Below are 57671 nucleotides of genomic sequence, written 5' to 3'. Positions count from 1 at the left end.
TTGAAAATACAAAACAAATGCTGAAATGTTTGCTTGTGTAACAAATATAGTTACTAAGAGCGCAGGTTGCCGATTGTCATGCAAATGTTTATATTGGGAAACCAAATATTCCTAACATCTCATGAGCGAAACTTCACCAAAGAACAATATCTTTAAAGTAATCGGTGCCTCGTCACTCGGCACATTAATCGAATGGTATGATTTCTACATTTTCGGCAGCTTAGCTGTTATTATTGGCCATCAACTTTTTCCAGAGGATGCAGGTGCTTCAGCTTTAATTAATACATTAGCTATTTTTGCAGCAGGATTTATCGTGCGACCATTTGGTGCATTGGTTTTTGGTCGTCTGGGCGATTTAATTGGCCGAAAATATACGTTCCTGTTAACCTTAGTATTAATGGGTGGGTCTACTTTTTTTATCGGTTTAATTCCATCTTACAAAAGCATCGGCTATGCAGCGCCTATTTTAGTGCTGATTTTACGCTTAATTCAAGGCTTGGCGCTTGGTGGCGAATATGGTGGTGCTGCAACTTATGTAGCGGAGCACGCACCAAAAGATAAACGCGGATTTTTTACCAGCTGGATTCAAACTACGGCTACTTTAGGGCTGTTTTTGTCGCTCGGCGTTATTGTGATTACCAAGAACATTTTGGGTGCCGAAACTTTTGGCGACTGGGGCTGGAGAATCCCATTCCTCCTTTCTATTTTATTGGTTGTAGTGTCTATCTATATCCGGATGAAGATGCACGAATCGCCTATGTTTTCTAAGTTGAAAGCAGAAGGCAACATCTCTAAAAATCCATTGAAAGAAAGTTTCAATAACAAAGCCAATTTTAAAATGGTGCTGCTCGCCCTTTTTGGAGCAACGATGGGGCAGGGTGTAATTTGGTATACGGGTCAATTTTATGCGCAATCGTTTTTAGAAAATACCTGTAAGCTAGATTTTAACGATTCACGCTATATTTTACTTTGGGGAATTGCTTTTGCGACACCTTTTTTTGTAATATTCGGAGCCTGGAGCGACAAAGTTGGCCGGAAGTGGATCATGTTGAGTGGAATGCTTTTGGGCATCATCTTTTATCGCCCAATCTATCAAACATTTTTAGATGATACCGATTTTAGCAAGGTAGAACAAAGCGATATTTTAACCTCAAAAGCTCTCCCTTCAAGCGCCTTGTTAATTGCCAACAGCACTGATAGCTTAAGAACTTCGGCTACTCAAATAATTCTGAAAAATGGAGCGAGCTTTAACATGGTAAAAACGGATACCGTATCGAGTCAGCGGGGCATCCTTTCGGGAGGCGAAATGTTAAAAGACAAAGTGCTGCCAATACCCGTTTTTTGGAAATTTGTAGGCCTGATTTTCTTTCAGATTTTACTGGTAACCATGGTTTATGGTCCAATTGCTGCATTTCTGGTTGAGCTTTTCCCGACAAAAATCCGCTACACTTCTATGTCGCTTCCATATCACATTGGCAATGGTGTTTTCGGGGGATTAGTACCTTTTATTGCTACCTTAATTGCCAGTTTTGCTGGTTCAACGCCATTGTCTGGTTTATGGTATCCCATCGGAATTGCCGCATTGAGCTTGATCATAGGAACCATTTATCTATCAAACAAAAAGGACGACAGTATTAACGATTAAATATTTTACAATGAATGCGTTAAAGAAATTTTTAGGTTTAGTTTGGATGATTTTAGGGCCGGTTGCGATGACTTTTTTGTTTATTCAGGCGGTAGAAAAAGTGGGCTTAACCCATACTGATATTGAACGAACAAATACCATGTTACAATGGGGGATTATTCTTTTTATCTTCTTGCCGATTAGTTTAGGGCTGATGATTTTTGGGTTTTATGCATGGAAGGGCGAATACGAACGTTTGCCGGAAAGTTCTGAGGATATTTAGCATTTTTCCACGGAAACACGGATTGCCACGGAAAAATAACATTCAAGGCTTAGGTTGACGGCTATGGTTTATAATGAGCGCAGGCGTAAAGGCTTGAGACTTATACTTGAACTTTTATAAAACCCGTAACAACAAACCCTTCAAATATTCTCCTTCAGAAAAAGAAATTCTAACCGGGTGATCTTCAGGTTGACAAAACTGCTTAATGATTTGAACTTCTTTACCTGCATCAAGCGCTGCCCACGCAATAATTTGCTTGAAAGTTTCGATATCTACGGCGCCAGAACAAGAGAAAGTCGCCAGTAAACCGCCCTTCTCCAGCAAAAGCATACCTAATCTATTCAAATCTTTGTAGGCTCTTGCCGCTCTATCCAAGGCCGAACGGGATGGTGCATATTTTGGTGGATCGAGTACAATGACATCAAATAATTCGCCCGACTCTTTAAAAACTCTCAACTGTTTATTTACATCAGATTGGATGGCTGTAACTTTGGTGGGATCAAATTTGTTAAGCGCTACATTTTGTTTAAGGGTTTCTACGGCTAAGCCAGAACTGTCTACACTGGTAATACTGGCTGCCTCATTTGCTAAACTATTTAAGCTGAAACCGCCACTGTAACTAAAGCAATCCAATACTTTTTTGCCTTTGGTATAACTGGCTAATATTTTTCTGTTGTCGCGTTGATCGCAATAAAAGCCAGATTTTTGACCTTCGGCGATGTTGATATGATAAGCAATACCGTTCTCTTTAACTTCTAAGAACTCAGGTGGGTTTTCACCCCAAAGCAAGCCGTTTTCAATTGGTAAACCCTCATGCGTACGGGCAGTAGCATCGCTCTTATCAAAGATCCCTTTAGGTTGAAGTTCCGCTTTTAAGATCTCAACAATATCATTTTTAACGCTTTCAATTCCTGAACTCAAAATTTGTAGAGAGAGAAAACCAGCATATTTATCGACGATTAAGCCAGGTAAAAAATCAGCTTCGCTGAATACTAAACGGCAAGTATTGGTTTGCTCATTAAGAATAAACTGACGGGAAGCAATAGCCTGTTTCAAACGATTTTCGTACCATTTTTTGTCGATAGTTTGTGTTTCATCCCATTCTAATAAACGAACGGCAACTCTAGAATTACTGTTGAAATAGCCATAGGCAAGAAATTCATTATCAAAGGCGGAAACTTTAACCACTTCTCCATTTTCAGGCTTTCCTTTTACCTTTTCAAGTGCGCCCGAAAATACCCATGGATGTCTTTGTAGTGCAGCTTTTTCTTTCCCCTTTTTTAATACGATTTCTACCATGCTGCAAAGGTAATAATTAGTTTGGAGTTGGGACTTTAAAGTGTTGAGTGTAGAAGCTTGAGCCTGTCCTAGTTTTTAATCACGTCTGATTAATTAAACTTTATAACGCATATCGCAAGAACGCCTTACAACTAGCGGTTTACAAGAATCTGTTTCCGATGTTTTTCTGCATTCTTACCAGTTCAGTATCAAGAATTTTAGTCTCAAATTCGGTAATTTCCCTTTTAGCCTCAATCATAGAGATTAAAAGTTCAGTGGCTACTTGTCCCATTTCAAAGGCGGGCTGTTTAACAGATGTTAGGGAAGGAGAAAATAATTCGACCAAATTGGAATTAGTGAAACCGGCAATGGCAATTTTATGAGCAACCTCTGGATTGGTTTTTTTTAAAGCCATGAGACAACCGGTGGTTAACCTATCGCTTGAGATAAAAATACCATCCGGTTTATAAGGCAAAAGTTCTTTTACTGCTTGCTCAAGTTCTGCAGAATGCATTCCTCCGTGCTGACAATATTTTACCAATTCAGGCTTAAATTCAATATGATATTTGGCCAAAGCCGCCTGATAGCCTTTTAAACGCTCTTTGGTGATGGATAAATTTTCAGAATTCGTTAAATGTGCAATCGTTCTCTTCCCCGATAAAATCAGGTGTTCAGTAGCATCAAAAGAACCTTTGAAGTTGTTGGCAATCACTTTGTGCGTGTCAAAATCTTCCGGTACACGATCAAAAAAAACAATAGGCAATCCTTTTGAATATAAATTCCGGAGATAAGTGATGTCTTGCGTTTCCGACGAAAGTGCGATTAGCAAACCATCAATCGATCTTGATGCAAGATGCTCTACGTTAAGTTTTTCTTGCTTGTATGACTCATGGGTTTGAGAAATAATTACGTGGTAGCCTCGATCATATGCAATGGATTCGATGCCATTTATCACCTGTGAAAAAAAGTTGTTGGCAATCTCACTAACAATAATGCCGATGGAATAACTGCGCCTTTCCTTCAAGCTCCGGGCGATTGGATTGGCCCGATAATTTACCTTTTCCGCATAAGCTAAAACAAGTTTTTTGGTTTCTTCACTAATCTCATAACGATCTCGCAAAGCTCTGGAAACCGTCGAGGTTGATAGTCCGAGCGCCTTGGCGATGTCTTTTATGGTGGAAGTTTCAAATCTCATTTTATGGTAATGCGAACAAGTTACAAAAAATATCTTTTATGGCATTCTTGACACCCATATTAATAAGCGTTAAAATGACGTTTTTGGGAACGTTTGCACACTTTTTTAGTTAAATCTGATTTCAAACCATTTTAAGTTTGTAAAATTGTTATATCATTCTAACCAAATATTAACCAACAAAAATATGCTGCAATAGAATTATATATTCTTTCTGCAATGAATTACCCAATTCTTTAGCAATCAACTATTCAATAAAATTAATAATTATGAGCAAATTTCTACTCGTTTTATCATTTCTATCTGTTTTTGTGTTTTCTGTAGCCAGGGCGCAAACCAAGCAGTTTACGGGAACGGTTAAAGACAAGACAGACGGACAACCTTTGGTGGGCGTTAGTGTAACCGTAAAAGATTCGAAAACTGGCGGCAGTACCGATGCAAATGGCGTATTTAAAGTTACTGTGCCCCAAAAGGGCGGAGTGCTTACGTTTACCTACATTGGGTATAAAACTCGGACCATCACACTTGCTGATCAAAGCAAATTGGATATCACTTTAGAAGAAGATGCCAATACACTGCAAGAAGTAACTGTTAACATTGGTTATGGTGTGGTTAGGAAGAAAGATTTAACCGGAGCAGTTTCTTCTGTTGGTGCAGATGTAATTGCAGCAGCGCCAGTTTCTTCAGCATTAGAAGCCATCCAAGGTCGGGTAGCTGGGATTAACATTGCCACTACCGAAGGTTCTCCCGATGCAGATTTAGTGGTTCGTGTTCGCGGTGGCGGGTCAATTACCGGTGATAACTCTCCACTTTATATTGTTGATGGTTTCCCGGTTGCATCGATCGCTGATATAGCCCCACAAGATATCGAAACTATTGATGTATTAAAAGACGCATCATCTACCGCAATTTATGGGTCGAGGGGTGCAAACGGTGTAATTTTGGTTACAACAAAAAACAGTAAAGATGGTAAAACATCGGTAAGTTACAACGTTTTTACGGGCGTTAAGCAGTTGGCTAATAAACTTGATGTTTTAACGCCAATTGACTATGTTACCTGGCAGTACGAAAGGGCGGCTTTAGACAAGACACCAAATGACTACACTCAATATTTTGGCAACTATCAAGACATTGATTTGTATAGAAATGTGCCTGCTAACGATTGGCAGGAAATTATTTTCGGGCGCACCGGAACTACCTTTAACCAAAACATAAACATTAGCGGTGGTGGCGAAAAAACGAAGTACAGCTTAAGCCATAGTTTTGTCAAAGACAAAGCCATTATGCAACTTTCAGACTTTGAAAGACAGAACATCAACTTCAAATTAAATCACAAATTATACAAAGGCTTAACCCTTGATTTTGGTTTGAGATACGCGGATGCAAAAACGAAAGGTGGTGGTGCAAATGAACAAAATGAGGTTTCTTCTGCCGATTCCCGATTGAAAAATGCCATGCTTTATCCATCATTTCCAGTTCCGGGATTAACCACTACTACCGAAACGGATGATGAATTTAATCTATACAATCCACTGATTTCTATTTCTGATAATGATCAGTATGTGCATCGAAAAACCTACAATATCAATGGTGCAATAAGCTATGATATCATCGAAAATTTAAGATTAAGGTCTGAAGTGGGTTATGATGGTTTCAGAAATGACATGGATCGCTTTTATGGCAACACCACCTATTACGTTAGAAATGTGCCGTCAGCGGAGAACCAGAATCTTCCGGCGATTATATTCACCAATACCAATAGAAACAGTATCAGAAACACCAATACCTTAAATTATAATTTCAGTAAAATTTTAGGTAAAGATCATAACCTGAATATGTTGTTGGGGCAGGAATTTATTAAAACAGAATTAGGTGTTTTAACCAACGTGGTACATGGATTTCCAAAATCTTTTGGTTTTCAGGAAGCACGAGTATTATCAACGCAAGGAAAAGCCAACTCAATTGACAATAACTTTTCTCCTGATGATAAATTACTTTCATTTTTTGGAAGGGCAAACTATGATTTTCAGGGTAAATACCTGTTAAGCGCCACATTTAGAGCAGATGGCTCATCTAAATTTTCTCCTGAAAATCGATGGGGATATTTTCCTTCAGTTTCTGGAGCCTGGAGAGTTTCGCAGGAAGACTTTATGAAAGGAACCAAATCATGGCTAACAGATTTGAAACTAAGAGCAAGTTACGGTACGGCTGGTAACAATAATATTCCTCCCGGGCAAATGAACCAAACTTTCCAAAACTCGGTAACCACTTGGGTAAATGGCTTTAATAACTACTGGGCAGCATCAAAAACAATGGCGAATCCAGATTTGAAGTGGGAAACTACAGTGACTAAAAATATCGGATTGGATTTTTCATTATTCAATTATCAACTTACCGGTACCATTGATGCCTATTTAAACCGTACGAAAGATTTGTTGCTTCAATTTCCGGTTGCTGGTACTGGTTATGATTTTCAATATCGCAATATCGGCGAAACACAGAACAAAGGACTGGAGTTTTCATTGAACTGGAATGCCATTAAAAAAACAAATTTTGATTTGAGTTTTAGTGCCAACATCAACTTCAACAGAAACAAAATCATCTCATTAGGCGCAATTAAAAACATCAATGGTACATCCAATTGGGCATCCACAGAAATTAATGTTGATTATTTAGTGGAAGAAGGATCATCAGTTGGCAGAATTTATGGCTACCGCAATGCAGGAAGATATGAAGTTTCTGATTTTTCTGGATTCAACTCAACTACCGGTACCTGGACCTTAAAGCCAGGCGTAGTTGATGGTAAGGAATTTTTAGGAACGATTCGTCCGGGTACAATGAAGATTGAAGACCTTTCTGGTGATGGCAAAATAGATCTTTCAGACAGAACGGTTATCGGAAATGCAAACCCATTAAATACCGGAGGTTTTTCAGTTAATTCCAGAATTTATGGCTTCGATATTGGTGCTTACTTCAATTGGAGTTATGGTAATGATATTTACAATGCCAATAAAATCGAATATACATCAACCAGTAAATACAATTCTAGAAATATGATTTCGATTATGGAAAGTGGCAGCCGTTGGAACAATCTTCGTGCTGATGGAACCATCAGTAACGACCCTGCTGAACTTACAGCGATGAATGCGAATACTACTTTATGGTCGCCATATATGAAGACTTTCGTTTTAAGCGATTGGGCTGTAGAAGATGGATCTTTCTTGCGTTTATCTACATTAACATTGGGCTATACATTGCCATCAAAAATATCTGAAAAGCTGAAAATGAAAAAATTAAGGGTTTATGCTTCTGCCTATAACCTTTGGTTATTAACAAATTACACAGGTTTCGATCCAGAGGTGTCTACCCGCCGTAGAACCAACCTTACGCCGGGAGTAGATTACTCGGCTTACCCTAAAAGTCAGTCGTTTGTGTTTGGTTTAAATGTTAATTTCTAATTTTTAAGAATATGAAAAAGATTATATATATCCTGTTTGTTATTGCAGGGATAACTACTTTAAACAGTTGTAGAAAGACGCTGGAAGCACCAACTAAATCGTCTTTGGATGAATCAGTTATTTTTTCAACGCCGGGTTTAGCAGAAGGAGCAGTTGCTGGAATTATCCAGTCTTTTGGCGAAACCAATTCTTATCGCGGTCGTTTTTTAGTATTCTATGGCATTAACAACGATACTGAAGTAAATAATGCCTTAAAAGCAACGGCTGATGATAAATCGCGGCTTTCAAATTACAACACCAACGTAAATAACGGGCAGATGAATACAGATAACAATGCCTGGGCGAAGTTTTATGAAGGCATTGAGCGAGCAAACTTAGCAATTAGCGGTATCCGAACTTATGGTAACATTTCAAGCAGCCCTCAAATGGCGCAGATTCTTGGCGAAATATTAACGCTTCGTGCCGTTTTATATAATGATTTAATTAAAGGTTGGGGCGATGTTCCTGCTCGTTTCGAACCGATTACGACAGCTACAACTTATCTGGCCAGAAATGATAGAGATGTAATTTATAAACAGCTTTTAAAAGATCTGGATGAAGCAGCAGGTTATCTGCCATGGCCAAATGAAAATGCAACAACTGCTAAAGTAGAGCGTGTAAGCAAAGCTTTTGCTAAAGGATTGAGAGCCCGTTTGGCCTTGGCTGCAGGTGGTTATGCACAACGCTTGGATGGTACGGTTCGCTTGAGTGCCGATGCCGATTTATCGAAAGATAAAATGTATGCCATTGCCAAAAAAGAATGTGTGGATATTATTAATAGTGGCAAACTTCGCTTGTTGGGTTTCGAAGAAGTTTTCAGAAAACTTAATGAAGAGGCTGGTGCAGCAGGATTAGAGTCTGTTTGGGAAATTCCTTTTAGTGAAGGCAGAGGCCGTGTGATTTTTGATTTGGGAGTGAAGCATCTAAAAACAGATAAATACACCGGTCAGAATAAAGGTGGCACTAATGGACCTAATCCAATTATGCTTTACGAGTATGAAACAGGTGATGTTAGAAGAGACGTTACCGTGGTGCCTTACGAATGGGATGGCGGCACCGGCGACACAGGCGGATATCAGGTTCCGTCAAGCTTAGGCCGTTTATACTTCGGTAAGTACCGTTACGAGTGGATGAAAAGACGCGTTACCTCAACCAACGATGATGGCTTGAATTGGATGTATATGCGTTATGCAGACGTAGTTTTAATGGCCGCTGAAGCCATTAATGAGTTGGATGGACCAGCTGCCGCTGCTCCATATTTAAAAATGATCCGCGATCGTGCTTTCCCGGGCAACGCAGCAAAAGTAACTACATTTATGGCATCTGCAACGGCATCTAAGCAAACATTTTTTGATGCTATTGTAAATGAGAGAGCATTGGAATTTACAGGCGAAATGTTGAGGAAAGGTGATTTAATTCGCTGGAATTTGCTCAACACAAAAATCGCTGAAGCAAAAACGAAGTTGCAACAATTAGAAAACAGACAAGGTAAATATGCAGCACTTCCTTCAAAAATATATTACAAAACAGCTGCCAATGGCGAAAATGTCGAAATTTATGGTTTAAATTTTGGCGATACCGATGCCCAGGGTGTGGCTTTAGGTTATACTGCTAATAAAGCCTGGACGATGGTGGCTACTGGCGATGCTTCTACTTATTGGGATGCGCTAGCTGTTAAAGATCCAAACGCACAACAAGTTTGGCCGATATGGCAGGTTTTCTTAGACTCATCCAACGGATTGTTGAACAACAAAAACTTGAACTTATAATGAACAGGGTTATGAATAGAAATAAACTATATACCATCATTTGCTGTGTATTGACCTCAATTGGTTTATTGGGTTGTAAAGATAATGTAACGGAAGAAATTACAAAGCTGCAAGTAGACAGGGCATTTTCGCCAACAGGCTTAACCGCTACCATTATTGATAAAACTGGCGTTAGATTAACCTGGAAGGCAGTTAATAATGCAAAAACTTATACAATCGAAGTTTTTGAAACTGCCGATTTCTCAGGAACGCCAACAAAAACAGTTGATAACATTACATTTCTGCAAGTTCCGTATACGCTAACAGGTTTGACTGGTGATACGCAATATTCCATCCGTGTAAAGGCGGTTGGCGAAGGGGTAACAGATTCAAAATATGTTACCGCTACAGCCAAAACCGATGCAGAACAAATTTTTCAGGCTGTAAATACGGCTAAATTGACGGCAACATCTGCCACGCTTAACTGGCCAGCCGGACAAGCAGCTACAACAATTACCTTTACCCCAGGCAATATGACCCGTACCATTACTGCCGCCGAAGTTGCTGTTGGCGAAGCGGTGATTACAGGTTTAACAGGCGAAACGGTATACACGGCAAAACTGCTTAACGGCGCAAAAGTACGTGGCACAATTACGTTTACTACCCCACTTGATTTAGGTGGCGCTATTGCCGTAACACCTGCAGATAACTTGGCTATCTTAATTACTAACGCAAATGCTGGTGATGTTTTTGCCCTTTTTCCAGGTACATACAATATCAATGCAGATTTAGTGATTGGCAAATCTATTTCTTTAAAAGGCGCTAGACCATCTTCTAAACCAGTTATAGTAGGGGCAGCCTTTAAACTTAGAGCTAACGCGGGGCTGGCAATAAAAGATTTGTTGCTGGATGGTACAGGTTCTATAGCCGGTCAAACAATTGTTTATGATGAAGCCTCAGATAATGCCTATGGAAATCTTTCAATCCAAGATAGTGAAATTAAGAATTATGCAAAAGGCATTTTATACATTAATGTAAAAGCTCTTGTAGAAAACATTACTTTTAGAGGGAATTTGATTCATGATGTAGCCTGTGCGGGAGCTGGTTTTGTAGATTTCAGAACTGGTTTAGCCAAAAACTTTTTGTTTGAAAACAATACGGTATTTAACATCACTGAAGATGGCTCAAGAGATCTGTTTAGAATGGACGGAACGACTAATTTCCCTGGTACCACCAGCATCATCACCATCAGGACAAATACCTTTTATAAAGCGTTAAGTAAAGCCTCTGGTCGCTATTTATACATTCGTTTGCCGCTGAACCAAATAACGTTTGCAAAAAATATCATTTCAGATAGCGACAACTACTATACAAATCAGGCGTCAACAACACTAACTTCGGTAACGGAAAATAACTATTTTAATGCCCCTAACTTTACAGCAAGTACCGCTGCAAATGCTAGAAATGATACGGGAACCTTTACAACCCTAAATCCTGGATTTACCAATGCAGCTGCAGGCAACTTTACCATTAGTCAATCAGATTTGAGAGCCAACGCGGTCGGAGATCCGAGGTGGAGAAATTAATATCCCTATTTATATTCAAGGGCAGATTTTATCTGCCTTTTTTATGGATTTTAAATTCTAGCGTTTAAATTTATAGCATGAGTCAGCTTACATCGTTTAAATATTTCATTTTTCTTTTTCTGGTACTAACTTTCATTCAGGCAAATGCTCAGGACCTTAGATACCCGGCAGAAATTACGGTTGCTCAGGATGGTACTGGAAACTACAAAACCATTCAGGAAGCGGTAAATTCCATTCGTGATTTAGGGGAAAAACAAGTAGTCATCAAAATTAAAAATGGTACCTATCAGGAAAAAATCGTTATTCCTTCTTGGAAGATAAACCTGAAACTGATAGGAGAAAGTAAAGAACATACCATCATCACCAACAACGATTATTCTGGAAAACCGGTTCCTGGAGGCAAAGATGCATTTGGTTTGGAGAAGATGTCTACTTATACTTCTTACACAATTTTAGTTCAGGGGACTGATGTTTCGTTGGAAAAATTGACCATCATAAACGCTGCCGGTCGTGTTGGGCAGGCAGTAGCATTGCATGTTGAAAGCGACCGTTTCACCGCAAAGAACTGTAATATTTCAGGCAATCAGGATACTTTATATGCAGCAACAGAAAGTAGTCGCCAGTTTTACCAGGATTGCTTTATTGAAGGAACAACCGATTTTATTTTCGGGAAATCGACTGTAGTTTTTCAGAATTGTATTATCAAAAATTTAAGCGATTCTTACATTACAGCCGCCTCAACCTCACAAAATCAACCTTTCGGTTTTGTGTTTTTGAATTGCAAAATCATTGCTGATCCTTACGTTTCCACAGCCTATTTAGGACGCCCATGGCGGCCATACGCCAAAACAGTTTTCATCCAATGCGAATTAGGGAAGCATATTTCACCTCTCGGATGGAGTCCTTGGAAAGGTGACAAAATGTTTCCTGATAAAGAACAAACCGCACTTTACGCCGAATATCAAAGTGCAGGTTTGGGCGCTTCACCATCAACCCGACTCCCATGGACCAAACAATTATCAGATAAAGAAGCTAAAACATGCAACCTTAAAAATATTCTCAGTGGATCTGATCACTGGAACCCTTTAACGGATTTATAATGAATAAACCAAAATTTTACGCCGGCTTTGGCATGGCCCTCCTTGTGCTATTGTTTGCTTTCAAATCTCAACAGAAACAAACAGTCCTATATATTATTGGCGATTCTACTGCGGCAAATAAGGCAGCAGATAAGTTCCCTGAAACGGGTTGGGGGATGGAATTGCAGCGTTTTTTTAAGGACGAAGTGAAAGTAGATAACAGGGCTTTAAATGGCAGAAGTACTAAATCTTTCCGTGCTGAAAAGCGATGGCAACCGGTTTTGGATAATTTGAAAGTGGACGATTATGTATTTATTGAATTCGGGCACAATGATGAGAAAATCGATAAGCCAACGGTTGGTGTTTCCTTAGCAGATTTTAAAATCAACCTTGTTAATTATGTTAATGAAACCAGGAGTAAAAAGGCCATTCCCGTATTGCTTACACCAATTTCGAGGAGAAGCTTTAAGGACGGTGTTCTGGTAGATTCGCATGGCGATTATCCTAAAATTACAAGATTGGTTGCAGATTCATTAAAAGTGCCGCTGATTGATATGCTGGCCAAAACAGAAATATTATTGAATAAATTAGGTAATCAGGCATCTATAAAATTGTTTCTTCATGTTGATTCCGGACATGTAAATTATCCCAAAGGGAAAAAGGATGATACACATCTAAGTCCAGATGGCGCGAAACAAATAGCCGGCCTGGCAGTGCAGGGAATCAGAGAAAACAAACTGAGCTTGGTGAAGAAATTGAAATAAAGGGTTGCTACAGCTATTGGCTTTTGAGATTGCTTTGCTAATTTCTCTAACCTAGTCGTCATGCTAAATTTATTTCAGGGTATTATTAGCATGAAAGATGCTTAATAAATTCCACCTCAGGATTCTTCACATCAAGCTGATTATCTCTCAAACGGCAAAAAAGCCTCAGATTCACAAAACAATATGTGAATCTGCGGCCAACTTTTTAACTATTTACTAAAAAATATACTTCGTACTTAAGAAATTAGAATCATTCCCATTCACAATTTCATTTAATAGTTTCTTGTTGTCATCGGTAAATTTGGTGGCCACCAATGAGCGGATAGAAAAGGAACGCAAAGCATCAACGACAGAAAGTGTTCCTTCGGCACTATCTTTACGGCCTGTGAAAGGGAAGACGTCTGGTCCGCGTTGGCATTGGCAATTAATGTTTACCCGGCTTACCTGATTAACCAAAGGATCTATTAGTGATGAAATGACATTGGCATTGCTGCTAAAAATACTTACTTGTTGTCCGTGGGGCGAGCCGATTAAATATTCGATGGGTTCTTCCAAATCATCAAAAGGAACAACCGGTACAATCGGTCCAAACTGCTCTTCGCGATACAGTTTCATGTTGCTGTTTACCGGATATACAATGGCAGGATATACAAACGTTTCGAAAATTTGACCACCATTCTTGTTTACCACTTTAGCGCCATGCGCAATGGCATCATCAATGCAATCTTTTAAATATTCAGGTTTATTTAATTCAGGTAGCGGCGTTAGATTTACGCCCTTTACCCAAGGCATACCGAATTTTAGCTTTTCTACTTCAGCAGAAAGGCGTTTTAAAAATTCTTGTGCCAAACTTCGGTGAACGTAAACAATTTTCAATGCTGTACAGCGCTGGCCATTAAACGAAAGTGAGCCCAAAACAGTTTCAGAAACCGCCAGATCCAGATCAGCATCTTTAGTGATGATGGCTGCGTTTTTGGCATCTAAGCCTAAAATAGCTCTTAAACGGTTTACTTTTGGATGCAATTTCTTAAGCTCATTTGCCACCTTGCTTGAACCGATCAAAGTTAATACATTGATTTTTCCTGATTTCATTAAACCTGGTACAATGGTATTTCCGCGACCATAAATGGTATTTACAACTCCTTTTGGAAAGCTTGAACGGAAAGCATCTAGCAAGGGATAATGCAATAACGTTCCGTGTTTAGGTGGTTTAAATAAAAGTGTATTGCCCATAATCAGGGCCGGAATTAACGTAGTAAAAGTTTCATTTAAGGGATAGTTAAACGGACCCATACACAGCACAACGCCCAGCGGCGAACGACGTACCTGAGCAACAATTCCCTGCTCGATTTCGAAACGAGAAGATTGCCTGTCAATATCTTTCAGGGCATCGATGGTTGCGTAAATATATTCAACTGTACGATCGAATTCCTTGATTGAGTCGGCGTAAGATTTACCAATTTCCCACATAATCAGCTTAGCCACAATCTCCTTTTGCTCCAGCATTTTGTGCGTAAAGTTTTCTACGCAGGTAATCCGATCGGCTACGCTCATGGTTGGCCATTGCCCGCGACCATTATCGTAAGCCGCTACGGCTGCATCTAAAGCCTCGGTGGATTCTTTTTCGGTACATACGGGAAAACTTCCGATGCGCTTCCTTTTGTATCCTTCGGGAGTTTTGATGCAAACTGGAGAAAAAACCTCGTTAAAAGGTCCGTTCCACGGTTTCATTTCTCCATTAGATAGAAACTCTTTTTGATTGATTTCTTCTTTGAGCCTAAATTCATCTGGAATTTGGTTCTCTTCAACGAAAATACTTTCGAGGTTTAGCGTGGTGCTCAATGTTGGCTTGGTTGTTAGGGTTTATAATGGTGTTAATCTATAGTTTAAGTATAGATTAGTTTTATTTTTAAGGCTGAAGGTTTAGCGTAGTTAATTCGCAAACCTTCAGCCTGATAATTATGCTAATTCGATAACTTTATACTTCGGTACCAATGTTTTCATCACTGTCCAGCCAATTAAGTAACAAACCGCACAGATAGAGAAGATAATGAAATAACCGGCTTCTTCGCCTTTGAAACCCATAAAAACGATTTCATTTTTACCCGTATAATCAAACAGTAAACCCGATCCTTTATTGATAATGAAAGAGCCGATACCGCCTGCCATACCACCGATGCCAGTAATAGTTGCAATGGCTTTTTTAGGAAACATATCGCCCACGGTAGAAAAAATATTTGCTGACCAAGCCTGGTGTGCTGCTCCGGCAATACCGATGATGATTACTGGAATCCAATAAGTAATATGACCCAAAGGTTGTGCTGCCAAAGCTAAAAGCGGAAAAAATGCGAAAATTAGCATCGCTCTCATTCTGCCTTCGTAAGGGTTCATGCCTTTTTTATCAACGAAGTAAGTTGGTAACCAGCCGCCGATAATGGATAGCAGCGTAATCATGTAAAGCACAAATAAAGGTAAAGCACTCTGGGTAGAGTCCATTCCGTAAACCGATTTAAGATAGGCTGGTGTCCAGAATAAAAAGAACCACCATACACCGTCCGTCATAAATTTACCAAAGGCAAAAGCCCAGGTTTGTTTGTATTTGAAGCAATCGATAAACGATACTTTTTCTTTGGTTTCTTCTACATAATCGGACAATTTTCTATCTGCGATTAAATCTTGTTGGATGTATGCCAACTCTTCAGCGCTTACTCTTTTATGCAATTCTGGTTTGTTGTAAACGAAAACCCAAAGTCCCATCCATACAAAACCTAAAGCACCGATGATGATGAAAGACATTTCCCAGCCATAAGCCTTCGCAATAAAAGGAATGGTAATCGGAGCAGCCAAAGCACCCACAGTAGCTCCAGCATTAAAGATACTGGTTGCAAAAGCACGGTCTTTTTTAGGGAAATATTCTGCTGTGGCTTTAATCGCCGCAGGGAAATTCCCGGCTTCACCTACTGCCAAAACAAATCTTGCAAAGATGAACAAAGTAACACTTACCGAAACAACCATTCCGGTATCGTTAACTCTACCAATAATTTCTTTTGCTCCTTCGAATCCTACAAACCAATTGCCTTCGATGATTCCGGCAGTAGCGATACCGCAGTAAGCATGTAAACACGCACCAACAGACCATACACCAATTGCCCAGAGAAAGCCTTTTTTGGTATCTAACTTATCAACCAAACGACCAGCAAAAAGCATTGAAATGGCATAAAATATAGAGAACAATGCGGTAATATTTCCATAATCATTATTATCCCAATGAAACTCTGGTTTAATAAAATCTGTCCATGTTAACGAAAGTACCTGTCTATCTAAGTAATTTATGGTGGTGGCAAGAAACAGGAGTAAACATATCGTCCATCGGTATTTGCCTATTTTTGGTTGATTCATTTGGTTAGTGGTATTTAAATTTTACTTGCTTTGCTTAATTAAGTCGAGTGCGAGTTTGGTGTTATCTGCCAGTTCTTCATAAAGGCCTTTTGCCATTACGTCTTTACTAATTAATTTGCTGCCCATGCCTACTGCACAAACGCCAGCCTTGAACCAGGTTTTTAAATTCTCAGCATCGATTTCAACGCCACCTGTAGGCATAAATAATTGCCCTGCGAATAAATCTTTTATTGATGATACGAACTCCGGTCCTAAAATGTTGGCAGGGAAAATCTTAATTAACATTGCTTTATGCTGTTGTGCAACACTAATTTCCGTCGGCGTCATACATCCAGGAATCCAAAGCATCCCGATTTTGTTCGCTATTTCAGCTACCTCAGGGTTTACGATTGGCGCCACGATAAAGTCTGTTCCGGCATCGATAAAAGCATTTGCATCAGCAGTTGTTTTGATGGTGCCAATACCCAAATAAAGATCAGGCATTTCAGCATCACGTACTTCTTTTAACTTTTTAAAATTAGGTAAAGCGGATTTACCCCGATTGGTATATTCAAAAACGCGGACACCTGCATTATACAAAGTGCGTAAAATTTCTACACTTCCAGTTTCGCTATCCTGATAGAAAAGCGGAAGCATCCCTTGTTCTAAAATGGCATCTAAAATTTTGTGTTTGTTACTAATCATGGCGTATCATTATTTTTTCAATGTCTGCTACGGTACTCGTCGTGGCATCGCTTGGAATGTATAATTTATCGTAGGCTGCAGCGGTTGCAAAATTTAAAGTTTCTTCCACAGGTAACTGGTTATAAAAACCATAAATTAATCCTGCCATAAAACAATCGCCACTGCCTACTTTATCTAAAATTTCATCTGAAACATATTCTTCAGATACGGTTAGTTTGTCTTCGGTATAAATTGCGGTGTAATATTGTATTCCTTTTCCATTATCGAAACGGAAGGTGTTGGCTACAGCTCTGCAAGCTGGAAACAAACTTAATATTTCTTTAGAGGTATCCGTTGCTTGTTGCAGTAACGTTTCCTTTGCATAACCTTCTGTTGGCTTTAAATCTTCGTGAAGAGCAGTACCTAACATCTTGTTAGCCGCCCAAACGTTGCCCATGATTAAAGTGCAATATTTTGCCAGTTCAGGTAGAACATCTATCGGATCTTTACCATATTTCCAGAGTTTAGCTCTGTAATTTAAATCCAGCGAAATAATAATATTTCTTTCACTTGCTTCTTTTAAAGCTTCAAGGCAAACATCAGCTATCGATTGGTTGATAGCAGGACATATAGCGCTGAAATGGAACCAGGTAATCCCCTGAAAAACTTTATCCCAGTCAATCTGACCAACTTTCAATTCTGCATAAGAAGAATTTGCCCTATCGTAAATTACTCCGGCATTTTTTAAATCTTTCCCTTTTGGGAGATAGTATAACCCCAATCTATCGCCGCCAAAAACCATTGGCGAGGTATCAATATTTCTAACTTTTAAATACTGTTCAATCTCTCGGGTAACAGAATTATCTGGCATAGCCGATAAATAAGCAGATGGAACATTCCACAACGCCAATGCAGTGGCCGCATTTAGTTCAGCGCCACCAACGTAAAAAGGCAACTTACTTTCCTTTAACCATTGCCCATCCATATCAGGGCAAATACGCAAAAGGATTTCTCCGAAACTTAAAACTTTTTCTCCTTTTTTTACCAAGGATGATATCTGGTCACTCATTCTATGTTTTATCGGTTTTGCTTTAGTTCGTGTGGCCACGAACCAGATTATTCCGGTTCATGAAAACGCCACCGAAATTTTTAATTAAAAGGTAAAGTAATTTTTTGCGTTAAAATAAGAAATATCCTGCACTATCTTGCCTACCCACTCAATATCATTTGGCAATTCTCCATTCTCCACATCTTCGCCAAACAGATTGCAAACAATTCGGCGGAAATATTCGTGGCGTGGGAAAGACAAGAAACTACGTGAATCTGTCAACATCCCCACCAAACGGCTTAGAAGCCCCATGTTTGATAGTGCATTTAATTGTTTAATCATGCCGTCTTTCTGATCTAAAAACCACCAGGCGGAACCGAACTGAACTTTGCCCGCAACAGAACCATCATTAAAGTTTCCAATCATTGTGGCGATAAGTTCATTATCTGCAGGGTTTAAGTTGTAAATGATGGTTTTCGCCAGTTTATCTTGGTTATCTAAACGGTTTAAAAATTTTGAAAGCATTCTCGCCTGGCTAAAATCACCAATTGAATCCCATCCTGTATCTGGGCCTAACTGACGTAACATTCGGGCATTGTTATTACGTAAAGCGCCTAGATGATACTGCTGCACCCATCCTTTTTCGTGATCCCATTCTGCAAAATAGATCAGCATAGCTGATTTAAATTTTAAGTTTTCCTCGTAAGAAATCTCCTGATTGCTACGGATTTTATCAAAAATTGAGCTGATTTCTTCATCCGTATAATCTTCGGCATAAATCTGCTCTAAGCCGTGATCGGAAACCGAGCAACCGTTTTCGGCAAAATAATCGTGGCGACTTTTTAAGGCGTCGATATATTCTTGAAAACTGGAGATTGATTTACTCACAACACCTTCCAATTTGTTAATATAATCGTTTAAGTCGGCAACATCATCACTGTTCATCGCCTTATCCGGACGGAAAGCCGGCAACATTTTTAAGGCTACACCCTCGGCTGCCAGTTGCTGATGAAAGTTTAAGCTATCCAGCGGATCATCAGTCGTACAAACCGCTTCTACATTCATTTTTGCCAACAAGCCACGAACAGAATATTCTGGAGTTTGCAACTTTGCAGAACATTCATCGTAAATTTTACGAGCGGTTTTGCCAGATAAAATATCGGCGATTCCAAAATATCTTTGCAGCTCTAAATGAGTCCAATGGTATAAAGGATTACGCAAAGTGTAAGGTACCGTTTCAGCCCATTTCTCAAATTTTTCAAAGTCAGATGCGTCGCCGGTGATGTATTTTTCATCAACTCCATTAGCTCGCATCGCTCTCCATTTGTAGTGATCGCCTGCCAACCAAACCTGTGTAATATTTTCAAACTGCTTATCGTTTGCAATTTGCTCCGGAATTAAGTGATTGTGATAATCGATAATGGGTAATGATTTTGCGAAATCATGGTAAAGCTTTTCAGCTGTTTCATTTTGCAAAAGGAAATTTTCGTCTAAAAAAGGTTTCATTCTTTTGAGATTTGAGACATTAGATACGAGATTTGAGATTTTCAAAACGCCTATCTTTTATATCGTATTTTTTAATGTGGTCTGTGAGGACACAGACCACGGATTTTGTTTTTATATCCCTCGTTATCTAAATTAACGAAGCAATCTTATGAATCAGATTACTTTGTGCCTCGCAACGACGGTTTGTGAAAGTTGGACTTAGGACTAAATACTCCCGACTCAAACCCCCTACTAAAGACTAACGCCTCTTTTCCAAGGAATAAAGTCATCTTGATTTAAGAGTACAGCTTTCGGAATCACTTCGCCACTGGCGGCTTTAATGCAATATTCTAAAATGTCTTCACCCATTTGCTCAATGGTTTTCTCTCCTTCAATCACTGGGCCGCAGTTGATATCGATAATATCGCCCATGCGTTTAGTTAAAGCATTATTGGTAGAAACTTTTATGGTTGGGCAAACCGGATTACCTGTTGGTGTGCCTAAGCCCGTGGTAAATAAAATCAATGTTGCACCTGACGCCGCTTTTCCTGTTGTAGCTTCCACGTCATTTCCTGGTGTACAAACCAAATTTAAACCAGGTTTTGTAGCAGGCTCGGTATAATCCAATACATCTTCCACTGGCGATGTTCCGCCTTTTTTAGCGGCACCAGTACTTTTAATGGCATCGGTAATCAAACCATCTTTAATATTACCTGGAGAGGGGTTCATAAAAAATCCAGAGCCAACGTTTTCTGCTGCTTGATTGTAAGCCGTCATTAATTGGATAAACTTACGTGCTGCAGTTTCGTCTTTTGTCCGATCGATCAATTGTTGTTCGGCGCCACAAAGTTCTGGGAACTCGGCTAGAAGAACGGTTCCGCCTAGGCCTACCAATAAATCAGAAGTATAGCCAACTGCCGGGTTAGCGCTAATGCCACTAAAACCATCGCTACCACCACATTTCACACCCAAAACCAGTTTGCTTAATGGCGCCGGCTGACGCTCAATTTTATTAATTTCAGTTAAACCGATAAAGGTTTTTCTGATTGCTTCTTTAACTAATTGTTCTTCGCTTTGCGATTGCTGCTGTTCGAAAATGAATAATGGCTTATCAAAATTTGGTGATCGCAATTTCAAATCATCAACAAAATCTTTTACCTGCAAATTCTGGCAGCCTAAGCTTAAAACAGTAACGCCTGCAACATTTGGGTGATCAGCATAAGCGGCTAGGAGTTTGCTCAATACAGCGGCATCCTGACGTGTACCGCCACAACCACCCTGATGGTTCAAAAACTTTATCCCATCAACATTTTTAAAAATGCGGTTAGCCGCAGGATTCGCTTGTCCGATTGCGCTCGAATCTGCTCCTTCTAGGATTTCTCCGTTTTTATAAGCTTCTACTAGGTGATGAGCATAAGTTTTATACTTATCTGTTACGGTATAACCTAATTCATTATGTAAGGCTTCGCGAATTACATCAAGATTGCGGTTTTCGCAAAAAACAGTAGGAATAAATAACCAGTAGTTGGCTGTTCCTACGCGACCATCATTGCGGATATAACCATTGAAAGTTCTACCTTCAAATTTGGATACATCTGGCGCATGCCACTCATAGTGGTAGGGTCTAAACTCATAAGGATCTGAAGCATGTTTAGTATTTTCAGTATCCATTAAGCCGCCTTTAAGGATAAAATGTTGTGCTTTCCCAACCAAAACCCCATACATAATGATGTGATCTCCGGCATTCATATCCTGCATAAAAAATTTATGCTTAGCTTTAATATCGTCCTGTAAAGTATATTCTTGCCCATCGTGTATAATGGTTTCGCCTTTTACAAGATCTTGCAAGGCAACAAGTACGTTATCGTTAGGATGGATTTTTAAAATTCTAGTAACCATTTCAATTTGTTCTTTCTTAGTGCAAGTTACTCAAAGTTTCTTTTGCACCTTTATTTTGTAATAAATCTACATAAGATTTTACCGCAGCATTAAAACCGGGATAGTTGTTTAAGTTTTTATCCCAAAGCCTTCTATCGCCCAACGTACTGTCTACTACAGTTTCTGGGTTTTTCCAGTAATTGTGTAATACTTCTGCAAATTCGTCTTGAATAGGGAATGATTTTCCGTTTATTGTCGACGTATAAGTATCGCCATCTTTTGCAGCATTCATATAAATGATGTAAGCAGCAACGCCGAGTGCAGTTAATTGAGGCACTTCATTTTTCAACGCATAATATCTTCTGATTAGAGGCATATTACGCATCTGCAATTTTTGCGTGTAATTTAAGGTAATGGCATGCCATTGGTGTGCTAAAGATGGATTGCTGAAACGATCGATAACGCTTTCGGCAAAGGCTAATGCTTCTTCTTTGGTGATGTCGCCGCTTTCTACCACAGGAACAATTTCCTCTTTCATCAATTTTAAAACATGATTAGCGAATGCTTTATCTGCCATGGCTTCTTTAACGGTATGGAAACCTGCTAAAATGGCTAATCCGCAACTAATGGTATGTGTACCGTTAAGCAAGCGAAGCTTAAGTTCTTTAAATTTATCGATGGAAGGAACGATGAAAACGCCTTTGTCAGCCGAAGCAAATGATAATACCTCTTTCACTTTTTCGCTCGCCGATTCGATGGCCCAAAGTCTGAATGGTTCCGCCATAATCATTAAGCCATCAGTGTAACCCAACTCCGCTTCCAATGCTTTTTGCGATGCTTCAGGCAGTCTTCCGGGAACAATTCTATCTACTAATGTTTTGCAAAAATGATTGGCAGTTCTTAACCAGTTTTCAAAATCCCAACCCAACTTGTTTTGAACGGCTAAGTCTAACACAATTTCTTTCAGCTTATCTGCGTTATCGCTGATCAATTCAGTTGGCACGATTACCATTCCACTTTCTGCCGATCCGTTGAAGGCTTTATATCTTTCATGCAAAAAGCCCAATAACTTCCCCGGAAAAGATTGTGGTGGAGTATCAGTAATATTATCTTCGCTTTTCACAATTCCAACTTCTGTGGTATTCGAAATTACCACTTTCAATTCTGGCTGATGTGCTGTTTTTAAAATCTCTGCCCATTCTGATGTTGCAGATAAAACACGACTGATCGATGAATTTATCATGTTTTCTTCAACCTCAACGCCATCCTCAATTCCTTTAACACTTAGCGTATACAAATTATCCTGATCAGCAAAATCGTCAACTCCAGCTTTTGAAGTAGTTTTAACCACAACAATTCTTCCGTTGAAAATGCCCTGATGATTGGCTTTATCGATAAAATAATCAGGTAAACCGCGTAGCAGAACGCCCGTGCCAAATTGAATTACCTTCTCTGGTAACTCTAACATTTCAGCAGTTGGCTTGATCACCTTTTCTCCGCTGATGTTTTTTAGATTTTCTTTGTTTAAAAGCATATTTTATTGTTTAATCACCAAGCGCCAAGGCACGAAGTGTGATTTTAATTATTATTTTCCCTTAGTCGCTAACCACTTCGGGTATTCCTTTTCAATTAATTTCTGGCCCCAGTTACCGTACCAGGCGTAGCCATTTCTTCGCTCTGGAATCAACTCTTCTAACTTTAACTTGATTGAGTTATCGCGATCGCCGAAAATGGGAACATTTTTATCCAGATCATAAAACCGGGCCCAAGCCATGCTGCTATCATCCTGAACCAATGCTGCAGTTTTGCCTTTTTCTCTGTCGAAACGATAACCCGATATTTTGTAGGTATCAAACCACTTTACTGCAGCTGCAATGGATTTTTTAACTTCTGCTGATGGACTTTTAACACCCATCAAAAAGCGTATAATACCAACTGATTCGCTTGTAGCTAGTGATGCCGGTTCGAAGTTTCTGGCTTTTGCAGGCAGCATGGTATCCTTATCATATTGAGCCGCCCAAATGCTTAACTCTCCATTTTGTTTAAACTGAGTTTTTAAAATACAATCGATGCCTTTTACAATCGCCTTTTCGGCTCTGCCATCATACCTTTGATCCACTAAATCAAAATCATTTTTTTTCTCTGTTATATCCCGCAGAATGTTCAAAACATTGATCATCGCATCATCGTTAAAAGTAATTTGCGATCGATATAAAGATTGGTCGGGATAATATTGTGGCCAGCCTCCATTTGGGTATTGTGCTGCCAAAATATAATCGAGGCCTTTCTCTGCGGCCATTAAGTAGGCTTTATTCTCCGTTTTTTTGTAAGCGCCGATTAAATAAACGACTTCTCTACTTGTTGCTTTGTTATCAAAAGTAGCATGTTTATCAGTAGTCGCTTTTACTTTTGCCAACAGCTCTGGTGTTAAAGTAGCGCCATAATTAACCACACTTTTATCTTCCAGTTGCTTCGGCCAACCTCCATTACCAAGTTGGTAAACCAGCATTTTTTCTGCAGTAGAATCTGTGGGCATTTGCGCATAACAAGAAGCCAATAGAATGCTGCAAGAAATGGTGAATAATGTTTTGATTTTTATCATGTTTGTTTGGTTATGCAACCACACATTCACACAGATAAACCCAAATTGAAACCAGGGTATACTAGTCCTATTTTATCTGCGTTCATCCTGTTTATCTGTGGTTTATTTACTTCTTACCAGGCACTTGCTTGATCAGCCAGTTTACTAAATCGTTAGTAGCTTTATAGTTCTCTAAATCCTCCGGCAATTTTCTTCCATCGATGTATTCATTGTAAAACCAAGGATCGCCAACTGCGAAAACAGTTCCTTTACCATATTTTGCTGTCGCGATGAGTACATCTCCATTGTCCGTTAAAGCGGAAACTGCAGGACTCTTAGCCGCAATCGTCGAAATCTCTTTGATGTACACTTTCTTCGCTGTTTTAAAAATCGAATTTCCTGCAGGAATTTTAACTGCGCCCTGCTCAAAATTCTGTCCCTGAACTTTATTGCGACTATCCTCATTAAACTTAATTCCGAACAGCTCTGGCAACGCGTTGAATTTGGTAATTTCACAGTTACCCACATCATTTAACAACAATACTAAAACGCCGCCCGCTTTTACCCATTCTGCAACTTGTTTGGCATGCTCAGTATTCATAAAGTTTGGATTAGCAGTTTCCTTTTGCGTATCCGGATCAACTATAATATAGATGTTGCTACTTTTTAAATTTGTTGTGGTCGGGGCAGTTTTCAATGTTGCAGTTTTTACACCTGCATCATTAAATACTTTACCAAATAAAGAGAAGCCATTGTTATCATCCTCTTCCCATAAATAGTGGAACGGAATTTTGTCGCCCGTTGGGCCTATCATATATTCGTTGTTGAAGAAATTATCTACCGTAACCGTTAAACCCTTTCCAGGTTTCGGCAAGGCAGCAACTTCCATCTCTGCAGCAGCACAAATGAAAGCACCCATCCCTTTCGGGTCATTTGTAATTACCTTTTCACTGATGTAATATTCAAAACTTCCGTCGCGGTAACGTGGTTTTCCGCCTAAACCAGAAACAGAAACAGTTTTAGTCAGATTAATGCGTTCCTCGCCAGCTTTCTCAACAAATTCTTTCTTTAAACCTGTGTAACCTTTGTTTGCGGCAGTCATAAACGATTGTGGCAACCATCCGTTTCGCACTCCTTTGGCTAAACCATACACAAACATACTTGAGGCTGAACTTTCCAGGTAATTACCTTTTCGCGTTGGCATATCTAAAATGTCCCACCAAACGCCCGATTTTCCATCCTGATATTTTACGGTTGCCGTTGCTGTGCGGTTTAAAATGGCTAATAACTCTTTGTATTTTGGGTGATCTTTCGGGAAATTATCTAACACATCAACCAGTGCCATAATATACCAACCCATTGCCCTGCCCCAAAAGTTTGGCGACAGACCTGTTTTTTTATCTGCCCACTTTTCTTCTCTGCTTTCATCGTAACCATGGTAAAGCAAACCTGTTTTTGCATCCCGGGCATTTTTCTCCATCCAGATAAACTGATTTGCGATATCGTCGAAATCAGCATCTTTTTTCATCAGCTTTGCGTATTCTGCGTAAAAAGGTTGAGCCATGTAAAGTCCATCCAGCCACATTTGGTTAGGATAAATCTTTTTATGCCAGAAACCGCCTTCTTTCGTTCTCGGCTGTTTTTTAACTTGGTCGTATAACTTATTAACCGCTAGCAAATACTTTTGCTGCCCAGTAACTTTGTACAACAGTAATAAAGCACGGCCATTTTTAATGTTATCGATATTAGAATCCTCTGCTTTGTAGGTAGTGATGTTTCCTTCTTTATCCAAATAGGCATCCATCGAACTTTGGATGTATTTGAAATACTTTCCATCGCCGGTATTGCGCCAAACGGCAGCAGCACCTTCCAAAACAACACCCATATCATACGACCATTTTGGCCCTTTTTTGCCTTTTAAAATGGTAGTATCCTGCCATAATTGTTCCATTGCGGTTAAGGTTAGCTGCTCAGAAAGTTTCTTTTGAGCAAATACACTTTGAGATAGAATTGAAAACCCTAAAAATGCAATGGCGATATATAAAAGTGATTTCTTCATGTTTGTTATTTTGAGATTTCCAATGCTTTTTTAGCTACTTCAGTTCCAATATTTGATTGTTTTTTGGCTTGCGAAACATTTGTTCCAGAAACTTTAACACTCTTGGTTTTTTCACCAGAAATATCGAACAGCAGGGCCGAACCCTCTTTGTATTTAAAACCATCAAAGTTGATATTGTTGCCGTTCTGAATTTTCACCACCGGATTGGTATCCTCTGTAATAACGTTTACATTTTTTAAATAAATGCCGGTACCCTCGATAATTTCCACACCTTTTTTCGCCTGGATGGTTACATTTTCCATGTAAATATCTTTAATGTTCATCTCAGGTAAACCTCGAACAAAAATGGCTTTCTCAGCGCCATTGGCCACTACATCTTTAATATAAATATTTTTAAACTGAGGAGTAGCTTCCGTTACCGGCACCACAACTGTTTTTATGGCTTCGCGTTTTTCGCCAGCCAAAACAATTGGATCAACGGCAGCATAATACATGTCGAACAAAATCGCTTCGCCAGGGATATCAATCATGTTGATGTTATTGATATAAATATTTTCTACTACACCACCTCTACCGCGGGTAGTTTTAAAGCGAATTCCGATGTCAGTACCGATAAATGAGCAATCGTAAACCCATATATTTTTAGCACCACCGCTCATTTCGCTTCCCACAACGAAACCGCCATGTGCGTGATAAACCACGTTGTTTCTAATGATTACGTTTTCAGTCGGTTTGCCACGTTTACGCCCAGCTTCATCTCTACCCGATTTAATGCAGATCCCATCATCACCAACATCAAAAGTGCTGCCTTCTATTAATACATTTTTACAAGATTCAATATCAACACCATCGCCATTTTGTGCAAACCACGGGTTTTTAACCTGCAAATTTCTTAATGTTAAGTCTTCGCAAAGCAAAGGATGTAGGTTCCACGCCGGAGAGTTTTGAAAAGTAACACCTTCTAAAAGAATTTTTTTGCAATTGGTTAGTACCAGCAAATTCGGGCGAAGAAAATCTTTTATGCTTTGCAAATCGGCAGTGTTTTGTCCTGCGGCAACTACACCTGCATTTTTGGTTTTCGATCCTTTTAATGTTTTTTCTGAAGGATACCACATTTTGCCGTCTTCGCTAACCAGGCCTCCGGAAGCCACTAATTTTTTCCACTGCGATTCGGTAAGTTTATCACGTTTAACCATGCGCCATGCGCCGCCGTTTCCATCAATAATCCCCGAGCCTGTGATGGCTATGTTTTCTAAATCGAAACCTGAAATAGGGCTTTGGTTACGCCATGCTGGCTGTCCTTCCCAGTTGCCTTCTACTAATTTATATTGATTAAAATCATCAGTAAACTGAAGCAAAGCATCGCGTTTGAGGTGTAAATTTACATTGCTTTTAAGTTCAATAGGACCGGTCAACCATAAACCACCAGGGATCAAAACCACACCGCCGCCTTTCTGACTAACCGCTGCAATAGCTTTGTTAATGCTTTCTGTGTTTAACGAAACACCATCGCCTTTGGCACCAAAACTTACAATACTAGTGGTATCAGCTTTGATATTTACCTGTTGGATAACGGGCATGCTGGGTTTCTGTTGCGCCATTGATGCGCTTACTGAAAACAAACAAATACATGCGAGGGCGATTTTAGAACGGTATAAACTACCAGAAATATGTTTCATTATTTGTGCTGTTAAATTATACTTGGTTATCGTAATAACAAGTGTACGTTGTTTGCCGCTAAAAGCGAAGAGAAATCTATGCAAACGTTGCCGGAGAATAAAGCAAGATTGAATATTTAAAGTATGATTTATGAATTGATAATCAGCTGCTTATGTTAGCTATTTCCCTTCCGGATTCCATCCTCGGAAAACGTTTTCCAAAATGTAACTTTTATACTCGGTTTCGGTGAGTTGGTGCGACCAATTTACCCGCTTTTTAGCGTTTGCCCCTTTTCCTGTACTTTTGTATTCAGCGTAGTAAGCCGTTTGCTCATTGCTTTCTTTGCCCCAATTATTCCAACCTTCGGGGCGGATAATTTCTGGAAGTTCACATCTTAAAAAAACAACTTTAGCGTAAGGCCTCCAGGGGCGACCAAGATAAAAGCTATTGGCTGCGGCATCGCCAGTAATTTTACATTTATTAAAAACATAGCCGTATTTTGTGGTATCAGCTGTAGATGCCGCGGTAATGTATCCTTGTTTTTTGCAATAAAGGGTGCAGTTTTCAAACCAGGCAGTTGCTGCACCGAAGATATAATCAACCGTACCTTCGATGTAACAATTTTTGTAGTACTGGCGGTTGTTTGCTCCATAAGTATAGAGCGTATCCTGAAATCCCAAAAACCTGCAATTCGTAAAGGTCGATTTATCTCCACCAGCCCAAACCGCTACGGCTTGTCCAACCGGACCAGATGAATTTTCAAATGTGATATTCTCCGCTGAAAATCCTTCACCGTAAATATAAAAGCTCGACGAACCTGATGTTCCTTTGTCTTCGCCAAAGGCATTTTTCTTTTGAGCATAATCATCGTAAGTCAAAATGGTTTCGTTCAAGTTTTCGCCAATAAACTTTACATTTTTCTTCGAAGCTGCCAGGATTAACTTTTCTTTATAAATTCCTTTTTTGATAAAAATCACAGTAAGCTTATTTCGAAAGTCAGGAACTGCATTAATGGCTTCCTGCACGGTTTTAAAATTTCCACTCCCATCAGTCGCTACGGTGAAATCGGGCTTTACCTGGGTTGCAACTGCTGTTAAAGAAATAAGAGTGAATACAAATAAGATGAATACTTTCATAAAGATTGGTTAGATAATTATAATGGCCACTGCTGGGATAAAATTTCCAAGTTCTTTTTTAAAATAATGTGATGAACAAGTTTAAACATTAAATAGCTTTCTGAACGAACTAATCTGAACTATAAATGCCGCAAACGATGTCGGGAACGATTGCACAGTAAAGGGTTGCGATAAAGTAAAAAAAGGTTTAATCTTGTTCTTAGCGCTTGAGCAGTCGTTATTTAAAGGCAAATATTTAGTGCTTTCCAAAGACGAGATTGTTTTTCTAACCAAAATATAATTGATCATGAAATTCTTATTTACCCTTATTTTTACTTCTTACTTTTACCTGAATTGTTTCTCACAGTCTCCGAAAGCAGCTTATGTTTCTAAAGTTTGGGTTTCTGATCAGGGAAACGGGACCTATAAAAATCCGGTGATCAATGCCGATTATTCTGATCCGGATGCCATCAGGGTTGGTGATGATTTCTATATGATTGCTTCCAGCTTCGATGCCATTCCAGGGCTTCCCATCTTACATTCAAAAGATTTGGTGAACTGGAAAATTATTGGTCATGCGCTAAAACGCCAACCCCCATTTGAACATTTCGAAAAAACCCAACATGGAAATGGCGTTTGGGCACCTTCCATCCGGTACCGGAACGGAGAATTTTATATCTACTATCCTGATCCCGATTTCGGAATTTATCTAACTAAATCTAAAACGATAACGGGCGAATGGTCTGCTCCAAAATTGGTTGCCGCTGGTAAAGGATTGATCGACCCTTGTCCGTTTTGGGATGAAGATGGGAAAGCTTATTTGGCTTATGCCTATGCAGGAAGCAGAGCTGGAATTAAAAGTGTCTTAGCTGTAATGCCGCTAACTGCTGACGGGTTAAAAGCCGCCGAATCGGGAATAATTGTTTACGATGGACATGAATTGGATCCAACCATTGAAGGACCCAAGGTTTATAAGCGCAATGGATATTATTATTTATTTGCACCAGCGGGAGGAGTTTCTACAGGTTGGCAATTGATATTGAGGAGCAAAAATATTTATGGTCCTTATGAAAGGAAGGTGGCGATGGATGAGGGAAAATCTACCGTAAATGGCCCACATCAGGGTGCCTGGGTGAATACCCAAAATGGAGAAGATTGGTTTTTGCATTTTCAGGATAAGGACGCTTATGGAAGGGTAGTTCATTTGCAACCCATGAAATGGATTAACAACTGGCCTGTTATTGGTGCAGACAAAGATGGTGATGGGATTGGCGAACCTGTACTCACCTACAAAAAGCCGAACGTGGGTAAGGTTTATGCGATAGAAACACCTGCCGAAAGTGATGAATTTAATTCCTGGCAATTGGGCTTGCAATGGCAATGGCAGGCAAACCCACAACCTACCTGGCTTTTCACAGATGCTAATAAAAGTGTTCTAAAGCTTTACACGGCAAAAATTCCAGACGAAGCTAAAAACTTATGGGATGTGCCGAACTTGTTGATGCAGAAGTTTCCGGCTGATGAATTTAATGTTACCACGAAAGTAAACTTTAAGCCAAATCCGAAGTTAGAAAACGAGCAAACCGGGCTGGTTGTGATGGGCAGAAGCTATGCTAAATTGAGCATCAAAAGTAAAAAAGATGGTATTTATTTAGTTTATGGTGTTTGCCAAAGTGCCGACAAAGGAAAAACCGAGAACGAAAAGGAAATCGCAAAGCTTAAATCTGGTGTTGTTCATTTTAGAGTTAAGGTTTCAAACGGCGCCAAATGCCAGTTTAGTTATAGTGAAGATGGAAATAATTACAGTAATGTTGGCGATGAATTTCAGGCAACTGCAGGGCAATGGATTGGCGCAAAAGTAGGTTTGTTTGCCATAAGGGACACGCAGATTAATGATTCGGGCATTGCTGAATACGATTGGTTTAGAGTAGAGAAATAGCAAAGCGATCTGTGTGGGTTTAGACAACGGAATAACCATGTCGTTTTCGAGCGCAGCTGAGAAATCTTTGTATTTTCAAGAGGCAAATCGGGGGCTTGACGCAGTTTTTTTTCTCGCTAACTGAAATAGTAAGGCGATCTGTGTGGACACAGACCACGTAATAAAATTAAATAAAGGCTGCAAATAACCAAAGTTTTCATCACACACATCTTAATGAAAGCATGAAAAGATATAGATTTATAATCGCCGCAACGGCCGTTGCAATAACGTTGATATCATTTAGCCCCAAGCCAAACCCTGTAAAAGTTTATCTCATTGGCGATTCTACCGTTGCCGATTATTCTTTAGAAAATAATTATCCACAAAAGCGTTTTCCTTTGATGGGTTGGGGCCAGGTTTTTCAACAGTTTTTAAGAAAGGATAGCCTTAAAAACCTGGGCAATTTAATACGAAGCGACAGTGCACTGGTAGTGGATAAAGCTAAAGGTGGGAGAAGCACCCGAACCTTTTTTAACGAAGGGCGGTGGAAAGAAGTAACAGATAGTCTGAATAAAAATGATCTGGTTTTACTTCAGTTTGGGCATAACGATGCCGCTAAAGATAAACCAGAGCGCTATGTCGACATCCCGGGCTATAAAGGTTTTCTTCGGATGTATGTGCGGGAAACCAGAGCTAAAGGTGCGGTGCCCATTCTTATTACGCCGGTAACCAGAAATTATCCCTGGAAAGATGGAAAGTTGGGTAGCGCTCACGGCGGATATCCCCAGGCGGTTAAAGATGTTGCTGCAGAATTAAATGTAGCCATTATTGACTTAACTGCACTTTCAGCGGCGCTTTTCACCTCAAAAGGAAATGAGTTTGTAACGAAGAACTATTTCATGAATTTGGATTCAGGTAAATATGAGGCTTATCCAAAAGGACAAAAAGACAATACCCACTTTCAGTCAGAGGGTGCTAGAGAAGTAGCCAAGTTGGTTTATGAGGAGCTTAAAAAAATGAAATTGAATTAAAAAGGCACCAATATGCTTTAGTGCCTTTACTTTAGCGTTTAACTAACGATTAACTTGGTGCTGATGGCAATTCTATTCCAGGCATTAATGGTTACAATGGCCATAATAATTTGAGCCAATGTTTTTTCATCAAAAATGCTTGCTGCTTTGTTGTAAGTTTCATTCGAAACGTGGTTGGTAATGAGGGTTATTTCCTCTGTTAGTGCTAAAACCGCTTCCTCTTCTTTTGTAAATAAAGCTGTTTCTCTCCAGGCATTTAAAAGGTACAGCCGCTGTTCTGTTTCGCCAATTTTGCGTGCATCAGCCGAGTGCATGTTTAAACAAAATGCACAACCATTAATTTGCGAAGCCCTCATTTTAATAAGCTCCAAAAGGATAGGATCTACGGTGCTTGTTGATAAATATTTTTCTAAACCAAACATGGCTTGGTAAGCTGCTGGTTCTGCTTTTTGGATGTTAATTCTATTTTCCATTTCTTTTGTTTTTTGATTACGATGTAAAGGTCATCACTTAAAAAATCAAAAAACTTAATGTAGATTAAGAAATGAAAAGGGTGTTTTAGGCCTACCGTTTGGCTCTGATTTTACTTAAAAATTCTGGCGTAAAACCCAGGTAAGAAGCCAGCATATATTGCGGGACCCGCTGTACAAATTCAGGAAAAAGTTTGTTGAAGTTGGTATATCTTTCCTCAGCAGTTTGACTATACAAATATTTGATTCTGATTTGTGAGGCTTGATGCAGTTTCTGATAAATTAGCCGAAAGTATTTTTCCAATTTCGGGAGCTTTTCAAACATTTCCTGATAGTGATGATGTTCGATGGCGATTACTTCCGTTTGCTCGGCCGCCTGGATGAAGAAATCTGATTGCTTTTGAAAGATAAAGCTGGTTAAATCAGAGATCCACCAATTTTCGATGGCAAATTGAGTGGTTTGTTCGGCTCCTTTAATGTCTATAAAATAAAGTCTTAAGCAACCCTTTACCACAAAATAATTCGCCCGGCAGGTTTCTCCTTCTTCGAGGAGATAAGCTTTCTTTTTAAACGAAAATGATTTGAGTAGTGAAGTAAGAATATCTTGTTCTTCGCTACTCAAACCTATAAATTTATTGATATGAGTAAATAGTGCCTGGTACATGCTCGGTGTTATAACGATGCTAATTTAAGCATAATTACAACACCGATACTTATAACGAAAAGGCTTTGTAGATGGGATGAGCATACTCCCCCCAATTCTTCATTGCGCCTAGTAAAATAGTTTTCAAACCTTTATTATCTGTTGGTTTTCCTTTTACTGGTGCGGTTAAGTCTTTTTCCGGCACTGCAGTTTCGGTTACTTTTGTAGCAAACCACGTTATATTTTCATGTGGTAAAGCTAAGCCTAAAATCATCCCAGGCAAACCCGTAAATGACTCCGGGCCACCAGAAACCGCAATTTGATTGGAGTAATAAGCCACTACATAAACCGAATCCATAATCACTGCATTTGCCCTGCGACATTTGTAACCTGCAATTTCTCGTGTTTCATCTGTTATTTTCCAGTTGATTTTACGAACACTATCTTTAACTAAATAAGTATCCTCGTAAACATTCTTTTGAGTAATACTACTTTGCGTATCGAAATCAGTAGCGATGGTGTTTTTCAAATCGCCCAATACATCCGTATTTAACCAATTATTATTCATTGTTTCTTCAACCGTTGGCCATTTGTATAAGCTTTTATCCCGAGTAAAACTTAAAGTGCTTTTGGCAACTTTAAATTGCGGATTGTTTTTCTTGTACTGCTCAAACGCCTGATTCATATAGGTTTCATTGTCCTTATTGATTTTTTTCTTTATCAATGCGTACATATTCGATCTTTTTTCGAACTCAATAATGCCATTATGAATAAAGTGGACGTTCTGTGCTTGTAAAGTTTTGCTGATGAAAATAACAGCAAATAGAATGATATATTTAAGTGTAGTTTTCATGATGATTATTTTGAAGTTTTTAATCCGCCGCCCATTTTATTAAAATCCCAAATTACAGAGAACATAAAATAGCGCATGATGGTGGTGTAGCTGCTTTGTGTAATGTTTCCGTTGTAGGCTGTTCTATCGAAACCAACATTCTGATTTAAAATATCATTCACCGACATCATTAATTTGAGGTTTTCTGATTTTAAGAACTTTTTATTTAACGATGCATTCCAGAGAAACCGAGAGAAAGTTTCGTTAAAGGTTTGTGTTTTTCCTCTAAACTCATATTGCGCATCGGTTGATAGTGAAAATTTGCCCGGTAATTGAACGCTACCAGATGAATAACCATTCCATCCCCAGCCATCACTGTTACCAAAATTGCCAATACTTGCTCTTGAAACATTATATGTTGGACCAACATTGATATAAAAATTATACTTCTTCTCAACGTATTTGTTTAAATCAATACCCAAATTATAGGTGTAGTTTTTGGTATTGTTTAGTTCTTTGTTGATGTAATTGTAGGATGAATTTCCATTGGTGCTTAAATTAATGCCAGCATTTAGGTCGATCCCACTAATTTTTCTACTGCTTTGTGCATATACAGAAAAACTTTTTGACATTTTATCGGTGATATTTACCGATCTATAACTGCTTCTACCTGTTAATGCATCGGTAGTTACATCGCTCACAATTGGGTTTGCTGTGAAGCTATACGACCCACTTAACCAAATTGATTGATTGGTGAGGACTTTATACGAATTGTAATTGGCATTGATGTTACTTCTAAATGATGGTCTTAAATCTGGATTACCCAACGAAATATTCAATGGATCAGTATTTACCCTAACGGGTTGAATTTGATCTAAAGATGGTTGATTTGTATTACCGTTATAACTGATTCTGAAAGATTTTTGTTGAGAGAACCTATACTGATAAGAAGCTTGAGGCATATAATTAACAAAATTACGATCGTAGGTTTTATTGTTGTATAAGTCCGTTTGTTTGAAGTTAACACCACTAAATTTTGAACCAAAATTAATTATTGTTTTGCCTTTTTTATAGTTGAAAATTGCGCCACCTTGATTAATAATCTGATCTAGTTGGTAATCATTACTAAATTCGGTATCTAAAATATCGTAATTACCACTTGCAGATTGGTTGAATGATTTACGATCTGACTTGCCATTCATTAAGCTCAAACCGTAATTTACAATCACCGTCATGGTTTTCGATAAAGGTTCGGTATAGGCTAAGTTTGATTTGAAGGCACTATTGGTAATATCGTTAACTTTATATTGATTAATTAAGCTGTCTCTTCTGCCTGTAATTTCATAGAAACTGTTTTCTGAGTTTAAATAGCCATCGCTATTGCTCTTTGTAATAGACTGGTTCAAGTTTAATGAAAGTGTACGTCCTTTTTTCTGAAACCGTTTAGTAAGCAAGCCATTGATGTTGAACATCTGCTCATCCACCTTATTCTTTAAAGTTCTTTTTGTGGTGTTAAGTAAATCATTGTTTCCATCTGTACTCGAAGTATTGTAATCGTTAAAAGTATTACTTTGTTTCAATGTGCCATCTACATTTACTTTTAATGTAAGTGTCGAATCGAGTTTTACTTCATAAGTTGCATCCAGCTTCTGTCTGAACATATCATTATCCGTGTATTGATCAGAGACGTTGTTAATTACGCCAGAACTTAAGTTGTTTTGGCTGATGGTTTTTCTATCGCCTTTAACTCTAATGGATCCGATTTTATAATTGGTGTTTAGCGATTCTTTGTCTTTATTCCATTTACTGTCGAAATGTAAACCGCCGGTGCGGGCAACTGGAATTCCCTGACCGTTATATTGTCCGTCGTAGCTATCAAAATCATCCGAACCACCAGAACTGAAATACATTCCACCATCGTCTGTCATGGTCATCCCGCTGGAGCCACCATATTTATCACGATCATCCCAACCTAAACCTACAGTTCCATTGTTCCCTAAAATGCCATAAGCAGAGAATTTTTTCTTGCCCCAAAACTTGTTGAACATGAACTGGCCATTATAAAAATCGTCGGTTCCGTATCCGCCTTGCACTTTCCCGAAATAGCCATTCTTTTTATCTTCTTTCAGTTTAACATTCAGGGTTTTTGTTTTTTCGCCATCATCAATTCCGGTAAAACTTGCCTGATCACTTGCTTTATCATACAATTGAACTGATTCAACCATGTCAGCACGAAGATTTTTCGTTACTAACGTGGGGTCATCACCGAAGAACTCTTCGCCATCAACCAGTACTTTTTGAACGGTTTTACCTTGTGCCGTTATTTTTCCATCCTTATCTACCTGAATACCCGGAAACTGTTTAATCAGGTCTTCAACCTTTGAATTTGGTTCAATGTTAAAAGCTTTGGGATCAAATTCGGTGGTATCACCTTTAATTTTAATGGCATTCCTGTTTCCTTTGATAATTACATCAGCAAGAATTTTCGCCATTCCGGTTAAATTGATTTTTCCATAATCTTTAACCTGCGTAGTAGAATCGAGTGTGAAATGATCAACAAAATCCGCGTATTTTGGATAAGAAACCAAGAGAATAAATTTTCCGTTTTTAATTCCGTTGAGTTCGAATGATCCATTTTCAGCTGATCGGGTAAATTTTACAAGCGTAGAATCTTTTGAATTCAAAATGGCGATTGTTGAACCCGCTAGAAGTGTGGTAGATGCGGTGTCGATAGTTCTTCCTTTAACGGAATGTAAACCTTGTGCATTTGCGCTAAAATTGATGAGCACAAAGCCGCACAGCAATAGGAGAAGGCGTTTCATAGATTTGATTAGTTTTGTTTGCCGAATATAAAACTAATATTTTAGTTAAAATATACGCTTTAACCTTTTTTAACAATTATCTCGAAATCATTACATTACGTCTTGCTTTCCCGCAGCCAATCGTTTTTGGTTACATCATTCGATCGTCCGTCTATAAAGATTGAGTCCTAAGCTAATACTGTGTTTTTGCCAGATAGGTCAAGTTTATTGCCAGTTTATTCAAAGAGATAATACAATTTTAGAAAGCGATTCTCAATTAAAAATGGTCGATTTTACTGCTAATAAAAGTAATATCAAATCAATACAAAAACCTGGTTTAGCAAGCCATATGAAAAAAAATATTCTAAATGAGCCATACTAAGTTTGAAAAGGAGCTGCTAGGTTAGTCTAGCAACTCTAATTTTGTCGTCATTGCGAGGTACGAAGCGATCCTAATGCATTGGTCTAAGAACGCGTTGATAGGTGTAAGGTTGCTTCACAACAACGAACCATTTATTTAGAAATCGAACTTTATGCCTTGCGCCAATGGTAAAGTATTCGAATAATTAATGGTATTGGTTTGCCTTCTCATGTAAGCCCTCCATGCATCAGAACCACTTTCTCTACCGCCACCAGTTTCCTTTTCACCACCAAATGCGCCACCAATTTCGGCTCCAGAGGTACCAATATTCACATTTGCAATACCACAATCAGATCCTTTAGCGGATAAAAATTGCTCCGCTTCCCTTAAATTCAAAGTCATGATGGCAGATGATAACCCCTGTGGAACGCCATTTTGCAAAGCAATAGCTTGGTCTAAAGTTTTGTATTTGATCAAGTATAAAATTGGGGCAAAGGTTTCGTGTTGAACAATTTTAAAATCGTTTTGAACCTCGGCAATGCAAGGTTTCACATAACATCCGCTACTGTAATGTTCGCCTGTTAAAACACCACCCTCAACCACAAATTTTCCACCTTCTACCTTACATTTTTGGATGGAATCGAGGTAGGCCGCAACGGCATCTTTATCAATCAGCGGACCGACGTGGTTGTTCTGATCCAGCGGATCCCCAATGCGCAGCTGATCGTATGCTTTGACTAGTTTTTCTTTAAAGGCATCATAAACACTTTCGTGGATAATTAATCTCCTTGTTGATGTGCAACGCTGACCTGCGGTACCCACGGCGCCAAAAACCGCACCGATTAAGCTCATGTCTAAATCGGCATGTTCGGAGATAATGATGGCATTGTTGCCACCCAGTTCCAATAAACTTTTACCTAAACGGGCTCCCACGGCTGCGCCAACCTGTTTCCCCATTCGGGTAGATCCGGTTGCCGAAATTAATGGTACCCGACCATCGTGTGTCATGAGTTCGCCAACAGCTTTATCTCCAATAATTAAATTGCAAACTCCCTCAGCAACATCATTGGCTTTAAAAACCTTTGCAATGATATGTTGACAGGCGATAGCCGTTAAAGGCGTTTTTTCTGATGGTTTCCAGATGCAAACATTCCCACAAACCAATGCCAAAGCAGCGTTCCATGCCCAAACCGCTACCGGGAAATTAAAGGCAGAAATAATTCCTACAATCCCTAGCGGATGCCATTGCTCGTACATTCGATGGCTTGGGCGCTCACTGTGCATGGTTAAACCATAAAGCTGACGCGATAAGCCCACAGCAAAATCGCAGATATCAATCATTTCCTGTACTTCGCCAAATCCTTCCTGTAAACTTTTCCCCATTTCGTAAGAAACCAGGGTGCCTAACGCATCTTTGTTTTCTCTCAATGCATCGCCAAACTGGCGAACAATCTCTCCTCTTTTTGGAGCTGGAATGGTTTTCCAATCATTGAAAGCAATTTGAGCTTTTGCAATAATTGTTTCGTAATCTGTAGCGCTTGCAATTTTTGTTTCTGCAATAAGTTTACCATCAACCGGCGAGAAGCTTTCTAGTTTTTCAGCGTTCAATTCGCCTCCCCAATTGCTTCCGGTGCTGAAAGCAGCATTGCTTTCGGTAACACCCAGTTTGTTTAAAATGGATTGAATATCTGTATTCATATATCTAACGATTTACACAAAAAAACAAAAAATTAACATAAAGCAAGTTACATTTGGCTGTTTACTTTGTCATAATTCTTAACACATCGCTTTAAACACAACTGACTTATTAAATATAAAATATGAATAAAAAAATTTTCGTCTGTAGCGCCATACTGGTTTCGATTTTGGCAGCAAACACACTTTCAGCTCAAGAAAAAACGGCAGATCAATCGACAAATTTATCTGTTTATCGGGTAACGCCCACCAAAGTGAATGATCTGGTACATACCAAACTCGATGTATCTTTTGATTATGCAAAGCGATATCTGTACGGTAAAGAATGGATAACATTGAAGCCTCATTTCTATACAACTGATTCATTGACCTTAGATGCTCAGGGGATGGACATCAAAACGGTTTCATTGGTGGGTGCGAAGGGAAATACTCCGCTAAAATATGTTTACGAAAACAATAAACTGTTTATCACCTTAAACAAGAAATATACAAACGCCGAAAAATACACTGTTTATGTTGCTTATACGGCAAAGCCGGATGAATTAAAAGTTCAAGGCAGCGCTGCGATAACTGATGCAAAAGGACTGTATTTTATCAATCCTGATGGTGCAGATAAAACCAAACCTATCCAAATCTGGACGCAGGGTGAAACGGAATCTTCTTCAGCTTGGTTTCCAACAATTGATAAGCCAGATCAGAAGACTACGCAAGAAATTTCGATGACGGTTCAGTCTAAATATACTACGTTATCCAATGGAAAATTGATCAGCCAGAAAGCCAATACCAATGGAACCAGAACAGATACCTGGAAAATGGATTTGCCACACTCACCTTATCTGTTTATGATGGCAGTGGGCGATTTTAAAATCACTAAAGATACTTACAAAGGCAAAGAAGTAAATTATTATCTGGAGCCAAAATATGCACCTTTTGCAAAGCAAATTTTTGGTAAAACGCCTACGATGATGAAATTCTATAGTGACATTTTAGGTGTAGATTATCCATGGAATAAATATGCCCAGGTGGTGGCCAGAGATTATGTATCGGGAGCAATGGAAAATACAACCGCTACGTTGCATGGCGAACATATTCAAAAAACAGATCGCGAGTTACTGGATGGAAACGAAGAAGGTACCATTGCTCACGAACTTTTTCACCAATGGTTTGGAGATTACGTGACTGCAGAATCTTGGTCTAATTTAACTATGAATGAATCTTTTGCCACTTTTGGCGAAATAATATGGCATGGATATGATGAAGGAAAAGATGCAGAAGATAAATCGCGATACGAGAAATTACAATCCTACATCAGCTCTACAAAAAATGGCGAAAGCCCGGTTCTAGCTCGTTTTTATTATAAGGATAAGGAAGACATGTTTGATAATATCAGCTATGCCAAAGGCTCTGTGATTTTGTATGCGATGAAAAACCAAATGGGTGATGCGGCTTTTTATAAAGGCTTGAACAAATATTTAACCTCAAATGCGTTCAAAAATGGCGAAACACATCAGTTACGCTTGGCTATGGAAGATATAACAGGCAAAGATTGGAGCCCATATTTCAACCAATGGTATTATGCTGGCGGTCACCCGATTTTAGCGGTTGATTTTGGATATGAAAACGGAAAAGCAACGATTAAAGTAAAGCAGACACAAGATGCTGCAATACAAAATTTTACTTTACCAGTGAAAGTAAATATTTATGCAGGCGGGCAAAAAATTTCTAAGGAAATTTTGATCAACAGCCGGGAACAAACTTTCTCTTTTGAGGTAAGCGCCAAGCCGGATTTAATTGATTTCGATGCCGATAAAATTGTAGTAGGGGAAATTAACGACAACAAAGTTGCCGAGAACTATTATTTCCAATACAAAAATGCACCAACTTATCCCAATAGGATTGAAGCTTTGCAATTTATCATGCAGAGTAAAGCTAAAAGCGGACAGAAAGTTTTGCTTGATGCTTTGAAAGATAAATCTGGAGATTTAAGGGCTTTGAGTATTGAAGGGCTTAACTTAGATGATGAAGAAGTCAAAGCTGCAGCATTACCTTTATTACTGCAAATGGCAAAAAGTGATAAAAATACCGAAGCGAGAGCGGCGGCAATTAATAAGTTAGCAGAAACAGGCGATCAAACCTATAAAGCCTTATTGGTTGATGGTGTTAAAGACAGATCTTACCGCGTGATTGCAGCTTCGGTGGCGGGTTTAACCAAACTTGCGCCACAAGAAGGGTTAACAGCACTTTCATCTTTAGATCAAGATACGAAAGACCATATCGCATCATCAATAGCTTCGTTATACATCAGCGATCCAAAGGATGAGCATCAAGCATTTTACGATAACATTATGGATACTGGCGATAAGAACAAGATTTTCGGAGTCATTGGTCAGTATTTCCAGTATTTAAGGGCGAATACCAATCCAGCGGTAACCGAAAAAGGCGTGAAAAGCATAAGCAACGCTATTGAGCGATTGAAGCTGCAAAATTATTTAAACAAACAACTTTCTGGCGCTTACACGGCAACAGCACAAGGCAAATCGCAACAGGCCACATCAGCTAATGGCGAGGCAAAATCAAATTTAAATAAGCAAGCTGAAATCTTTAAAAAAGCTGCAGCAGATTTAGGAAAGGAATAGTTTTAAACTGAAGAGGCTGTCTCAAAAAGGCAGTCTTTTTTTTTTGTAAAAAAAATATTTTTTTACCTTTTAAATTTGGTTTATTACGTTGAATTTCAGATGTTTAAGTATAAATAATTGAGGTTTATGCCAGTCCAAATACCAGTTTTCAAGCCCTACTATCAAGACCAGATTATGGCTATTCCGCCTACTCTGGATGAACTTGTGGCAAAAGGCCATCCTGTTCGCATCGTGAACGATGTTATTAACCGAATCAATATCCAGGGGCTGTTGGATGCTTATAAGATTAAGGGTACTTCAAGTTACCATCCCCAAATGCTGTTAAAGGTTTTGGTATATGGGTATGTGAGCAATATCTATAGTAGCAGAAAGCTGGAGGTAGCCTGCAGAGAGAACATCAATTTTATGTGGCTCAGTGGGATGAGTTATCCCGACCACAATACCATCAACCGTTTTCGTGGCGTGCGGCTTAAGGATGCACTTCGCAGTGTATTTGAGGAGGTGGTAAAACTTTTGGCTGCAGAAGGCCTTTTAAGCATTGAAGATGTTTATACTGATGGTACCAGGATAGAGGCCAATGCGAACAAGTATACCTTTGTGTGGAAAAAAGCCATCCAGACCAATAAGGAGAAGATGAAGAAAGCCTTGAGTGAAATCTGGCAATATGCCCAAAGTGTTGCCAAAGTAGAAGATGGCTTGCCCGAACCACCGGATTTTACCGATATAGATACAGAAAAGGTACAGCAGACCGTGGATACGCTCAATGCAGTATTGGCAGAAAAAACAGATCTGGACAAAAAAGTCAAAGCGAAGGTATATAACCAGGGAATATCCGGAAAAGATAGCAGAATATGAGCGTAAAGAAGAAATCCTGGGGGAACGCAACAGCTTTAGTAAAACCGATACCGATGCGACTTTCATGCGGATGAAGGAAGACCACATGCAAAATGGCCAGCTCAAACCAGGTTATAATGTACAGATATCAACCTCAAACCAGTTCATCGTAAATTATACCATTCACCCGAACCCCACTGATACCACTACTTTAAAAGAACATATCGAGCAACACAAGGCAAGCTTTGGTAAAACCCTGAAGACCATTACCGCAGATGCAGGTTATGGAAGCGAGGAAAATTATGAGATCATGGAAGCTGGCCAGATTGAAGCTTACGTAAAATATGGCATGTTCGACAAGGAGCAGAGTGAAACCCACAACAAGAAGAAACCATTTGCCCAGGACAGGCTATTCTATAATCGGGAGCAGGACTGCTATATATGTCCAATGGGTCAAAAAATGAATTATATCGGCGATAGCAAACGAAAAACCAGTACCGGATTTGAGCAGACCAGCAAAAGGTACCAGGCAAAGAATTGTGCCACATGCCCACTCAATGGGACTTGCCACAAATCTCAGGGAAACAGGATCATAGAGGTCAACACTAATCTGGTGCGACATAAAGCAAAAGCATATCAGCTACTCAACAGTGAAAAGGGGGTTGAAAAACGAAAGCAAAGGTGTCATGATGTTGAACCAGTATTCGGGAATATTAAACAGAACCACGGGTTCCGCCGCTTCATGCTCCGAGGGAAAGAAAAAGTGGCAATAGAATGGGGATTACTGGCAATTGCACAAAATATTAGAAAAAAAGCAGCCTAAAAAGGCTTGCTTTTGCCCGTTTTAACAAAATAATGGTTAAATAAACATTTCTAGCCAGCAATAAACGAACAACACATAGGATTATTTAAATACAAAAAAAAGCTGCCTCATGTATTTTGAGAAAGCCTCAAACAAAAATTTAATTGATGCGTTATTATAGCATGTCACCATTTAAAGCAGCAATATTTGTAGGCGTAACTATTGGCCTAGTTTCATTTATCGGCATCAAGTTATTGGCGAGTCGCCAGACCGGCTCAGAGGATGGTAGGTTATTTATTTAAAAGTAACCTTACTACCTACAATCCACTTATCAAAGCTTGCGATATCAACACCAAACTGGCGTACTTCATAACGGTTAGCAACCCATACTGTAACTTTTGCATTTTCCCATTTGTGATAATGCTTTGGAGTAACAACGGTATGTGGCACAATTACACTTGCCTGATCTTTACTTTGTAACCTTCAGTATGGCAACGGTGACCTGCAACATATTCCTTTTCAACTATCCTCCCTGTGAATGGGTTTGGGGTGCATGCCGATAGCCCAATTACAAGCAGCATGATGACCGCTAATTTTTTCATTGATTTTTTTTAAGTTTGTATATGAATCGCGGACAGATTAAATGGATAGTTATTCTAATTATTGTTTGGGCCTTGATTTGGACGTTAAAGCATTACGGATATATAATTGGCCTGCCACAACCAGCGAGATAGCATGGAAGTCTGAAATGGCTTTGATCTACTGCTCCAACTCCTTCAACCACAACTGAAGCACACCGATCGACTTTTCAATCTCTTGGCGCAACGGATCTTTTTTGCCGCCTCTATCTAATCGTTTAACCACATCAAAGGTGTATGAGTTCCAACCGCGTTGCTCTGCGGTCTGGTAAAGCGAACCTTTACTGTTGTCATAATAGTTAGGCAAGGTTATCAGTGGCTCTTCGTTTGTTTCTGCGTGGATGCTTACCGTTTGACCGCCATATCTTTCAAAGAAATGATTAACAAAGCAAAATGGATATTTTACGCCAAACGTATCATTGATAGCAATTGATCCATCTTGATTTGACTCGTAAACATTCCCTCTCGCAAATTCAATATTTCCATCATCAGTGGTAATATCTTTAATACAGAGGAATTTATCCCCTTTTGTGATTTCTGTTATCATAGTTTGAACTTCTTAACCAACTTCCTATTAATCGCTTTTGCTTCCATCATGATGATGGTAGTTTTTTCATAATATTTTGTAACTTAGTGTATGGAATTACTCTTGACATTTTTATTCAACCTATTCTCGTTTAGGAAATTTTGGGAAAAGAAGAAGGATTAATCTACTGCTCCCCATTGCGATCTGCCATATCAAACTCTTTTGGATTTTAAGTAGATCAATCTATAGTATCAATGGTCTCTTGTCTTTATGCCTCTCGGCTTATAACCTCTAGCCTTCATATAATTGAACCAAACCTTTTCTTCCTCAGTTAGTGGTGGTGGATTGAACCTGGTTTCTAGGAAAAGATAAATTATCATAGCCACTACTATTACAAACCAAATCAATGGGAACCAGATCATCATATATACCCAGAAAAGGGTAACAACTAAAGCCAGAAGCGTTGTTAGTTTTTTCATTATTCAACTGCCCATACCCTTTCTTCGACAAGATGGTTTACAGCATCTTTATCGATTATAATTAGTTGACCGTTGGATTCAAGATCGTAAACCCCGTTCTCGTAGCTATTAACTTTTAGATCGCCATCTGGGCACATAATTGTGGTACCAGGCTTAAGAATTGTTTGAACTACCATTTCTTACCCCCTTTCTTCAAATCCTTTTCAAGGGCTTCAAAGTTTTCAAGGATGTAATCTTTTAATTGGCCCGATCGTTCATTGCGATATAGCCATTTCTTTTATATGATCATAATTTAGGAAATCACTCAGATTTTGCAGGCATCTTTCCTCCTTGTATCAATCAGATAAACAATTTGCCAGCCTTTATCGCCTTTTACCAACTGAAAAGAATTAACTCCGCAATGGCTAAACTTTTAATAAACATAAAAACCATAATCGGTCCAAACAGAAGCTAGCGGGCCATCTATTAATATTTTGGTAAACACAATTCGCTCATCGAATTTTTCTTTGTGAGGGGAGCCAATAAACTTGATAAAGCCATCTAATTTCGCTGTGCGTACAGCAGTACTGCCATTTTTATTTACAATGGTTTGCATGATAAAATCTTTGGCAAAAGCCGATCTCGCCAGAGTGCTGTCACCATTTTTCATTCCGGTAAACAAATTATTTACAGTTTTTTTAATCGCATTTTCATCGCTTTGAGCAAATGCACCTGTGCCTATAAAACTCAATAAAACCGCTAAAAAGGCGTATCTTTTCATGACTTCTCGATTACGTTACTCCCATAAATTTATATTATTTTTGTGAAAGAAGGGAAAAGGAACCGCGATGTTGATAAAAGGAATTCATTATCCACACATCTTAATCACACCTAATAAGCTTTATTTTCAGCTATTTACGCTTGTTTTAACATTTGATGTTAATAATTATTTGTTAAATCGATAATTAAAATCAGTAAAATTATAATGTGTTTTTCTGCGAATTGGCACGGTTCTTTAATAGTTATTAAATATGGAAGAAGAATTCTTTTTTGAATCCAACGAAGACGCACAACGCTCTGTAGAACGTTATGAAGAAATGCTCCGCAACCAGGATCAGTATTTCTTCGATGCCGGTGCTTTCGAATATATTGTGGACTTTTACATCGAAAAAAACGATCCGGTTAAGGCTTTGCAGGTAGTTGAGTTTGCAATTAGCCAACATCCTTATGCAACCGTTTTTTTGATTAAACAAGCACACCTATACATTATAACCAACAATAATGAACACGCATTTATCTCTTTGCAGAAAGCCGAATTATTAGAGCCATCAGAACCTGATATTTATTTGCTTCGTGGTAATATTTTTCAAAACACGGAGCGTTTTAGCGAGGCTTTGGAGAACTACGAAAAAGCATTACTCCTTGCTGAAAGTACAGATGAAATTTTGCTGCAAATTGCTTATGTACACCAGAGCATGGGCGATTATGAAAGTGCGATCACTTATATTAAGTTAAGCTTGGAGCAAAATATGGAAAACCAGGATGGCTTGTACGAGCTGGCTTTCTGTTACGATGTGCTTGATAAACAAGAAGAAAGCATTAAGTTTTATCAGCAGTACATTGATACTGATCCGTACTCTTATGCCGCCTGGTATAATTTGGGGAACAGTTTTCATAAACTAAACCTTTTTGAAAAAGCAATTGATGCTTATGATTATGCGATCTTAATTAAAGAGGATTTTAGTTCGGCTTATTTTAACAAAGGAAACGCATTAGTGCAGTTGGATAAATACGATGAGGCTATTGAAGTTTACAAGCAGACCTTTGAGTATGAGCAGCCCAACGCAGATACTTATTGTGCCATCGGAGAATGCTATGAAAAGCTTGAAAAGATGGATGAGGCCCGTTCTTATTACAAAAAATCGGTAAAAATGGATCCGAAAATGGCTGATGCTTGGTTCGGAATCGGGGTTACTTTAAACCATGAAGAGCGTTATTTCGAGTCGCTGCATTTTTATAAAAAAGCTATCGATTTGGAAGCTGAAAATGCCGATTTCTGGTTTGCAATGGCTGATGCCTATTACAAACTTGGCCAAATAGAAGAATCTATAGTAGCTTACGAAAAGGTATTGGAATACAATCCACTTGATATTGAGGCGTGGTTGGATTTTAGTACGGTGCTTTATGAGCAGGGAAAATTGTTGGAAGCATCGGAAACAATGGCCCAAGCGATAAAAAATAACCCGGAAGCTGCAGAACTCTATTACCGAATGGTGGCGTATCTTTTTGCCATGGGAAACTATGCAGATGCACTCGGTTATCTGGAAACTGCTTTAATAACCGATCCTGATAAGCATTATATTTTGTTTGAATATTTGCCACAGTTACAGGATAACAGCGCCATTATCAACGTGATAAACCGATATATCAGGTAACAGTCTTGTGAGAAAAATTTAACAAATAAATCTGAAAATTTTTTTCACTTTTGTACGCATATGAATTACCCATTATTAAACGTTCCTGAACGTCCATCTAAACCTCGCCAAAGTGGCTATACAATGGTTATGGATAAGGGATTAAGCCTTCGCCAGGTAGAAGATTTTATAGAAGTTGCCGGCGTTTATACAGACATTGTAAAATTAGGTTGGGCTACATCACACGTTACACCAAACCTTAAAGAGAAACTAGCTTTATATAAAAGTGCAGGCATTCCAACTTATTTTGGTGGAACGCTTTTCGAAGCCTTTATTATTCGTAATCAATTTGAAGATTATCAGCGCATTTTAGACCAATATGGGATGGAATATGCAGAGGTTTCTGATGGATCAATCGAAATTGAACATGATTTGAAGTGCGGTTATATCAGCGAATTGGCAAAACAGGTAACTGTAATTTCTGAAGTCGGAAGTAAAGATGCAGCAAAAATTTTCGCTCCATATAAATGGATTAAATTAATGCAGGCAGAAATTCAGGCGGGATCTTGGAAAGTAATTGCAGAGGCTCGCGAAGGCGGTAATGTTGGTATTTATCGCGGAAGTGGTGAAGTGAGGGAAGGTTTGGTTGATGAAATATTAACTCAGATTCCGGAAGAAACCATCATTTGGGAAGCACCTCAAAAAGAACAACAGGTTTGGTTTATCAAACTGATCGGATCGAATGTAAACTTGGGCAATATCGCCCCGGCAGAAGTTATTCCTTTGGAAACTATTCGTTTAGGCTTGCGTGGAGATACTTTTGATTACTTCCTCAACCAAACTAAATAATCTATATCGTTACTATCAATTAAAAAGCAATCTTATTGAACGATCAATAGATTGCTTTTTGATTCGCATAATGCATCATTGCTTATGAAAACATACGGCTTAATTGGATTTCCATTATCCCATTCCTTTTCAAAAAAGTACTTTACCGAAAAGTTTACCAATGAAAAAATTGCCAATCATCAGTATGAACTTTTTCCCATGGAGGATATAAAGTCTTTAGCTGATCTGCTCTCTGAAAATCAGTCGCTTCGCGGATTAAACGTTACCATACCTCACAAAGTTAGTGTATTGCCGTTTTTAAATGAGATTGAAGAGGCTGCAGAAAAAATAGGAGCCGTAAATTGTATCTGTATCAAAAGATTTGAAGGTGAAACCTATTTAAAAGGTTTCAACACAGATGCCTATGGTTTTCAAAAATCACTGCAACCTCTTTTAAGCAACCAGCACCGTAAAGCATTAATTTTTGGAGATGGTGGTGCGGCGAAGGCAGTTAAGTATGTTTTGGAGAAATTAGGTATTGAATACAAAGTAGTGGTTCGCAAACCTGTTGAAGGCACAATTTTATATTCAGAAATTACGGCAGAGATTTTAAAGTCGCATAAATTGCTTATCAATACTACTCCACTGGGCATGTCGCCAAATACAGATAGCTTTCCTGATATCGATTATACTCAACTTGGAGCTGATCATTTGGCTTATGATCTGGTTTATAATCCTTTAGAAACTGCGTTTTTGGCAAAAGCTGCGGCACAGGGCGCTCAAATAAAGAACGGACTGGAAATGCTTTACAAACAGGCAGATAAAGCCTGGGCTATTTGGAATAAATAGTTTAACTTATCCCTGTTGTCAATTGTTTTTATCTAGGGAAGCAAAATATTCCAGAATGTTATGAAATTCAAACCCTTAATATTTATTGCATTCATTGCAGCCTTGGCCTGTTTTGCTTGTCAAAACAATGATTATAGTCCCAAACCAAAGGGCTACTTTCGAATTGAATTTCCAAAGAAAGCCTATACAGAATTTAATAAGCCGGTTCCTTATCAATTTAAATATCCTGTCTACGCAAACTTGGAGAAGGACCAAAGTAGAGATGCTAGGGAGAATTGGTACAACTTACATTTTAAGCAATTTAACGGCTACTTGCACCTCACCTATTACGACGTTTCGGGTAAAGGAGAATATGACCAAATGGTTGAAGATGCCAGGAAACTGGCTTTTAAACATACCATTAAAGCGAGCGCCATCGATCAGCGAATCATCAATTATCCAAAACAAAAGGTTTACGGTATTTATTATGCCATAGAAGGTAATACCGCTTCATCTGTTCAATTTTTTTTAACTGATAGCGCCGAACATTATTTCAGAGGCGCTTTATATTTTAACGAGCGACCGCAATTTGATTCGATTGCACCGGTAGTGAAATTCATTAAGACGGATATTGATACCCTAATCTCTACGTTCAGATGGAAAAATTAAAATCATTCTTTAAAAAGGATTCCTATATATGATTACCGTAAAAACATTCACATTCAACGCTTACAGTGAAAATACCTATGTGCTTTATGATGAAACCAAAGAATGTGTGATCATCGATCCAGGCATGTACGAAGGTTACGAGCAAAATGAATTAACAGCTTTCATTAAGCAAGAAAATCTTAAACCAGTTTTGTTGTTAAATACGCATTGCCATCTCGATCATGTATTCGGGAACAAGTTTGTATTTGATACCTATGGTTTAAAGCCAAAATTTCACAAAGGTGAACTGCAGGTGTTGGAAGCGGTGCCGAGTTATGCGCCATCTATGGGTTTTGGTAAATATGAAGTTTCGCCCTTACCAGATCAGTTTTTGCCTGAAACCGGAACCGTCGCTTTTGGAGATAGCACCTTAGCATTAATTTTTGCTCCAGGGCACTCGCCTGCACATTTATGTCTTTATAGCAAAGCTGATGCGGTTTTGATAGGTGGCGATGTATTATTTTATGGAAGCATAGGAAGAACAGATTTGCCTGGTGGAAATCATCAGCAACTAATTCAAAACATTTCATCAAAACTTTTCGTTTTACCCGATGAAACTAAGGTTTACCCAGGGCATGGTCCTGCCACAACTATTGGTTTCGAAAAACAACACAATCCTTTTTTTTAAAATGCAGAATAGATTTATAGTCTCCTTTACTCTCTAAGCCTTCAATCTTTTAATAACTATCTTTACCAAGTGAATACAGCGCTATATATTGCCAAACGTTACTTGTTTGCGAAAAAGTCTACCAATGCCATTAACCTGATATCGGGCATATCAATGGTTGGTGTTATGGTGGGTAGCGCCGCTTTAATTATTATCCTTTCGGTTTTTAATGGTTTGGAAACGGTAGTGCTGGGTATGTTTGATACCATTACGCCTCAAATAGCCATTACACCGGCCAAGGGAAAAACCTTCGATCCGAATACGACTTATTTTAATGCATTGAAGAAAAGCAAAGATGTTTATGCTTTCTCAGAGGTGTTACAAGAGAAGGCGCTTTTAAAATATAATGATAAACAGGCTGTAGGGCTGGTTAAAGGCGTAAGTGCCGATTATTTGAAAAACACGAAATTAGATAGTACCATTAAAGAAGGTAGGTTTGTTCTTCAAAATAAAAGCGGTTTCAATGGTGTAATGGGTTCTGCATTACAAAGTTATTTGACGGTAAATACTTTAGACCCCTTTACCGAATTGGAAATTTATTCGCCCAAGAAAGATATTTCGGTGAACTCTTTGAACCCAACGGATGATTTTATTGCTAAAAGTATCCGCGTAAGTGGCGTATTTGAGGTACAACAAGAGTTTGATAATGGCATTATTGTTCCCCTTGCTTTTGCTAGAGAACTACTTGATGAAAGTAAAAATGTTTCTGCCATCGAGATTGATTTCAATCCGAATGTTGATGTAGATAGTTATAAAGATCAGATTGCTGAAAGGCTCGGAACTGCTTTTGTGGTAAAAAATAGGGCAGAACAAAATAGTTCTCTGCATCATATTTTCAATTCAGAAAAAAGTATGGTGTACATTATTTTAACATTTATTTTAATAATTGCTATATTTAATATTGTTGGCTCCCTAACCATGTTGGTTATAGATAAAGTAAAAGATATTGCTATTTTAAGTAGTTTAGGCGCAAGTAAAAAACTAATAAAACGTATCTTTTTATTGGAAGGAATGATGATCACAATGTCAGGCTGTGTATTTGGTCTTTTAATTGGTATCGGCTTTTATTATGTTCAACATACATTTGGTCTAATCAAAATGGGCGAAGGAACTTTGGTCAATTCCTATCCTATCGCACTGAAATGGAAAGACTTTATTTTAGTATTTATCACAGTAGGCACTTTTTCATTTTTGGCATCTGCTTTGTCATCAAATCTTAGTGTTAAAAGGATAGATCAGATTAATCAAAATATATAGGATGAGATTATTTAAACAAGCATTTTTATTTGTTGTGCTCCTTGGCGTGGCGGTTACCGCTTGTAATAGAACGGAAAAGGCTGAGGGCGGAAAAAGTAAATTGAAGATTGTTAAAGGGCTATATAGTTTTGGGCCTGAAATGAAATCCTTTACCCTTTGTGAAGATGGGAGAGAATATTGGGTTACAGATAGCGTTAAAAATTTAGAGCTGTCTTACAGCAACTTAGGTTTCGAAAAACCTTACGAGCCTGTTTATGTGGAGCTAGAGGGATATATTGCAAAATCTGATACCTCAACAGTTTCCGCAGATTTCGATTCTACTTTGGTAGTTACCAAGGTGATTAAAATTAGTAAGGAAATTCCTGATGGCCCTTGTGGGCAATAATATTTTCCCATTTATCTTCAAAGCCTGCACTTAAGCCATATTCTCTTCTGTCGGGTGCTTGTACTGATTTTGCTCCATAAGCGACGCCTGATCATAAATGTAATTGCTCTTGGAGAAAAAATAAACATACCCGCAGGGAATGATGGATAATTTTTATTCGCATTTGCGAACATGATTGTTCCCTTATTCTATTACCGCCTCAGCATGCATCACCGTTCCATCTTCTCTTGGTACAATCAACTTGATGTCTGCATCAAATACATCCTTCAAAAAAATCAATAAATTTTTCTGTTTCCTTCACCACTGGTTAAGCCATAATTGGCTCATAGTAATCCGGTACTTTTATAGATATTAAAATTTATCTTGGCGTTTAGCTCGCTTTCCGTCCGCTATACCTCTGGTGAAAAGTTGGGGGATATCGCTGCAATCGTTAACGCAAAACCCAAAGCGTTGATCGTTCACAAGTCAATATAAAGTTATCAATTTCAATTAAACAAAAACGGCCTTCTGGTTTATCCAGAAGGCCGTTCTAAAAATCAATATTCACGTCTACCAGAATATAGAATAGAGCGCTACTAATATTCCGCAAACCAGTAATGATCCAACTGCAAATCCTGGATCCACCTTAAACATGCTGCTGTCTATCTCTAAACCATTTGATTTATCGCCTTTTTTGTTTTCAATCATACTAATGATAAACATCACTACAATACAGATCACAAACACAAAACCCATTCTATCGAGGAAAGGAATTTCGTAAACCCCTTCTGCATTTGCTACAGAGAAACCAAAATCATGCAAGAATGATAAATCCATCATTCCTGGTAAAAATTTTAATAAAACTGATAAACCGAAACCGCCAATAGTAGCGAACAATGCTGCGTTTGAAGTCGTTTTTTTCCAGAAGAAACCAAGAATAAACATGGCGAAAATACCGGGACTTACAAAACCTGTATATTCCTGAATAAACTCAAATCCACCTTTTTTATCAATACCCAGGAAAGGAGAAATTGCTACTGCAATAGCCATCGCAATAATCACAACCATTCTTCCTGTTCTCACCAAAGTCTTTTCAGAAGCTTCTTTTTTAATGTGTTTCTTGAAAATATCTAGAGTGTAAATGGTAGATATACTATTAATTTTACCAGCCAATGAAGCTACAATTGCTGCCGTTAATGCTGCAAATGATAATCCTTTTAAACCTGTAGGCAAAATATTCAGCAACGTCGGGTAAGCTCTATCCGGGCGAAGTTCGCCACCAGGCATCATTGAATTTACATCAATACCTGTTTTTTCCTGATACAACATATACACCGCTATACCTGGTAAAACAACGATTAAAGGCATCAGAAGCTTCAAAAACGCGGCAAACAGAATACCTGCTCTTGCTGTTTTTAAATCGGCACCTAAAGCACGTTGAGTGATATACTGATTACAACCCCAATAGTTTAGGTTTACAATCCACATACCACCTAACAATACGGTCATGCCCGGTAAAGAAGCATAATTGGCACTGTCCTTTTTGAAAATCATATGGAAGTGATCTGGTGCTTTTTCTCTCAAAAATGCTAAACCATCTAAAACGCCATCGCCACCAAAGTGATCACTAACCAGATTTAGTGCTAAATAGGTTGTAGCTAAACCACCAAAAATCAAAAATGCCACTTGAATAACATCGGTATAACCGATAACCTTCATACCACCTAAAGCGATAATAACAGCGAAGACAGCTAAACCTGTCATACAATACCAGAAACCTATACCAGATATACTACTTACGGCCAATGCGCCAAGATAAAGGATAGAAGTTAAGTTTACTACCACATATAATAACAACCAAAACACCGCCATAATCATGGCAACGGTGCCATTGTATCGCTGACTTAAGAATTGCGGCATGGTGTAAATCTTGTTTTTAAGATATACCGGGATAAAAAATGTTGCTACAATAACCAGCGTTGCAGCAGCCATCCACTCGTAGGTAGAAATGGCCAGCCCCATTTTAAATCCATCCCCACTCATGGCCACAAATTGCTCTGCACTGATGTTAGAGGCAATTAGCGACGTTCCAATGGCCCACCATGTAAGCGATCCTTCCGCAAGGAAATAATCCTTACTGCTCATTTGAGCTTGCTTTTTACGATGGTAAATCCAGAAACCATAAATTGCTACAACCGCAAAATAGGCTAGAAAAATAATGTAATCTGTTACTTTCATTTAAGATAAGTTATTTGGTTTAGAAGGCTAAATGTAATAAAATCATAAATTAAATTTCAATTTATTTGATTTAAAAATGTTATTAAGACATTTATTATTTCTATTCGCAAGATTTTATATATATCTGTTGATCAAATTTTCAAGATATTCTTGTTTGCCACTGCGTACTTCAGGCTCTCCATTTTCGGCAGCATAGTTTCTTAAATCTTCTAAACTTAACTTCCCTTGTTCAAATTCTGCACCTTTTCCACTATCGAATGAAGCATAACGATCTGTTCTTACTTTTTTATAATCTGATTTTTGAAGAATGGCATCAGCGGTAATTAAGGCTCTGGCAAAAATATCCATTCCCCCAACATGTGCATAAAATAAATCTTTTGCATCAGTAGAATTACGACGGATTTTAGCATCGAAGTTAACACCTCCGCCCTGTAAACCGCCACCTTCTAAAATAACCAGCATCGATTCGGTTAGCTCATTAATGTCGTTAGGGAATTGATCCGTATCCCATCCATTTTGGTAATCGCCACGGTTGGCATCGATAGAACCCAATAAGCCATTATCTACTGCAACCTGTAACTCATGCTGAAAAGTATGCCCAGCCAAAGTAGCGTGGTTTACCTCCAGGTTTAATTTAAAATCTTTTAACAAATCATATTCCTGCAAAAAGCCTTTAACGGTTGCAGCGTCATAATCATATTGGTGTTTAGACGGCTCGCATGGCTTAGGCTCGATGAAGAAAGTTCCTTTAAAACCTTGTTTGCGAGCATAATCTTTTGCGGTGTGTAAAAACTTAGCCAAATGTTCCTGCTCACGTTTCATATTAGTGTTCAGCAAGCTCATGTAGCCTTCTCTACCACCCCAAAAAACATAGTTTTCACCGCCCAAGGCAATTGTAGCATCTAAAGCTGCTTTAACTTGTGCAGCGCCGTGAGCCAAGACATGAAAATCTGGATTGGTTGAAGCGCCATTCATGTACCGTTTGTGGCTGAACAAATTTGCTGTTCCCCACAGTAATTTTACGCCGCTATCTGCTTGTTTTTGTTTTGCATATTCAACCAAAGCCTGTAGCCTACGCTCATTTTCCGCAACATTGTCACCATAATCAACCACATCCACATCGTGGAAACAATAGTAAGGCAATTGCATTTTAGTAATAAACTCAAACGCTGCATCCATTTTGTCTTTAGCTCTTTCTACAGGATCACTTTTTTCATCCCAAGGGAATACATGTGTTGCGCCACCAAATGGGTCAGCTCCATTTCCGTTGAACGAATGCCAGTAGGCGCATGCAAATTTGAAGTGCTCGTTCATGGTTTTGCCAGCCACAATTTTATTTGCGTCATACCATCTAAAGGCTAATGGATTATCACTTTCTAATCCTTCGAACTGAATTTGATCGATGCCTTTGAAAAATTCTTTTGATCCTGTTACTACTTTTGTCATTGTGATCTTTTTATGTGATTCTACTTTAATGCTTTAATTAATATTTCTTTCCATTCCTGATAAATGGGCTCGTATTCTTCCGAATTTTTTGGGGTCAAGGTTTCAATCACTTCGTGGTGGGTGAAGGCTTCTTCTGCAGTTTTGAAAATCCCCGCACCGATGCCGGCTCCCAATGCCGCCCCAACACTACCATCGTTCTCGTAAAGTTCCACGGCTACTCCGGTAACATCAACAAAGGTTTGTGCAAAAACATCGCTTAAAAAAAGATTTGCCCGCCCTGCTCTGATTACTTTTGGGGTCATTCCGTTCTCTCGCATGATATCCAGACCATACCTGAAAGAAAAAGCGATACCTTCTTGAACTGCCCTAAAAATATCGGATAGATTGTGAGTATTTAAATCGATACCTAAGAGTTGGGCACCAGTATATTTGTTGTTTAACATACGTTCAGCGCCGTTTCCGAAGGGTAAAACTTTTAAACACCTACTCCCGATTGGTGCCTGATTGGCCAGACTGTTTAATTCCTGATAAGTTGATTGTGGCGCAAAAGCGTGTTTCGCCCAGCGGTACATGCTGCCTGTTCCATTAATACAAAGCAAAACGCCTGTATTTTTTTCTAACGAAGAATAGGTTACGTGGGCAAACGTATTTACACGGGATTGTTTGTCATAGGTTAAGCTATCGCTCACGCCATAAATTACACCTGATGTTCCGGCTGTTGCCGCGACTTCTCCAGGTTTTAGCACATTAAGTGATAGCGCATTGTTTGGCTGATCTCCAGCTTTATAAGCTACAGGAATTCCGGGTGTTAGTTCTAGTAACCTTGCAATGCCTTCCTTTAAAAGGCCGTGAGAAGCAAAAAGTTGATTTACCTTTGGAATGATGCTGCCCTCTAATCCATAACAATCGATCACATCTTTTGAAATTTCATGTTTCTGAAAATCCCAAAAAATCCCTTCTGATAAAGCTGATATGCTAGTGGTTATATCTCCAGTTAGTTTCATCGCAATGAAATCTCCTGGCAACATTATTTTATCAATTTTTTGATAAATACCAGGTTCGTTTTCTTTTACCCAAGCTAGTTTGGACGCGGTGAAATTTCCGGGAGAATTTAGCAAACTACTCAAAGCCTTTTCATGCCCTATTTTGTCAAAAGCCTTTTCGCCAATTTCAACCGCTCTGCTATCACACCAGATGATACTATCACGCAAAACATTTTGATCTTGATCTACCACAACTAAACCATGCATTTGGTAGGCGATGCCAATGGCTGCAATGTTCTTAGGATCAAACAACTTGGTTGCGTTTAGTTTTAAAATCGCTTGCTGCGTATTGTGCCACCAATCTAATGGAGATTGTTCAGCCCACCCGTGTTTAACGGATTTTATTTCCGTTTCTTGTTCAGGGTACTGTGCTGTTGCTACACATTTTTGACTCGCCACATCTACAACTGCAACTTTTATAGACGAAGTGCCTAAATCAATACCTAATAAATACATTTGTTTTGATTAAATTAATATCTGGTTATGCAAACGGTTGCATAAAGATAGTTCTTAAATTATAATTCGCAAATTATTTCCAAAAATCTGCACAAAGCAATTTTCAAAGTACCCAGAAAAGGTTCCCATATTTAATAACAGTTGTTACAACCGTTTGAATTTGGCTCTATTTTTTTATCCGAACTAATATTTTGTAGTATTTATTAAATTAGCAGATTAAAACAAGAACGAAACTTATGCAACAAATCACTTGGGAGGATTTTGAAAAGGTCGATTTGAGAGTTGGAACGGTACTGGAAGCTCTTGAGTTTCCAGAAGCACGCAGGCCAGCCTATAAATTGACAGTAGATTTTGGAGAAATCGGCATAAAAACCAGTAGCGCACAAATTACTAAACATTATACCTTAGCTGAATTACCAGGGAGGCAAATTGTAGGAATTATAAATTTTCCAAAGAAACAGATTGGCAAGTTTATGTCTGAATTTTTAGTAACTGGTTTCGCTGATGAAAATGGTGACATTGTTTTAACATCTGTTGATAGAAAGGTCCCGAATGGCAGTAAACTGATTTAATCGTGTGATTAGTTACCTGCAGATCTAAGATCATAAACAACGCTGATTGTCGCAGATAGTTGATGCATATTGCGATTCACCTAGATTTTCGATTTTTTTCTGCCAGATCTGCGGGGGAAGTTGGCCTTATGTCAACATAAAGAATAAACTATATTTGCCGTATGAGTTTTTATAATTTCGAAGAAACCAATCCAGAAGTAGAAGATATTCACTATATGAAACTGGCTTTGGAGGAAGCTAAAAAGGCGTTGGCCGAAGATGAAATTC

42 protein-coding genes and 1 pseudogene (1 of these 43 running past the window's edge) are annotated in these 57671 nt (G+C 38.7%); 20 read left to right on the top strand and 23 right to left on the bottom strand.

Features of this window, described 5'->3' with window-relative positions; genetic code table 11:
- Positions 1 to 121 precede the first annotated feature (121 nt).
- Together AC3ITD_RS17610 and AC3ITD_RS17605 are read left to right on the top strand one after the other, a co-directional pair.
- Positions 122 to 1645 carry an MFS transporter gene (locus AC3ITD_RS17610; RefSeq protein WP_489361681.1) on the top strand — a complete coding sequence of 508 codons (1524 nt, stop codon included), beginning with the start codon at positions 122 to 124 and terminating at the stop codon, positions 1643 to 1645.
- A gap of 10 nt (positions 1646 to 1655) precedes the next feature.
- Complete coding sequence (locus AC3ITD_RS17605) at positions 1656 to 1907, top strand: DUF6814 family protein (protein ID WP_265799632.1); 252 nt, start codon at positions 1656 to 1658, stop codon at positions 1905 to 1907.
- A 114-nt stretch (positions 1908 to 2021) separates the two neighbouring features.
- Here AC3ITD_RS17605 and AC3ITD_RS17600 read toward each other — a convergent pair whose 3' ends face one another.
- Together AC3ITD_RS17600 and AC3ITD_RS17595 are read right to left on the bottom strand one after the other, a co-directional pair.
- Positions 2022 to 3206, bottom strand: a complete 1185-nt coding sequence (locus AC3ITD_RS17600) for a class I SAM-dependent rRNA methyltransferase (RefSeq protein WP_489361678.1) — start codon at positions 3204 to 3206, stop codon at positions 2022 to 2024.
- Between the two features lie 139 nt (positions 3207 to 3345).
- Positions 3346 to 4380 (bottom strand): LacI family DNA-binding transcriptional regulator, encoded by a 1035-nt coding sequence (locus AC3ITD_RS17595; protein WP_265799634.1) that lies wholly within the window; start codon positions 4378 to 4380, stop codon positions 3346 to 3348.
- 266 nt (positions 4381 to 4646) lie between these two features.
- Here AC3ITD_RS17595 and AC3ITD_RS17590 point away from each other — a divergent pair, with 266 nt between their 5' ends.
- The 5 genes from AC3ITD_RS17590 (at position 4647) to AC3ITD_RS17570 (ending at position 13051) form a co-directional block, all read left to right on the top strand.
- Positions 4647 to 7835, top strand: a complete 3189-nt coding sequence (locus AC3ITD_RS17590; RefSeq protein ID WP_489361676.1) for a SusC/RagA family TonB-linked outer membrane protein — start codon at positions 4647 to 4649, stop codon at positions 7833 to 7835.
- Between the two features lie 11 nt (positions 7836 to 7846).
- Positions 7847 to 9643: a RagB/SusD family nutrient uptake outer membrane protein gene (locus AC3ITD_RS17585; protein WP_489361674.1), complete on the top strand. Its 1797-nt coding sequence runs from the start codon at positions 7847 to 7849 to the stop codon at positions 9641 to 9643.
- 11 nt (positions 9644 to 9654) lie between these two features.
- Positions 9655 to 11208, top strand: a complete 1554-nt coding sequence (locus AC3ITD_RS17580; protein WP_489361672.1) for a DUF4957 domain-containing protein — start codon at positions 9655 to 9657, stop codon at positions 11206 to 11208.
- 77 nt (positions 11209 to 11285) lie between these two features.
- Positions 11286 to 12308: a pectinesterase family protein gene (locus AC3ITD_RS17575; RefSeq protein WP_489361670.1), complete on the top strand. Its 1023-nt coding sequence runs from the start codon at positions 11286 to 11288 to the stop codon at positions 12306 to 12308.
- Positions 12308 to 13051: a rhamnogalacturonan acetylesterase gene (locus tag AC3ITD_RS17570; RefSeq protein ID WP_489361668.1), complete on the top strand. Its 744-nt coding sequence runs from the start codon at positions 12308 to 12310 to the stop codon at positions 13049 to 13051. Before AC3ITD_RS17575 ends, AC3ITD_RS17570 begins: the two co-directional genes overlap by 1 nt.
- A gap of 216 nt (positions 13052 to 13267) precedes the next feature.
- Here AC3ITD_RS17570 and AC3ITD_RS17565 read toward each other — a convergent pair whose 3' ends face one another.
- The 11 genes from AC3ITD_RS17565 to AC3ITD_RS17515 all read right to left on the bottom strand — a co-directional run bounded on the left by AC3ITD_RS17565 (position 13268) and on the right by AC3ITD_RS17515 (position 28959).
- Positions 13268 to 14893, bottom strand: coding sequence for an NADP-dependent glyceraldehyde-3-phosphate dehydrogenase (locus AC3ITD_RS17565; RefSeq protein WP_489361666.1), 1626 nt, complete (start codon positions 14891 to 14893; stop codon positions 13268 to 13270).
- Between the two features lie 117 nt (positions 14894 to 15010).
- The gene (locus AC3ITD_RS17560; protein WP_489361664.1) at positions 15011 to 16450 is read right to left on the bottom strand and encodes an MFS transporter; all 1440 of its coding nucleotides are present in this window, start codon (positions 16448 to 16450) and stop codon (positions 15011 to 15013) included.
- 21 nt (positions 16451 to 16471) lie between these two features.
- Positions 16472 to 17134 (bottom strand): beta/alpha barrel domain-containing protein, encoded by a 663-nt coding sequence (locus tag AC3ITD_RS17555; RefSeq protein ID WP_489361662.1) that lies wholly within the window; start codon positions 17132 to 17134, stop codon positions 16472 to 16474.
- Complete coding sequence (locus tag AC3ITD_RS17550) at positions 17127 to 18182, bottom strand: PfkB family carbohydrate kinase (RefSeq protein WP_489361660.1); 1056 nt, start codon at positions 18180 to 18182, stop codon at positions 17127 to 17129. Before AC3ITD_RS17550 ends, AC3ITD_RS17555 begins: the two co-directional genes overlap by 8 nt.
- 84 nt (positions 18183 to 18266) lie before the next feature.
- Complete coding sequence (gene uxaC, locus AC3ITD_RS17545; RefSeq protein ID WP_489361658.1) at positions 18267 to 19667, bottom strand: glucuronate isomerase; 1401 nt, start codon at positions 19665 to 19667, stop codon at positions 18267 to 18269.
- Between the two features lie 231 nt (positions 19668 to 19898).
- A complete protein-coding gene (locus AC3ITD_RS17540; RefSeq protein WP_265799645.1) occupies positions 19899 to 21545 on the bottom strand; it encodes a UxaA family hydrolase in 1647 nt (548 codons plus the stop codon).
- Positions 21546 to 21561: 16 nt separating this feature from the next.
- Entirely contained in the window at positions 21562 to 23058 is a 1497-nt protein-coding gene (locus AC3ITD_RS17535; RefSeq protein ID WP_489361655.1) for a tagaturonate reductase, read from the bottom strand.
- A 51-nt stretch (positions 23059 to 23109) separates the two neighbouring features.
- Positions 23110 to 24126: a pectate lyase gene (gene pelA, locus AC3ITD_RS17530; protein ID WP_265799647.1), complete on the bottom strand. Its 1017-nt coding sequence runs from the start codon at positions 24124 to 24126 to the stop codon at positions 23110 to 23112.
- A gap of 106 nt (positions 24127 to 24232) precedes the next feature.
- A complete protein-coding gene (locus AC3ITD_RS17525) occupies positions 24233 to 26164 on the bottom strand; it encodes a glycoside hydrolase family 88 protein (protein WP_489361653.1) in 1932 nt (643 codons plus the stop codon).
- 5 nt (positions 26165 to 26169) lie between these two features.
- Positions 26170 to 27843 (bottom strand): glycoside hydrolase family 28 protein, encoded by a 1674-nt coding sequence (locus tag AC3ITD_RS17520; protein ID WP_265799649.1) that lies wholly within the window; start codon positions 27841 to 27843, stop codon positions 26170 to 26172.
- A 159-nt stretch (positions 27844 to 28002) separates the two neighbouring features.
- Positions 28003 to 28959 (bottom strand): pectinesterase family protein, encoded by a 957-nt coding sequence (locus tag AC3ITD_RS17515; RefSeq protein WP_489361650.1) that lies wholly within the window; start codon positions 28957 to 28959, stop codon positions 28003 to 28005.
- A gap of 286 nt (positions 28960 to 29245) precedes the next feature.
- On the opposite strand from AC3ITD_RS17515, the gene AC3ITD_RS17510 reads away from it, so the two are divergent.
- Together AC3ITD_RS17510 and AC3ITD_RS17505 are read left to right on the top strand one after the other, a co-directional pair.
- Positions 29246 to 30877 carry a glycoside hydrolase family 43 protein gene (locus AC3ITD_RS17510; protein ID WP_489361648.1) on the top strand — a complete coding sequence of 544 codons (1632 nt, stop codon included), beginning with the start codon at positions 29246 to 29248 and terminating at the stop codon, positions 30875 to 30877.
- Positions 30878 to 31098: 221 nt separating this feature from the next.
- Positions 31099 to 31887 (top strand): rhamnogalacturonan acetylesterase, encoded by a 789-nt coding sequence (locus AC3ITD_RS17505; RefSeq protein WP_265799652.1) that lies wholly within the window; start codon positions 31099 to 31101, stop codon positions 31885 to 31887.
- A 38-nt stretch (positions 31888 to 31925) separates the two neighbouring features.
- Here the strand turns inward: AC3ITD_RS17505 and AC3ITD_RS17500 are convergent, their stop codons facing one another.
- From AC3ITD_RS17500 to amaB, 5 genes are all read right to left on the bottom strand, one after another.
- Positions 31926 to 32360, bottom strand: coding sequence for a carboxymuconolactone decarboxylase family protein (locus AC3ITD_RS17500; RefSeq protein WP_489361646.1), 435 nt, complete (start codon positions 32358 to 32360; stop codon positions 31926 to 31928).
- 91 nt (positions 32361 to 32451) lie between these two features.
- Positions 32452 to 33021, bottom strand: coding sequence for a Crp/Fnr family transcriptional regulator (locus tag AC3ITD_RS17495; RefSeq protein ID WP_489361644.1), 570 nt, complete (start codon positions 33019 to 33021; stop codon positions 32452 to 32454).
- 49 nt (positions 33022 to 33070) lie between these two features.
- Positions 33071 to 33853 (bottom strand): GLPGLI family protein, encoded by a 783-nt coding sequence (locus tag AC3ITD_RS17490; RefSeq protein WP_489361642.1) that lies wholly within the window; start codon positions 33851 to 33853, stop codon positions 33071 to 33073.
- Positions 33854 to 33858: 5 nt separating this feature from the next.
- Positions 33859 to 36654: an outer membrane beta-barrel family protein gene (locus AC3ITD_RS17485; RefSeq protein WP_489361640.1), complete on the bottom strand. Its 2796-nt coding sequence runs from the start codon at positions 36652 to 36654 to the stop codon at positions 33859 to 33861.
- 496 nt (positions 36655 to 37150) lie between these two features.
- Positions 37151 to 38692 carry an L-piperidine-6-carboxylate dehydrogenase gene (amaB, locus tag AC3ITD_RS17480; protein WP_489361638.1) on the bottom strand — a complete coding sequence of 514 codons (1542 nt, stop codon included), beginning with the start codon at positions 38690 to 38692 and terminating at the stop codon, positions 37151 to 37153.
- Positions 38693 to 38814: 122 nt separating this feature from the next.
- On the opposite strand from amaB, the gene AC3ITD_RS17475 reads away from it, so the two are divergent.
- Together AC3ITD_RS17475 and AC3ITD_RS17470 are read left to right on the top strand one after the other, a co-directional pair.
- A complete protein-coding gene (locus tag AC3ITD_RS17475) occupies positions 38815 to 41325 on the top strand; it encodes a M1 family aminopeptidase (RefSeq protein WP_489361636.1) in 2511 nt (836 codons plus the stop codon).
- A 126-nt stretch (positions 41326 to 41451) separates the two neighbouring features.
- Positions 41452 to 42982: pseudogene (locus tag AC3ITD_RS17470) on the top strand (IS1182 family transposase).
- A gap of 738 nt (positions 42983 to 43720) precedes the next feature.
- On the opposite strand, the gene AC3ITD_RS17465 reads toward AC3ITD_RS17470, so the two are convergent.
- The gene (locus AC3ITD_RS17465) at positions 43721 to 44146 is read right to left on the bottom strand and encodes a hypothetical protein (RefSeq protein WP_489361634.1); all 426 of its coding nucleotides are present in this window, start codon (positions 44144 to 44146) and stop codon (positions 43721 to 43723) included.
- Between the two features lie 870 nt (positions 44147 to 45016).
- Complete coding sequence (locus tag AC3ITD_RS17460) at positions 45017 to 45364, bottom strand: nuclear transport factor 2 family protein (protein ID WP_489361632.1); 348 nt, start codon at positions 45362 to 45364, stop codon at positions 45017 to 45019.
- Positions 45365 to 45614: 250 nt separating this feature from the next.
- Between AC3ITD_RS17460 and AC3ITD_RS17455 the strand changes: the two genes are divergently transcribed.
- The 7 genes from AC3ITD_RS17455 (at position 45615) to AC3ITD_RS17425 (ending at position 51670) form a co-directional block, all read left to right on the top strand.
- Positions 45615 to 47018 (top strand): tetratricopeptide repeat protein, encoded by a 1404-nt coding sequence (locus AC3ITD_RS17455; RefSeq protein ID WP_265799660.1) that lies wholly within the window; start codon positions 45615 to 45617, stop codon positions 47016 to 47018.
- A gap of 60 nt (positions 47019 to 47078) precedes the next feature.
- A complete protein-coding gene (locus AC3ITD_RS17450) occupies positions 47079 to 47846 on the top strand; it encodes a phosphosulfolactate synthase (RefSeq protein WP_489361630.1) in 768 nt (255 codons plus the stop codon).
- Between the two features lie 84 nt (positions 47847 to 47930).
- Positions 47931 to 48674 (top strand): shikimate dehydrogenase family protein, encoded by a 744-nt coding sequence (locus AC3ITD_RS17445; RefSeq protein ID WP_489361628.1) that lies wholly within the window; start codon positions 47931 to 47933, stop codon positions 48672 to 48674.
- Positions 48675 to 48734: 60 nt separating this feature from the next.
- The gene (gene gldD / locus AC3ITD_RS17440) at positions 48735 to 49322 is read left to right on the top strand and encodes a gliding motility lipoprotein GldD (RefSeq protein WP_489361626.1); all 588 of its coding nucleotides are present in this window, start codon (positions 48735 to 48737) and stop codon (positions 49320 to 49322) included.
- A 28-nt stretch (positions 49323 to 49350) separates the two neighbouring features.
- On the top strand, positions 49351 to 49989 hold the full coding sequence (locus tag AC3ITD_RS17435; protein WP_489361624.1) for an MBL fold metallo-hydrolase: 639 nt from the start codon (positions 49351 to 49353) through the stop codon (positions 49987 to 49989).
- A 69-nt stretch (positions 49990 to 50058) separates the two neighbouring features.
- Complete coding sequence (locus tag AC3ITD_RS17430; protein ID WP_489361622.1) at positions 50059 to 51285, top strand: FtsX-like permease family protein; 1227 nt, start codon at positions 50059 to 50061, stop codon at positions 51283 to 51285.
- Between the two features lies 1 nt (position 51286).
- Positions 51287 to 51670 carry a hypothetical protein gene (locus AC3ITD_RS17425; RefSeq protein WP_265799666.1) on the top strand — a complete coding sequence of 128 codons (384 nt, stop codon included), beginning with the start codon at positions 51287 to 51289 and terminating at the stop codon, positions 51668 to 51670.
- Between the two features lie 549 nt (positions 51671 to 52219).
- Here AC3ITD_RS17425 and AC3ITD_RS17420 read toward each other — a convergent pair.
- The 3 genes from AC3ITD_RS17420 to AC3ITD_RS17410 form a co-directional block, all read right to left on the bottom strand.
- Positions 52220 to 53887 carry a sodium/sugar symporter gene (locus tag AC3ITD_RS17420; RefSeq protein WP_489361620.1) on the bottom strand — a complete coding sequence of 556 codons (1668 nt, stop codon included), beginning with the start codon at positions 53885 to 53887 and terminating at the stop codon, positions 52220 to 52222.
- A 114-nt stretch (positions 53888 to 54001) separates the two neighbouring features.
- Positions 54002 to 55333 (bottom strand): xylose isomerase, encoded by a 1332-nt coding sequence (xylA, locus tag AC3ITD_RS17415; RefSeq protein WP_489361618.1) that lies wholly within the window; start codon positions 55331 to 55333, stop codon positions 54002 to 54004.
- Between the two features lie 20 nt (positions 55334 to 55353).
- Positions 55354 to 56832, bottom strand: a complete 1479-nt coding sequence (locus tag AC3ITD_RS17410; RefSeq protein ID WP_489361616.1) for a xylulokinase — start codon at positions 56830 to 56832, stop codon at positions 55354 to 55356.
- Positions 56833 to 57068: 236 nt separating this feature from the next.
- Here AC3ITD_RS17410 and AC3ITD_RS17405 point away from each other — a divergent pair, with 236 nt between their 5' ends.
- Positions 57069 to 57404, top strand: a complete 336-nt coding sequence (locus tag AC3ITD_RS17405) for a tRNA-binding protein (RefSeq protein WP_489361614.1) — start codon at positions 57069 to 57071, stop codon at positions 57402 to 57404.
- Positions 57405 to 57565: 161 nt separating this feature from the next.
- Positions 57566 to 57671: the 5' end (the start) of a nucleoside deaminase gene (locus tag AC3ITD_RS17400; protein ID WP_489361612.1), read on the top strand. It continues 362 nt past the right edge of the window; 106 of the gene's 468 nt are visible here — the first part of the coding sequence; the start codon lies at positions 57566 to 57568; the stop codon falls past the right edge of the window.

It is taken from the genome of Pedobacter sp. KH_004, assembly GCF_057840755.1.
The sequence above is the reverse complement of the archived record's forward strand: the minus strand, read 5'-3'. Positions and strand labels throughout refer to the sequence as shown.

Coding starts and splice junctions, on each gene's coding strand:
- AC3ITD_RS17465 (WP_489361634.1), bottom strand. CDS start 44,146: ATGATAACAGAAATCACAAAAGGGGATAAATTCCTCTGTATTAAAGAT.
- AC3ITD_RS17580 (WP_489361672.1), top strand. CDS start 9,655: ATGAATAGAAATAAACTATATACCATCATTTGCTGTGTATTGACCTCA.
- pelA (WP_265799647.1), bottom strand. CDS start 24,126: ATGATAAAAATCAAAACATTATTCACCATTTCTTGCAGCATTCTATTG.
- AC3ITD_RS17410 (WP_489361616.1), bottom strand. CDS start 56,832: ATGTATTTATTAGGTATTGATTTAGGCACTTCGTCTATAAAAGTTGCA.
- AC3ITD_RS17445 (WP_489361628.1), top strand. CDS start 47,931: ATGAAAACATACGGCTTAATTGGATTTCCATTATCCCATTCCTTTTCA.
- AC3ITD_RS17460 (WP_489361632.1), bottom strand. CDS start 45,364: ATGAAAAGATACGCCTTTTTAGCGGTTTTATTGAGTTTTATAGGCACA.
- AC3ITD_RS17505 (WP_265799652.1), top strand. CDS start 31,099: ATGAAAAGATATAGATTTATAATCGCCGCAACGGCCGTTGCAATAACG.
- AC3ITD_RS17540 (WP_265799645.1), bottom strand. CDS start 21,545: ATGGTTACTAGAATTTTAAAAATCCATCCTAACGATAACGTACTTGTT.
- AC3ITD_RS17510 (WP_489361648.1), top strand. CDS start 29,246: ATGAAATTCTTATTTACCCTTATTTTTACTTCTTACTTTTACCTGAAT.
- AC3ITD_RS17405 (WP_489361614.1), top strand. CDS start 57,069: ATGCAACAAATCACTTGGGAGGATTTTGAAAAGGTCGATTTGAGAGTT.
- xylA (WP_489361618.1), bottom strand. CDS start 55,333: ATGACAAAAGTAGTAACAGGATCAAAAGAATTTTTCAAAGGCATCGAT.
- AC3ITD_RS17490 (WP_489361642.1), bottom strand. CDS start 33,853: ATGAAAACTACACTTAAATATATCATTCTATTTGCTGTTATTTTCATC.
- AC3ITD_RS17600 (WP_489361678.1), bottom strand. CDS start 3,206: ATGGTAGAAATCGTATTAAAAAAGGGGAAAGAAAAAGCTGCACTACAA.
- AC3ITD_RS17485 (WP_489361640.1), bottom strand. CDS start 36,654: ATGAAACGCCTTCTCCTATTGCTGTGCGGCTTTGTGCTCATCAATTTT.
- AC3ITD_RS17595 (WP_265799634.1), bottom strand. CDS start 4,380: ATGAGATTTGAAACTTCCACCATAAAAGACATCGCCAAGGCGCTCGGA.
- AC3ITD_RS17550 (WP_489361660.1), bottom strand. CDS start 18,182: ATGAGTGACCAGATATCATCCTTGGTAAAAAAAGGAGAAAAAGTTTTA.
- AC3ITD_RS17610 (WP_489361681.1), top strand. CDS start 122: ATGAGCGAAACTTCACCAAAGAACAATATCTTTAAAGTAATCGGTGCC.
- amaB (WP_489361638.1), bottom strand. CDS start 38,692: ATGAATACAGATATTCAATCCATTTTAAACAAACTGGGTGTTACCGAA.
- AC3ITD_RS17500 (WP_489361646.1), bottom strand. CDS start 32,360: ATGGAAAATAGAATTAACATCCAAAAAGCAGAACCAGCAGCTTACCAA.
- AC3ITD_RS17515 (WP_489361650.1), bottom strand. CDS start 28,959: ATGAAAGTATTCATCTTATTTGTATTCACTCTTATTTCTTTAACAGCA.
- AC3ITD_RS17590 (WP_489361676.1), top strand. CDS start 4,647: ATGAGCAAATTTCTACTCGTTTTATCATTTCTATCTGTTTTTGTGTTT.
- AC3ITD_RS17560 (WP_489361664.1), bottom strand. CDS start 16,450: ATGAATCAACCAAAAATAGGCAAATACCGATGGACGATATGTTTACTC.
- AC3ITD_RS17455 (WP_265799660.1), top strand. CDS start 45,615: ATGGAAGAAGAATTCTTTTTTGAATCCAACGAAGACGCACAACGCTCT.
- AC3ITD_RS17450 (WP_489361630.1), top strand. CDS start 47,079: ATGAATTACCCATTATTAAACGTTCCTGAACGTCCATCTAAACCTCGC.
- AC3ITD_RS17420 (WP_489361620.1), bottom strand. CDS start 53,887: ATGAAAGTAACAGATTACATTATTTTTCTAGCCTATTTTGCGGTTGTA.
- AC3ITD_RS17605 (WP_265799632.1), top strand. CDS start 1,656: ATGAATGCGTTAAAGAAATTTTTAGGTTTAGTTTGGATGATTTTAGGG.
- AC3ITD_RS17425 (WP_265799666.1), top strand. CDS start 51,287: ATGAGATTATTTAAACAAGCATTTTTATTTGTTGTGCTCCTTGGCGTG.
- AC3ITD_RS17585 (WP_489361674.1), top strand. CDS start 7,847: ATGAAAAAGATTATATATATCCTGTTTGTTATTGCAGGGATAACTACT.
- AC3ITD_RS17435 (WP_489361624.1), top strand. CDS start 49,351: ATGATTACCGTAAAAACATTCACATTCAACGCTTACAGTGAAAATACC.
- AC3ITD_RS17555 (WP_489361662.1), bottom strand. CDS start 17,134: ATGATTAGTAACAAACACAAAATTTTAGATGCCATTTTAGAACAAGGG.
- uxaC (WP_489361658.1), bottom strand. CDS start 19,667: ATGAAACCTTTTTTAGACGAAAATTTCCTTTTGCAAAATGAAACAGCT.
- AC3ITD_RS17520 (WP_265799649.1), bottom strand. CDS start 27,843: ATGAAACATATTTCTGGTAGTTTATACCGTTCTAAAATCGCCCTCGCA.
- AC3ITD_RS17495 (WP_489361644.1), bottom strand. CDS start 33,021: ATGTACCAGGCACTATTTACTCATATCAATAAATTTATAGGTTTGAGT.
- AC3ITD_RS17575 (WP_489361670.1), top strand. CDS start 11,286: ATGAGTCAGCTTACATCGTTTAAATATTTCATTTTTCTTTTTCTGGTA.
- AC3ITD_RS17525 (WP_489361653.1), bottom strand. CDS start 26,164: ATGAAGAAATCACTTTTATATATCGCCATTGCATTTTTAGGGTTTTCA.
- AC3ITD_RS17570 (WP_489361668.1), top strand. CDS start 12,308: ATGAATAAACCAAAATTTTACGCCGGCTTTGGCATGGCCCTCCTTGTG.
- gldD (WP_489361626.1), top strand. CDS start 48,735: ATGAAATTCAAACCCTTAATATTTATTGCATTCATTGCAGCCTTGGCC.
- AC3ITD_RS17475 (WP_489361636.1), top strand. CDS start 38,815: ATGAATAAAAAAATTTTCGTCTGTAGCGCCATACTGGTTTCGATTTTG.
- AC3ITD_RS17535 (WP_489361655.1), bottom strand. CDS start 23,058: ATGCTTTTAAACAAAGAAAATCTAAAAAACATCAGCGGAGAAAAGGTG.